The sequence below is a fragment of the Micrococcus sp. KRD077 genome, from assembly GCF_017168505.1.
In the GTDB taxonomy this organism is placed as follows: Bacteria; Actinomycetota; Actinomycetes; order Actinomycetales; family Micrococcaceae; genus Micrococcus; species Micrococcus luteus.
Genome location: NZ_JABFAZ010000009.1, coordinates 1 through 53,162, shown reverse-complemented (window position 1 = coordinate 53,162; position 53,162 = coordinate 1). Strand labels below are relative to the sequence as shown.

Annotated in this window: 48 protein-coding genes; 30 read left to right on the top strand and 18 right to left on the bottom strand. The window is 72.9% G+C overall.

Going from position 1 to position 53,162, the window contains the following annotated elements:
* Window positions 1-301: 301 nt before the first annotated feature.
* The 6 genes from J1M39_RS02720 to holA all read left to right on the top strand — a co-directional run bounded on the left by J1M39_RS02720 (window position 302) and on the right by holA (window position 9,927).
* Window positions 302-1,627 (top strand): YkvI family membrane protein, encoded by a 1,326-nt coding sequence (locus J1M39_RS02720; RefSeq protein ID WP_206496438.1) that lies wholly within the window; start codon window positions 302-304, stop codon window positions 1,625-1,627.
* 157 nt (window positions 1,628-1,784) lie between these two features.
* Window positions 1,785-4,292: a leucine--tRNA ligase gene (gene leuS / locus J1M39_RS02715; protein ID WP_206496437.1), complete on the top strand. Its 2,508-nt coding sequence runs from the start codon at window positions 1,785-1,787 to the stop codon at window positions 4,290-4,292.
* A gap of 46 nt (window positions 4,293-4,338) precedes the next feature.
* On the top strand, window positions 4,339-5,313 hold the full coding sequence (locus J1M39_RS02710) for a DegV family protein (protein ID WP_036313753.1): 975 nt from the start codon (window positions 4,339-4,341) through the stop codon (window positions 5,311-5,313).
* Window positions 5,314-5,442: 129 nt separating this feature from the next.
* The gene (locus J1M39_RS02705) at window positions 5,443-6,300 is read left to right on the top strand and encodes a ComEA family DNA-binding protein (RefSeq protein WP_206496436.1); all 858 of its coding nucleotides are present in this window, start codon (window positions 5,443-5,445) and stop codon (window positions 6,298-6,300) included.
* A gap of 29 nt (window positions 6,301-6,329) precedes the next feature.
* Complete coding sequence (locus J1M39_RS02700; RefSeq protein WP_342356360.1) at window positions 6,330-8,897, top strand: ComEC/Rec2 family competence protein; 2,568 nt, start codon at window positions 6,330-6,332, stop codon at window positions 8,895-8,897.
* Window positions 8,898-8,907: 10 nt separating this feature from the next.
* Window positions 8,908-9,927: a DNA polymerase III subunit delta gene (gene holA / locus J1M39_RS02695; RefSeq protein WP_036336580.1), complete on the top strand. Its 1,020-nt coding sequence runs from the start codon at window positions 8,908-8,910 to the stop codon at window positions 9,925-9,927.
* 102 nt (window positions 9,928-10,029) lie between these two features.
* On the opposite strand, the gene rpsT is transcribed toward holA, so the two are convergent.
* Together rpsT and J1M39_RS02685 are read right to left on the bottom strand one after the other, a co-directional pair.
* Complete coding sequence (gene rpsT / locus J1M39_RS02690; protein ID WP_036336578.1) at window positions 10,030-10,296, bottom strand: 30S ribosomal protein S20; 267 nt, start codon at window positions 10,294-10,296, stop codon at window positions 10,030-10,032.
* Window positions 10,297-10,491: 195 nt separating this feature from the next.
* Window positions 10,492-11,154, bottom strand: coding sequence for a type II toxin-antitoxin system PemK/MazF family toxin (locus tag J1M39_RS02685; protein ID WP_036336575.1), 663 nt, complete (start codon window positions 11,152-11,154; stop codon window positions 10,492-10,494).
* Window positions 11,155-11,265: 111 nt separating this feature from the next.
* Between J1M39_RS02685 and lepA the strand changes: the two genes are divergently transcribed.
* Both lepA and hemW read left to right on the top strand, forming a co-directional pair.
* The gene (lepA, locus tag J1M39_RS02680; protein WP_036336574.1) at window positions 11,266-13,125 is read left to right on the top strand and encodes a translation elongation factor 4; all 1,860 of its coding nucleotides are present in this window, start codon (window positions 11,266-11,268) and stop codon (window positions 13,123-13,125) included.
* On the top strand, window positions 13,126-14,406 hold the full coding sequence (hemW, locus tag J1M39_RS02675; RefSeq protein ID WP_206496434.1) for a radical SAM family heme chaperone HemW: 1,281 nt from the start codon (window positions 13,126-13,128) through the stop codon (window positions 14,404-14,406). It abuts the gene before it with no gap.
* 15 nt (window positions 14,407-14,421) lie between these two features.
* Here hemW and J1M39_RS12215 read toward each other — a convergent pair whose 3' ends face one another.
* Together J1M39_RS12215 and J1M39_RS02665 are read right to left on the bottom strand one after the other, a co-directional pair.
* The gene (locus J1M39_RS12215; RefSeq protein WP_002854682.1) at window positions 14,422-14,841 is read right to left on the bottom strand and encodes a DUF4870 domain-containing protein; all 420 of its coding nucleotides are present in this window, start codon (window positions 14,839-14,841) and stop codon (window positions 14,422-14,424) included.
* Window positions 14,842-14,935: 94 nt separating this feature from the next.
* Window positions 14,936-15,796, bottom strand: a complete 861-nt coding sequence (locus J1M39_RS02665) for a DUF3097 family protein (protein ID WP_206496433.1) — start codon at window positions 15,794-15,796, stop codon at window positions 14,936-14,938.
* A 170-nt stretch (window positions 15,797-15,966) separates the two neighbouring features.
* Here J1M39_RS02665 and hrcA point away from each other — a divergent pair, with 170 nt between their 5' ends.
* From hrcA to J1M39_RS02615, 10 genes are all read left to right on the top strand, one after another.
* Complete coding sequence (gene hrcA / locus J1M39_RS02660) at window positions 15,967-16,980, top strand: heat-inducible transcriptional repressor HrcA (protein ID WP_119217268.1); 1,014 nt, start codon at window positions 15,967-15,969, stop codon at window positions 16,978-16,980.
* A gap of 75 nt (window positions 16,981-17,055) precedes the next feature.
* Window positions 17,056-18,189, top strand: coding sequence for a molecular chaperone DnaJ (gene dnaJ / locus J1M39_RS02655; protein ID WP_036380884.1), 1,134 nt, complete (start codon window positions 17,056-17,058; stop codon window positions 18,187-18,189).
* On the top strand, window positions 18,186-18,947 hold the full coding sequence (locus tag J1M39_RS02650; protein WP_206496432.1) for a 16S rRNA (uracil(1498)-N(3))-methyltransferase: 762 nt from the start codon (window positions 18,186-18,188) through the stop codon (window positions 18,945-18,947). Before dnaJ ends, J1M39_RS02650 begins: the two co-directional genes overlap by 4 nt.
* A gap of 40 nt (window positions 18,948-18,987) precedes the next feature.
* A complete protein-coding gene (locus J1M39_RS02645; RefSeq protein WP_206496431.1) occupies window positions 18,988-20,061 on the top strand; it encodes a PhoH family protein in 1,074 nt (357 codons plus the stop codon).
* Window positions 20,051-20,524 carry an rRNA maturation RNase YbeY gene (gene ybeY, locus J1M39_RS02640; RefSeq protein WP_095346475.1) on the top strand — a complete coding sequence of 158 codons (474 nt, stop codon included), beginning with the start codon at window positions 20,051-20,053 and terminating at the stop codon, window positions 20,522-20,524. The genes J1M39_RS02645 and ybeY overlap by 11 nt, the downstream gene beginning before the upstream one ends.
* Before the next feature lie 10 nt (window positions 20,525-20,534).
* A complete protein-coding gene (locus J1M39_RS02635; protein WP_095346473.1) occupies window positions 20,535-21,860 on the top strand; it encodes a hemolysin family protein in 1,326 nt (441 codons plus the stop codon).
* Between the two features lie 43 nt (window positions 21,861-21,903).
* A complete protein-coding gene (era, locus tag J1M39_RS02630) occupies window positions 21,904-22,869 on the top strand; it encodes a GTPase Era (RefSeq protein ID WP_095346471.1) in 966 nt (321 codons plus the stop codon).
* Between the two features lie 337 nt (window positions 22,870-23,206).
* Window positions 23,207-24,940: a 2-isopropylmalate synthase gene (leuA, locus tag J1M39_RS02625; RefSeq protein WP_158183781.1), complete on the top strand. Its 1,734-nt coding sequence runs from the start codon at window positions 23,207-23,209 to the stop codon at window positions 24,938-24,940.
* Window positions 24,937-25,758: a DNA repair protein RecO gene (gene recO, locus J1M39_RS02620; RefSeq protein ID WP_206496430.1), complete on the top strand. Its 822-nt coding sequence runs from the start codon at window positions 24,937-24,939 to the stop codon at window positions 25,756-25,758. Before leuA ends, recO begins: the two co-directional genes overlap by 4 nt.
* Window positions 25,755-26,618, top strand: a complete 864-nt coding sequence (locus J1M39_RS02615; RefSeq protein WP_152743873.1) for an isoprenyl transferase — start codon at window positions 25,755-25,757, stop codon at window positions 26,616-26,618. Before recO ends, J1M39_RS02615 begins: the two co-directional genes overlap by 4 nt.
* Here the strand turns inward: J1M39_RS02615 and J1M39_RS02610 are convergent.
* On the bottom strand, window positions 26,558-27,667 hold the full coding sequence (locus J1M39_RS02610; protein ID WP_206495813.1) for an alpha/beta hydrolase: 1,110 nt from the start codon (window positions 27,665-27,667) through the stop codon (window positions 26,558-26,560). The two genes, J1M39_RS02615 and J1M39_RS02610, sit on opposite strands and share 61 nt — an antisense overlap.
* 55 nt (window positions 27,668-27,722) lie before the next feature.
* On the opposite strand from J1M39_RS02610, the gene J1M39_RS02605 reads away from it, so the two are divergent.
* Complete coding sequence (locus J1M39_RS02605; RefSeq protein WP_123243827.1) at window positions 27,723-28,850, top strand: quinone-dependent dihydroorotate dehydrogenase; 1,128 nt, start codon at window positions 27,723-27,725, stop codon at window positions 28,848-28,850.
* A gap of 66 nt (window positions 28,851-28,916) precedes the next feature.
* On the opposite strand, the gene J1M39_RS02600 is transcribed toward J1M39_RS02605, so the two are convergent.
* The gene (locus J1M39_RS02600; RefSeq protein ID WP_078025459.1) at window positions 28,917-29,540 is read right to left on the bottom strand and encodes a DUF3043 domain-containing protein; all 624 of its coding nucleotides are present in this window, start codon (window positions 29,538-29,540) and stop codon (window positions 28,917-28,919) included.
* 80 nt (window positions 29,541-29,620) lie between these two features.
* Between J1M39_RS02600 and J1M39_RS02595 the strand changes: the two genes are divergently transcribed.
* The 5 genes from J1M39_RS02595 to J1M39_RS02575 all read left to right on the top strand — a co-directional run bounded on the left by J1M39_RS02595 (window position 29,621) and on the right by J1M39_RS02575 (window position 34,838).
* Entirely contained in the window at window positions 29,621-31,024 is a 1,404-nt protein-coding gene (locus J1M39_RS02595; protein ID WP_206496429.1) for a dipeptidase, read from the top strand.
* A gap of 118 nt (window positions 31,025-31,142) precedes the next feature.
* Window positions 31,143-31,535 (top strand): iron-sulfur cluster insertion protein ErpA, encoded by a 393-nt coding sequence (gene erpA / locus J1M39_RS02590; RefSeq protein ID WP_002854644.1) that lies wholly within the window; start codon window positions 31,143-31,145, stop codon window positions 31,533-31,535.
* A gap of 278 nt (window positions 31,536-31,813) precedes the next feature.
* Window positions 31,814-32,731: an aa3-type cytochrome oxidase subunit II gene (gene ctaC, locus J1M39_RS02585; RefSeq protein WP_370448943.1), complete on the top strand. Its 918-nt coding sequence runs from the start codon at window positions 31,814-31,816 to the stop codon at window positions 32,729-32,731.
* On the top strand, window positions 32,731-34,440 hold the full coding sequence (gene ctaD / locus J1M39_RS02580) for an aa3-type cytochrome oxidase subunit I (RefSeq protein ID WP_095346459.1): 1,710 nt from the start codon (window positions 32,731-32,733) through the stop codon (window positions 34,438-34,440). The genes ctaC and ctaD overlap by 1 nt, the downstream gene beginning before the upstream one ends.
* Window positions 34,437-34,838 carry a cytochrome c oxidase subunit 4 gene (locus J1M39_RS02575; RefSeq protein WP_036315109.1) on the top strand — a complete coding sequence of 134 codons (402 nt, stop codon included), beginning with the start codon at window positions 34,437-34,439 and terminating at the stop codon, window positions 34,836-34,838. The genes ctaD and J1M39_RS02575 overlap by 4 nt, the downstream gene beginning before the upstream one ends.
* 1,127 nt (window positions 34,839-35,965) lie before the next feature.
* Here J1M39_RS02575 and qcrB read toward each other — a convergent pair.
* From qcrB to ctaE, 4 genes are all read right to left on the bottom strand, one after another.
* The gene (qcrB, locus tag J1M39_RS02570; RefSeq protein ID WP_069941591.1) at window positions 35,966-37,660 is read right to left on the bottom strand and encodes a cytochrome bc1 complex cytochrome b subunit; all 1,695 of its coding nucleotides are present in this window, start codon (window positions 37,658-37,660) and stop codon (window positions 35,966-35,968) included.
* Between the two features lie 5 nt (window positions 37,661-37,665).
* Window positions 37,666-38,742, bottom strand: coding sequence for a cytochrome bc1 complex Rieske iron-sulfur subunit (qcrA, locus tag J1M39_RS02565; RefSeq protein WP_069941590.1), 1,077 nt, complete (start codon window positions 38,740-38,742; stop codon window positions 37,666-37,668).
* Window positions 38,743-38,811: 69 nt separating this feature from the next.
* Window positions 38,812-39,618 carry a cytochrome bc1 complex diheme cytochrome c subunit gene (gene qcrC, locus J1M39_RS02560; RefSeq protein ID WP_123243828.1) on the bottom strand — a complete coding sequence of 269 codons (807 nt, stop codon included), beginning with the start codon at window positions 39,616-39,618 and terminating at the stop codon, window positions 38,812-38,814.
* Window positions 39,619-39,703: 85 nt separating this feature from the next.
* Window positions 39,704-40,342, bottom strand: coding sequence for an aa3-type cytochrome oxidase subunit III (gene ctaE / locus J1M39_RS02555; RefSeq protein WP_428842618.1), 639 nt, complete (start codon window positions 40,340-40,342; stop codon window positions 39,704-39,706).
* 190 nt (window positions 40,343-40,532) lie between these two features.
* Between ctaE and trpD the strand changes: the two genes are divergently transcribed.
* Entirely contained in the window at window positions 40,533-41,591 is a 1,059-nt protein-coding gene (gene trpD, locus J1M39_RS02550) for an anthranilate phosphoribosyltransferase (protein WP_123243829.1), read from the top strand.
* Between the two features lie 54 nt (window positions 41,592-41,645).
* On the opposite strand, the gene J1M39_RS02545 is transcribed toward trpD, so the two are convergent.
* Both J1M39_RS02545 and J1M39_RS02540 read right to left on the bottom strand, forming a co-directional pair.
* Window positions 41,646-41,927, bottom strand: a complete 282-nt coding sequence (locus J1M39_RS02545) for an Lrp/AsnC family transcriptional regulator (RefSeq protein ID WP_002854527.1) — start codon at window positions 41,925-41,927, stop codon at window positions 41,646-41,648.
* 68 nt (window positions 41,928-41,995) lie between these two features.
* Window positions 41,996-42,412: a DUF3054 domain-containing protein gene (locus J1M39_RS02540; protein WP_206496428.1), complete on the bottom strand. Its 417-nt coding sequence runs from the start codon at window positions 42,410-42,412 to the stop codon at window positions 41,996-41,998.
* A 109-nt stretch (window positions 42,413-42,521) separates the two neighbouring features.
* On the opposite strand from J1M39_RS02540, the gene J1M39_RS02535 reads away from it, so the two are divergent.
* Together J1M39_RS02535 and J1M39_RS02530 are read left to right on the top strand one after the other, a co-directional pair.
* Complete coding sequence (locus J1M39_RS02535) at window positions 42,522-43,172, top strand: hypothetical protein (RefSeq protein WP_206496427.1); 651 nt, start codon at window positions 42,522-42,524, stop codon at window positions 43,170-43,172.
* A 230-nt stretch (window positions 43,173-43,402) separates the two neighbouring features.
* Entirely contained in the window at window positions 43,403-43,516 is a 114-nt protein-coding gene (locus J1M39_RS02530) for a superinfection immunity protein (RefSeq protein WP_246836808.1), read from the top strand.
* A gap of 16 nt (window positions 43,517-43,532) precedes the next feature.
* On the opposite strand, the gene J1M39_RS02525 is transcribed toward J1M39_RS02530, so the two are convergent.
* Together J1M39_RS02525 and J1M39_RS02520 are read right to left on the bottom strand one after the other, a co-directional pair.
* The gene (locus J1M39_RS02525; protein ID WP_049147365.1) at window positions 43,533-44,081 is read right to left on the bottom strand and encodes a maltokinase N-terminal cap-like domain-containing protein; all 549 of its coding nucleotides are present in this window, start codon (window positions 44,079-44,081) and stop codon (window positions 43,533-43,535) included.
* 59 nt (window positions 44,082-44,140) lie between these two features.
* A complete protein-coding gene (locus tag J1M39_RS02520) occupies window positions 44,141-46,246 on the bottom strand; it encodes an NADPH-dependent 2,4-dienoyl-CoA reductase (protein ID WP_078025538.1) in 2,106 nt (701 codons plus the stop codon).
* 149 nt (window positions 46,247-46,395) lie between these two features.
* Between J1M39_RS02520 and J1M39_RS02515 the strand changes: the two genes are divergently transcribed.
* From J1M39_RS02515 to J1M39_RS02505, 3 genes are all read left to right on the top strand, one after another.
* The gene (locus J1M39_RS02515) at window positions 46,396-46,872 is read left to right on the top strand and encodes an NfeD family protein (protein WP_061867282.1); all 477 of its coding nucleotides are present in this window, start codon (window positions 46,396-46,398) and stop codon (window positions 46,870-46,872) included.
* Between the two features lie 79 nt (window positions 46,873-46,951).
* Complete coding sequence (locus tag J1M39_RS02510; protein WP_141842879.1) at window positions 46,952-48,142, top strand: SPFH domain-containing protein; 1,191 nt, start codon at window positions 46,952-46,954, stop codon at window positions 48,140-48,142.
* An 87-nt stretch (window positions 48,143-48,229) separates the two neighbouring features.
* Entirely contained in the window at window positions 48,230-48,577 is a 348-nt protein-coding gene (locus J1M39_RS02505; protein ID WP_012750883.1) for an RNA polymerase-binding protein RbpA, read from the top strand.
* A 76-nt stretch (window positions 48,578-48,653) separates the two neighbouring features.
* Here the strand turns inward: J1M39_RS02505 and J1M39_RS02500 are convergent, their stop codons facing one another.
* The 4 genes from J1M39_RS02500 to J1M39_RS02485 all read right to left on the bottom strand — a co-directional run bounded on the left by J1M39_RS02500 (window position 48,654) and on the right by J1M39_RS02485 (window position 53,047).
* The gene (locus J1M39_RS02500) at window positions 48,654-49,385 is read right to left on the bottom strand and encodes a polyprenol monophosphomannose synthase (RefSeq protein WP_206496426.1); all 732 of its coding nucleotides are present in this window, start codon (window positions 49,383-49,385) and stop codon (window positions 48,654-48,656) included.
* Between the two features lie 90 nt (window positions 49,386-49,475).
* Window positions 49,476-50,555: a hypothetical protein gene (locus J1M39_RS02495; protein WP_241253804.1), complete on the bottom strand. Its 1,080-nt coding sequence runs from the start codon at window positions 50,553-50,555 to the stop codon at window positions 49,476-49,478.
* Window positions 50,556-50,741: 186 nt separating this feature from the next.
* Window positions 50,742-51,527 (bottom strand): IS21-like element helper ATPase IstB, encoded by a 786-nt coding sequence (gene istB / locus J1M39_RS02490; RefSeq protein ID WP_010078636.1) that lies wholly within the window; start codon window positions 51,525-51,527, stop codon window positions 50,742-50,744.
* Entirely contained in the window at window positions 51,524-53,047 is a 1,524-nt protein-coding gene (locus J1M39_RS02485) for an IS21-like element ISMlu14 family transposase (protein ID WP_031943827.1), read from the bottom strand. The genes istB and J1M39_RS02485 overlap by 4 nt, the downstream gene beginning before the upstream one ends.
* Window positions 53,048-53,162: the final 115 nt, after the last annotated feature.

Sequence of the window (53,162 nt, the reverse complement as noted above, 5' to 3'; positions counted from 1 at the left end):
GGACAGGCACGTCCCCACCCTAGCCAGGCCGGCCTGGAACCTCACCGACGTCACCCACGCCTCCCGCACGCTGCAGATGGACCTGGGCGCGGGGACGGGGTCCGCCGAGGTGCTCGGCCTGATCACGGCCGCGGCGTGCCAGCGGGAGGGCGGCCCTGGGGTGGGCCTGAGGCCACGCTGCCCGGAACCCGGCGACGTCTGGTCCTGGCCACGATGGCGCACGCGTGCCTACCGTACTCCAGCCCGTCCTCGGTCCCGGGGCCCGGACGGGCGCACCCCGTCTCCCACGAAAGGCCCATGCGTGCAGCACCCCGTCGCCCTCAGATCCCTGAAGATCGCCCTCGCCTTCGTCGGTCTGCTCGTCGGCGCCGGCTTCGCCACCGGCGCCGAAGTCATCCAGTACTTCGTCGGCTTCGGCTGGATCGGCATCGTGGGCGCGGGACTGGCCGGCCTGCTCGTCACCGCCGGCGGCGCCGTCATCCTCCAGCTGGGCAGCGTGTTCCTCGCGGCCGACCACAAGGTCGTCTTCCGGAGCGTCTCACACCCCGTGATGGCCCGCATCCTGGACGTCGTGGTCACGGTGACGCTCTTCGCGATCGGCGTCGTCATGCTCGCCGGGGCGGGCTCGACGCTCGCCCAGCAGTTCGGCTGGCCGACGTGGGCGGGCTCCACCCTGATGACCCTGCTCGTGCTCGTGACGGGCATGCTGGACGTGGAGAAGGTCTCCGCGATCATCTCCCTGATCACGCCCCTGGTGGTCGTCGCGGTCGTGGCCGGGTTCGTCCACGTCCTGGTCACCCGCGACGGCGGCTTCACCGCCCACGAGTCCCTCGCCGTCCAGGCCACCACGCCGGTGGACCCGTGGTGGCTGTCCTCGGTCAACTACTTCGGCCTCGTCGTCGTGATGGCCGTGTCCATGTGCCTCGTGATCGGCGGGTCCATCACCCACCCCCGTGAGGCGTTCCTCGGCGGCCTCACCGGCGGCCTGATGTACACCGTCCTGCTCCTGATGGCCTCCACGCTGCTCTACCTCGGCTACGCCGAGATCGGCCGCGCCGACGTCCCCATGCTGCGGCTGTTCGCCTCGATCGCGCCCTGGCTGGGCTGGGCGATGGTCGTGGTGATCTACCTGATGATCTTCAACACCGCGATCGGCATGTTCTACGCGCTGGGACGCCGCCTCACGGCCGACCATCCGGGCCGCTACCGCCCCGTGTTCGCCGGCGTCACGCTGCTGGCCTTCGCGGTGAGCTTCGTCGGCTTCGGCGACCTGATGAACGTCGTCTACCCGGCGCTGGGCCACCTGGGGATCGTGCTCGCGCTCGTGCTCCTCGTCTGGTGGCTCACCCACCGCCGGCAGATCTCCGCCGAGTCGGGGCTGCGTCTGCGCCTGCTCGCGCTGCTCCGCCTGCGTGAGCATCCGGAGAAGACCTTCACGGCCCAGCACGCCGTGCAGCTGCAGGAGGCGGTCGGGGACTCCGTGGCGGCCCCAGGCGCGGTGACGGAGGCCCTCGAGGACGAGGTCGCCCAGGTGCTGGAGGAGGACGACGCGGTCACCCCCGACGAGGTGCATCCCGGTCCCGACGCCGGGCCCGAGCGTCCGGCAGGCGGCAGCCACTCCGCCTGAACGCGCCTGCCCGGCCGGGCACGGCGTCTCGGAGCGGCCCTGTGGCCGAGCCGGGGCGCCGTCGCCGTAGGATGGGGTGGCCGGCCGTGCCGCCGGCCCCGTCCGCGCCGCCCGAGGGCCGGCGCCCCATCCCGACTGCGTGAGGACTCGAACCGCCGTGAGCCAGACCCCCGACAGCGCCGTGCCGGCCACCCCCAGCATCCCCGCCGACGCGGAGTACTCGTTCCGTGACGTGGAGGCCCGCTGGGCCGGGTACTGGGAGCAGGCCGGGACGTTCGCCCCGCGCGAGGACGGCTCCGAGACCCGCACCGTGGTCGACATGTTCCCGTACCCGTCGGGCGACCTGCACATGGGGCACGCCGAGGCGTTCGCGATGGGCGACGTCGTCGCGCGCCACTGGATGCAGCGCGGCTTCGACGTGCTGCATCCCATCGGCTGGGACTCCTTCGGCCTGCCGGCCGAGAACGCCGCCATCAAGCGCGACGCCCACCCGGCCGAGTGGACCTACGCGAACATCGAGACGCAGAAGCGCTCCTTCCAGCGGTACGGCATCGCCGTGGACTGGTCCCGTGAGCTGCACACCTCGGACCCCGAGTACTACCGGTGGACCCAGTGGCTGTTCCAGCAGCTGTACCGCAGGGGCCTGGCGTACCGGAAGGACTCCCCGGTCAACTGGTGCCCCCAGGACCAGACGGTGCTCGCCAACGAGCAGGTCGTGGACGGCCGCTGCGAGCGCTGCGGCACCGAGGTCACCAAGCGGACCCTGAACCAGTGGTACTTCCGCATCACCGAGTACGCGGACGCGCTGCTGGACGACATGGACCAGCTCACCGGCCACTGGCCCGAGCGCGTGCTCGCCATGCAGCGCAACTGGATCGGCCGCTCCGAGGGCGCCCACGTCGACTTCCAGGTCGAGGACGGCCCCGTCGTCACGGTCTTCACCACCCGGCCGGACACGCTGCACGGCGCGACCTTCATGGTGGTCGCCGCCGACGCCCCGCTGGCCGCCGAGCTCGCCGGCGACGACGTGCGGGCCGAACTCGAGGCGTACCGCGAGGACCTGAAGAAGGTCTCGGACATCGACCGCCAGGCCACGGACCGTCCCAAGAGCGGCGTGTTCCTGGGCCGCCACGCGGTGAACCCGCTGACCGGTGAGCGTCTGCCGATCTGGGCCTCGGACTACGTGCTGGCCGACTACGGCACGGGCGCCATCATGGCCGTGCCGGCCCACGACCAGCGCGACCTCGACTTCGCCCGCGCCATGGGCCTGCCCGTGCGCACCGTGCTGGACACCGGCGAGGAGGACCCGGCGGTCTCCGGCGTCGCGACGACCGGCGAGGGCATCCTGGTGAACTCCGGGGAGCTCGACGGCCTGGACAAGACCGCCGCCATCGCGCGGGCCATCGAGATCGTGCAGGAGCGCGGCACCGGCCGGGGCACCACCACGTACCGCCTGCGCGACTGGCTGCTCTCCCGTCAGCGCTTCTGGGGCACCCCGATCCCCGTGGTCCACTGCCCGGACTGCGGCGAGGTGCTCGTGCCGGAGGACCAGCTGCCGGTCACCCTGCCGACCGACCTCAAGGGCGAGCAGCTCGCCCCCAAGGGCCAGTCGCCCCTGGCCGCGGCGACGTCGTGGGTCGAGGTGGACTGCCCGCAGTGCGGCGGCCCCGCGCGACGGGACACCGACACCATGGACACGTTCGTGGACTCGTCCTGGTACATGCTCCGCTACGCGTCCCCGAACGACGACGCCCGCGTTTTCGACCCCGACGCCCTGCGCCGCTGGCTGCCCGTGGACCAGTACGTGGGCGGCGTGGAGCACGCGATCCTGCACCTGCTGTACGCCCGCTTCTTCACCAAGGCCCTGCACGACCTCGGCCTGGTGCCCTTCACCGAGCCGTTCCGCGCCCTGCTCAACCAGGGCCAGGTGCTCAACGGCGGCAAGGCCATGTCCAAGTCGCTGGGCAACGGCGTGGACCTGGGCGACCAGCTGGACGAGTTCGGCGTCGACGCCGTGCGCCTGACCATGGTGTTCGCCTCGCCGCCCGAGGACGACGTGGACTGGGTCGACGTCGCCCCGGGCGCCGCCGGCAAGTTCCTGGCCCGCGCGTGGCGCCTGGCCCGCGACGTCCGCGCGACGGGCGCCCCGGCCGGCACGGACCCGGCGGGCGGGGCCGTGACCCTGCGCCGGGTGACCCACCGGACCGTGCACGAGGCCCAGCAGCTGCTGGACGACGGCAAGTTCAACGTGGTCGTCGCCAAGACGATGGAGCTGGTCAACGCGGCCCGCAAGGAGATCGACGCCGGCGCCGGCGCGGCCGACCCCGCCGTCCGCGAGGCCGCCGAGGCCGTGGCCGTGCTGCTCTCGCTCGTGGCGCCGTACACGGCCGAGGACATGTGGGTGCTGCTCGGCCACGAGCCCTCCGTGGTCCGCGCCGGCTGGCCCGCGGTGGACGAGGCGCTGCTGGTCGAGGACACCGTCACGGCGGTCGTCCAGGTCAAGGGCAAGGTCCGCGACACCCTCGAGGTGCCCGCGGACATCACCGCCGAGGATCTCGAGGCGCGCGCCCGCGCGTCGCAGAAGGTGCGGAACTTCATCGGGGACGCCGAGATCGTCAAGGTGATCGTGCGCGAGCCCAAGCTCGTGAACCTGGTGATCCGCTGACCGCGTGAGACCGTCCCCGACCGGGCCGGGGGAGAGGAGGCAGGCCGTGGCGAGCATCGAGCAGTGGCGCGACGATGCGCTCGTCCGCCTGCGCTCCCGCCGCTCCCAGCTGGCCGGGCGGGCACGCTACGGGCTGCGCCCGCCCCGCCGGGACCGCACGGCCGTCGTCACGGACTCGGCCGCGGCCCTGCCCGGCGCCGTCCTCGGACACGGTCTGGCCGCGGGGATCCGCCAGGTGGCGCTGCCCGTCATGGTGGGCGAGCAGATCCACACGGAGGGCACGGACGAGCTCGCGCTGGAGCTGCCGCTGGCCCTGGCCGCCGGCACCCCGGTGCGCACCTCACGGCCCTCGCCGGGCGCGTTCCGGACGGCCTACGCCGAGCTGGCCCGCGCCGGCTACGCACGCATCCTCTCCGTCCACCTGTCCGGCGAGCTCTCCGGCACCGTGGAGGCCGCGCGCCTGGCCGCCGCGGAGGCCGAGCGCCCGGTGACCGTGGTGGACTCGCGCACCGTGGGCTTCGCGCTGGGCATGGCCGTGGTGGACGCCGCCGTGGACGCGGGGGTGGGCATGCCCGTGGCCCGCATCCGCGAGCGGCTCGAGGCCACCGTGGACTCCAGCCACGTGCTGTTCACGGTGCCCAGCCTCGAGCAGCTGCGCCGGGGCGGGCGGATCAGCGGGCTGGCCTCGCTGCTGGGCACGCTGCTGCAGGTGCGCCCCGTCATGGCCGTCGACGACGGCGCGATCGGCCTGGTCGACCGCCCGCGGTCCGCGGCCCGGGCCGTCGACCGGCTCGTGGAGCTCGCGACCGAGCGGGCCGGCGAGGACCCGGTGCGGATCGCCGTGCACGAGTACGGCGACCCCGAGACGGCCGTGCAGCTCGCGGAGCGGCTCCAGCCGGTCTCCACCACCCCCGTGCCCGTCGTCGAGCTGCCCGCCGTGCTCGCCGCGCACCTGGGCCTGGGCGCCCTGGGTGTGGTGATCTGCCCGCTGGAATCGCCCACGGGGGGCTCGGGGGACTGAGGCCGCCCGTGCGGGAGCGCCGAGGAGACGGGCGCGTCCGTTCCTGCACACCACCCTGGACCGCGGAGGTCATCCCCAGGTCGGGTGCGGGACGCGCCCGACTCGGCGACGGGGCCGCAGACTGCCCGCATGAGCCCCAGCCACCGCCTCTGCGACGATCCGCCCGCCTTCGCCCCGGACCCCGCGCCCGCGGCCGCCCCCGACGTCGACACAGCCGGCCCGCACGCCGCGTCCCGGTGGGAGCGCACCCCACCTCGGGGCCCGGTGCTGCGGTGGCGGCCGGCCCTGCTGGCCGTCACCGTGCTGCTCGTCGCCGCCACGGCCTGGTGGGCGGTGGCCTGGCTGACCACCCCGGCGCCGCCCGCGGCCATCCCGGCGGCCGCGGCCGGTGCAGGCATCCCGCAGACCGACGCGCCCTCCACCGCCCCGTCGGCGGCGGGCACCGACGCGCGGACGTCCGAGGCGGGGCCGTCGGGGGAGGCGTCCGGCCCCGCCGGGTCCGGCCCGCTGCGGGTGCACGTGGTGGGCGAGGTCGCCCGGCCGGGAGTGGTCAGCCTCGCGCCGGGCTCCCGGGTGGCCGACGCCGTGGGCGCCGCCGGCGGCCCGACCCGGCACGCCCGGGCGGAGCGCATCAACCTCGCGGCCCCGTTGGACGACGGCCAACAGGTCCTCGTCCCCTCCGCCCGCACACCGCAGGACGCCCTGGACCGGGTGGCCGGGGCCGCGCAGGCGCAGCCCACGCCGACCACGGGCAGGGCCGGTGGCGGAGGCGAGCCGGGCGGCGCCGAGTCCGGCGACACCGTGGACCTGAACACCGCCGACGCCACGGAGCTGCAGACCCTGCCCGGCGTCGGCCCCGCCACGGCGGAGAAGATCATCGCCCACCGCGAGACGGTCGGCCCGTTCACCGGCCTGCAGGACCTGGACGCGGTGCCCGGCATCGGCCCGGCCACGCTTGACCGGCTCCGCGACCTCGTCTCGTGGTGAACCCGGCCCCGGGCCCGCCCAACGATCCCGTGGACCGCCGCGCCCGGCACCGCGAGGTGCCCGGCCCGCTCGAGGCCCGGTGGGTGCCCGCCCTGCTCGGGTGCCTCACCCTGGGGATCCTCGGCGTCGGCTGGGACGCCCCGGCCCGGTCGGCGGCGGCCCTCACGGGGCTGGCCGTCGCCGCGGCCGCCATCCTGGGCGCCGCCCGCTCGACCGGTCGGATACGGGGCGTGGCCACCGCGACGGCGCTGGCCGGCGTGGCCGCGGCCCTGATGCTGCAGCACTCGGCCGGGCCCGCCGCCGCGGCCAGCGGCAGCGGCTGGACCGGCGCGGTGCACGCGGGCTCACCGCTGCGGCTCGAGCTGACCCTGGACGGGCCCGCCACCCGGAGCGAGGCGACCTTCGGCCCACGCTGGAGCGTGCCCGTGCGGGTCGAGACGTTCGGTCATCCGCCGCGGGCCCCCGAGGCGGCCGTGACGGCCCGACTCACGGGCGGGGGCGCACCGCCCGCGACGATCGTCGCGCCGGAGGGCGGGACGTGGGCCCCCGACGGCGGGCCGGGATCGCGGGTGTGCGTCGTGGCCCGGCCGTCGAGGTCCGGTTCCACCGTGTTCCTGGCCGCCGCGTCCGCCCCGCAGCCGGGACCCTGCCCCGGCGGGACGCAGACGGCAGGCGGGGCCACCGACGGCGGCCCGGGCCCCCCGCGGCGGGAGGCGCTGCGCGCCGCGTTCCGTCAGTCTGCGGAGGGCACGGTCGGCGCTGCGCCGGAACTCATCCCGGGGCTGGTGCTGGGCGACCGCTCCGCCCAGGGGGCCGCCCTCGACGACGCCATGAAGGCCTCGGGCCTGTCGCACCTGTCTGCCGTGTCCGGGGCCAACGTGGCCATGATCCTCGGCGCGGTCGCGATCACCCTGCGCAGCGCGCGGGTGCACCGGGCGGTGGTCCTCAGCGCCGGGCTGGCGGTCCTCGGGGTGTTCGTGGTCGTCGTGGGGCCGGAGCCGTCCGTGCTCCGGGCGGCCGTGATGGGCGCCCTCGGAGCGCTCGCGGTGTTCTTCGGCCGCGCGCGGCAGGCGTTCGGACTCCTGACGGTGGGCGGCACGGCCCTGCTCGTCGCGGTGCCGGCCCTCGCCGTGGAACCGGCCTTCCACCTCTCCCTGGCCGCGACCGCGGGCATCGTCCTGGCCGGCGCGCCCCTCGACCGTGCGCTGCACGCCGGGCTCGGCCGGATGCTGCCCGACGTCGTAGCGCGGTGGCTCTCGGCGTCGCTCGCGGTGACCGTGGCCGCCCACCTGGCCTGCCAGCCGATCATCCTGGCCATGACCGGTGAGGTGTCGGCCTACGCGGTGCCGGCCAATCTGCTGGCCGCCCCGGCCGTGCCGCCCGTGACCGTCCTGGGCACCCTCGCCGCGGCCCTCGCCCTGCCCGCGCCGGGGATCGCGGCCGCCCTCGTGGCCGTGATCCAGTGGCCCGCGGCCTGGATCGGGTGGGTCGCCCACACCAGCGCCTCCCTGCCCGGGGCGCTGCGTCCGTGGCCGGCCGGAGCCCTCGGCGCCGGGCTGGGCGTCCTGCTGGTGGCCGCGACGCTCCTCGGGTTCGCCGCCGTGCTCCTGCTCGAACGACGCCGGACCGCCCCTGTCCGGCGTGTCGGCCGCAGCGCGCCGCGGACCCGCGAGCGCCTCCCCGCCCTGGTCGTGCTCGCCGCCGCCCTGGCCGCGGCCACCACGGGGGCGGTCGGGGCGGTCCTCGTGCCGCGGTCCTCGGGCTCGGCCCCGCCGGACTGGGCGGTGGCGTTCTGCGACGTCGGCCAGGGGGACATGGCCGTGTTCCGGTCCGGCCCGCGCGCGGGGGTCGTCGTCGACGTCGGGCCCGAGCCGGGGCTCGCACGTCGCTGCCTCGACGACCTCGACGTAGACCGGGTGGACGCCGTGCTGCTCACCCACCTGCACGCCGACCACGCCGGGGGACTGGCCGGCGTGGTCGACCGCGCCTCCCGCGGGGCGGTGCACTACGCGACCCGGGACGCACCGGCGCAGGGCCGGGAAGGGCGCGGAGGCGAGGCGGACGGCGTCGACCCGCTCGCCGACGCGGCACGGCTCCGCACCGGCGCGACGGGCACGGCCGGGCCGGTGCGGTGGCACGTGCTGCTCGCCGACGCGCGGGCCCCCGAGGAGAACGACGCCTCCGCCCAGGTGCTGGTCACCGTCGAGAGCGGGGCCGGTCCGGTCACGACGCTGGTCACCGGCGACATGGAGGAGGACGCCTCCGCGGCGTGGGTCGCGGGGCGCCGGTCCGATGCCGCCGCACCGCCGCGCGTGGACGTGCTCAAGGTCGCCCACCACGGGGCCCGCAACGGTGGGACGGCCGTGCCGCGCGCGGCCGGCGCCCGCCTGCACGTGGTCTCCGTGGGCGCCGACAACCCGTACGGCCACCCCCACCGGGCCACGGTGGACGCGCTCGGCCGCCTCGGGCCGGTGGCCCGCACGGACCTGCACGGCACGCTGGCCCTCACGGCCGCGGACGGCCCCGACCCCGACGGCGCGCCCGAGATCGCGGTCCACACCGTCCGCCCGCCCTCGAGCGTCCGCACCGGACCTTAGGATGGGACGCATGTCCGCCGCCCGCAGCCCCCGTTCCGGCCGAGCCGGCCGCACCGACCCGCTGGCCTGGCGGAGGGCCGAGCCCGCCCCGCTCATGCTCCTCAAGGGGCCCGAGGACCATGCCGCCCGCTGGGTGACGGACCGCGTGACCCAGGCTCTGCGCGAGCGTCACGGTCAGCTGGAGATCCACCGGCTCCGCGCGGGGGAGTACCAGCCCGGCCAGCTGGCCACCGCGGCCAGCCCGTCCCTCTTCGCCGAGCCCACCCTCATCACGGTCGAGGGCCTCGAGGCCATGAACGATGCGTTCCTCGAGGACGCCCTGCGCCTCGTCCAGCAGGGCCCCGGCGCGGACGACGTCACGCTCGTGCTGCGTCACACCGGCGGCACCCGCGGCAAGAGGCTGCTGGATGCCGTCGCGAAGGCCGGCACGGTGGTCGAATGCGTGCCGCTGAAGAAGGACGAGGAGCGGCTGGCCTTCGTGCAGGCCGAGTTCCGCGACCGGCGTCGGCGCATCGACGAGGAGGCGGCCCGCGCGCTCATCCGCGCCACCGGCGCCTCGCTCACGGAGCTCGCGGCCGCGTGCGCCCAGCTCGTCGACGACACCGAGGGCGTCGTCAGCGTCGAGACCGTGGACACGTACTACAGCGGCCGCGTGGAGGCCACGAGCTTCGCGGTGGCCGACGCGGCGCTCGAGGGGCAGGCGGCGAGGGCCGTCTCCCTCGTGCGGCACGCGATGGCCACCGGCGTCCACCCGGTGATGATCACCGCGGCACTCGCGCTCAAGGCGCGGCAGGTGGCGCGGATGATCGACGCCCGCCGGCCCGCCGCCGAGCTGCCGTCCCTGCTCGGGGTGGCCCCGTTCCAGGTGCGCTACATCCAGCAGGCGGCGCGGCACTGGACGGCGGCCGGCATCGCGCAGGCCGTGGAGTGGATCGCCCAGGCCGATGCCGAGGCCAAGGGCGCCTCCCGCAACCCGGAGTTCGCCGTCGAGCGCGCGGTCATCCGCGTGGCCACCGCCGTCAGCCGCTGACGGCGCCGCCGGACGGCATCCCTCGGGGGCAGCCCGGACACGACGCGGCCCCCGCACCGATCGCTCGGGGCGGGGGCCGCGGTCACAGCCGGGGGGCGTGGATCAGCCGAGGAGGGCCTTCACGCGGGCGGCGATGCCGGACTTGCGGTTCGCGGCCTGGTTCTTGTGGATGACGCCCTTCGAGGCGGCCTTGTCCAGCTTGCGGGAGGCGGTGCGCAGCGCGGCGGCGGCGGCCTCGGGCTCGCCGGCGGCGACGGCCTTGTCCACGGCGCGGATGGCGGTCTTCAGCTCGGACTTCACCGCGACGTTGCGCTGGCGCGCCTTCTCGTTGGTGAGGATGCGCTTCTTCTGGGACTTGATGTTAGCCAAATCGGGTCCTTCGTCGTCGGCGGCGCGGACGAGGGTCCGGGCGCCGCATGAACAGGGGGTCGTGGAGGGTGCCCGGATCCGTGGACTGAGCGGCGTGGGGAACACCGATGATGACCCGTTCCGGGGGTGCCCGTCGACCGGCGGACACAATGCGGACGATCCTACCACCCAGACCCTGCGATCCGCGCGGCCGACTCAGCGCCCCCGCCGCCGGGCGCGGGCCAGCGCGGCCGTGACCCGGTCGAAGGCCGCCCGGTCCAGGACGCCGCCCTCCCGGCGCACCGCGGCCGGATCCACGCGGACCACCCGGTCCAGCTTCACCTCCGAGGCGCGGCCGGACCGGTCCCAGGCGCCCGCGCCCACGTCCACGTAGTCCTCGTCGCGGGCCAGGGCGTTGTTCCGGTCCCGGCTGGTCAGCATGAGCCCGAGCAGGTGCGCCCCGTCCCGGCCGATCAGGAGCACGGGGCGGTCCTTGCCCCGGCCGTCCATCTCCTCGTACGGCACCCAGGTCCACACGACCTCGCCCGGCCCGGCCGTCGGCCCGGGCACGGGCGCGTACTCGACGCGGACGGTGCCGGTGAAGTCCGGCAGGGACACGTGGCGGCCGGCGTCCTGTCGCCGGGGCCGGCGCTCCTGCCCGGGCCCGGGCATCGGCCACGAGTCGGTGGGCTCCGTGGGGTCCCACGCGGGCCCGGGAGGCCCGGGCGGGCCCGGGAAGGGCGACGGGCCGCTCCGGTCGCCGGCCCGTCGACCGGCCTCGGAGGCGGCCCGGCGCGGCCGGGCGTCGTCGCGGAGGGCGCCGATCAGGCGTGCCGTCCGGCGGCCGAGGGACAGGGCGCGATGCAGGTCGAAGGCCATGGGCGTGAATCTAGTGGACGCGCGGGCCCGGCGTCCGGGTCGGGTCGGCGGCGGATCATGAGAGACTAGGCGGTCAGAGTCCCGTCCCCGTCACCCGTAGAGGAAGTGCCCGTGTCGCCCCTGGCGTCGAACCCCCCGGTGCCCGCTGCCACCGACCCCTCGGTGATCCGCAACTTCTGCATCATCGCCCACATCGACCATGGCAAGTCCACGCTGGCGGACCGCATGCTGCAGGCCACCGGCGTCGTGCAGCCCCGCGACATGAAGGCGCAGTACCTGGACCGCATGGACATCGAGCGTGAGCGCGGCATCACCATCAAGTCCCAGGCCGTGCGCATGCCCTGGTCCGTGGACGGGGTGGACTACGCCCTGAACATGATCGACACCCCCGGGCACGTGGACTTCACCTACGAGGTCTCCCGCTCGCTGGCCGCGTGCGAGGGGGCGATCCTGCTGGTGGACGCCGCCCAGGGCATCGAGGCGCAGACCCTGGCGAACCTCTACCTCGCCATGGAGCACGAGTTGGAGATCATCCCCGTGCTCAACAAGATCGACCTGCCCGCCGCGGATCCGGACCGCTACGCGGCCGAGCTGGCCTCCCTGATCGGCTGCGATCCCGAGGACGTGCTGCGCGTGTCCGGCAAGACGGGCGTCGGCGTCGAGGAGCTGCTGGACCGCGTGGTCCGCGCCGTCCCCAGCCCGGAGGGCGACGCGGACGCCCCGGCCCGCGCGATGATCTTCGACTCCGTGTACGACACCTACCGGGGCGTCGTCACGTACGTGCGCGTCGTGGACGGCCGGCTCTCCCCGCGGGAGAAGGTCCGCATGATGTCCACGGGCACCACCTACGAGCTCCTCGAGATCGGCGTCTCCTCCCCGGAGCCCGTACCCACGAAGGGCCTGGCCGTGGGCGAGGTGGGCTACCTCATCACCGGCGTGAAGGACGTGCGGCAGTCCAAGGTGGGCGACACGGTCACCAACCACGCCCACCCGGCCGAGCAGTCCCTGGGTGGCTACGAGGACCCCAAGCCCATGGTGTTCTCAGGCCTGTACCCCATCGACGGCTCGGACTATCCCGTGCTGCGTGACGCCCTGGACAAGCTCAAGCTCAACGACGCCGCGCTCGTCTACGAGCCGGAGACCTCGGTCGCGCTGGGCTTCGGCTTCCGCGTCGGCTTCCTCGGTCTGCTGCATCTGGAGATCGTGCGCGAGCGCCTCGAGCGCGAGTTCGGGCTCGACCTCATCTCCACCGCGCCCAACGTGGTCTACGAGGTCACCCGGGAGGACCGTGAGGTCGTCACCGTGACCAACCCCTCCGAGTTCCCCGAGGGCAAGATCCTCGAGGTGCGCGAGCCCATGGCCTCGGCCACGATCATCGTGCCGGCCGAGTTCATCGGCGCCGTCATGGAGCTGTGCCAGGCCAAGCGCGGCAACCTCAAGGGCATGGACTACCTCTCCGAGGAACGGGTGGAGATCCGCTACTGGATCCCGCTGGCCGAGATCGTGTTCGACTTCTTCGACCAGCTCAAGTCCCGCACCAAGGGGTACGCCTCGCTGGACTGGAAGGCCGACGGTGACCAGGCGGCCGACCTCGTCAAGGTGGACATCCTGCTCCAGGGCGAACAGGTGGACGCGTTCTCCTCCATCACCCACAAGGACAACGCCTATACGTACGGCGTGATGATGACGGGCAAGCTCAAGGAGCTGATCCCGCGCCAGCAGTACGAGGTGCCGATCCAGGCCGCCATCGGCTCGCGCATCATCGCCCGCGAGAACATCCGCGCGATCCGCAAGGACGTGCTCTCCAAGTGCTACGGCGGCGACATCTCCCGCAAGCGCAAGCTGCTCGAGAAGCAGAAGGAGGGCAAGAAGCGCATGAAGATGGTGGGCCGGGTCGAGGTCCCACAGGAGGCCTTCATCGCCGCCCTGTCCTCGGACGGCGCCGGCGCCGACCAGGCGGCGAAGAAGTAAGTGCCCGCCCTGCCCCTCGGCGAGCCGGTCCCCGACGACGGCCGGCTGCCGGCCGACGTCGGGCAGCGGGTGCGCGCGGCCGCCGGCGACGGCGCGGCGCGCACCTTCAGCCTGTACGTCCACGTGCCGTTCTGCACCGTGCGCTGCGGCTACTGCGACTTCAACACGTACACGGCCGTCGACCTCGGCCCCGGCGCGGGCCGCGGCGACTACTGGGAGTCGGCGGTCGCGGAGCTGGACTTCGCCGCGGACGTGCTCGCGTCCTCGGACGTGCCCGCCCGCCCGCTGCACACGGTGTTCTTCGGCGGCGGCACGCCCACGCTCCTGCCGGCCGCGGACCTCGTGCGCATCCTCCAGGCGGCGGTGGACCGGTTCGGGATCGCGCCCGGCGCGGAGGTGACCACCGAGGCCAACCCGGACACGATCACCCCGGAGTACGCCCGCCAGCTCGCGGCCGGCGGCTTCACCCGCCTCTCCCTGGGCATGCAGTCCGCGATGCCGCACGTGCTCGCCACGCTCGAGCGCACCCATCGGCCCGAGTCCGTCCCCGCCGCCGTCGCCGCGGCCCGCGAGGCCGGCCTGGAGGTGTCCCTGGACCTGATCTACGGGACCGCGGGGGAGTCCCTCGCCGACTGGCGGGCCACGCTCGAGGCCGCAGTCGTCCTGGCCCCGGACCACGTGAGCGCGTACTCGCTGATCGTGGAGGAGGGCACCAAGCTCGGGGCCCAGGTGGCCCGCGGCGAGGTGGCGGACGTGGACCCCGACGACCAGGCGGACAAGTACCTGCTCGCCGAGGAGCTGCTCAGCGCCGCCGGCTACCGCTGGTACGAGGTGTCCAACTGGGCGCGGGATCCGCGGGGGTCCGGGGTCCACCGCGCGCGGCACAACGTGGCGTACTGGGAGGACCAGGACTGGTGGGGGATCGGCCCGGGCGCGCACTCGCACCTCGCCGGCGTCCGGTTCTGGAACGCCAAGCACCCCGCCGCCTACGCGCAGCGGCTGGCCACGGGGGTCACCCCCGCCGTCGGCCGCGAGCGGCCCGACGCCGACGCGCGGCGCCTCGAGCGCATCATGCTCGCGGTGCGCACGGTGGGCGGGCTCCCGACCGCGGAGCTCGTCTCGGAGACGCCGGGGGAGGCCGCGCGGATCCGCGGGGCGATCGCCGAACTCATCGCCGCGGGCCTGCTGGACGGGCGCGCCGCCGTCGACGGGCGCATCATCCCGACGCTCGAGGGGCGGCTGCGCAACGACGCGATCGTCCGGGCGCTGGCCGGCTTCTGACCGGCCGACCCCGGGTCAGCGCAGGATGCGCAGGTTGAACGGGTACCGGAACGGACGGCCCTTGGACACGTGCGAGGCGCCCATCACGCCGTAGACCGCCATGGCGGCCCACGTGAGCGCGCCGAGGATCGCGAAGATCGGGCCGACCACCGGCAACAGGGACAGGAAGAAGAACAGGAGCGTGATGAGCGTGGGCGGCCCGGAGAAGTTCAGGGCCTCCCGCGACTCCTGCGAGGTGAACGGGCCGCGGTCGCGATAGAGCAGCCACACGACCAGCGGGCCGAGCACGCCGAACGCCAGACTGAGATGGGCCAGCGCCGCGCGGTCACGGTCCTGCTTCGCCGTGAGCGGGGCGCCGCGGCCGCCGGCCGAGACGAGCCAGGCGGGCGGGCCGTGGCCGGTGCGGCCGGCGTCGGGCTGCGCGCGGGTGTTCACGAGGGGCTCCTCCTGGATCGCGGGACCTGCGCGCCGGGGACCGGGCGCAGGGCATGGGCCAGCATAGCGCGGGCGGGCCGTGGCCGCGGCGAGATCAGTGCTCGGGGGCGGCGGTGAGGAAGTCGATGAGCTCCTCCACGCGGCCCAGCAGGGACGGCTCGAGGTCCGCGTACGTGGTGACGTGGGAGAGCAGCCGCTTCCACCCCAGCCCCGTGGCCTCCTTGCTCCCGTGCGGCCAGCCCAGTCCCCGCAGGATCCCCGTCTTCCAGTCCTGGCCCTTCGGCACGACGGGCCACGCGGGGATGCCGAGGACGGAGGGCTTGATGACCTGCCAGACGTCCACGTAGGGGTGGCCGAGGATGAGCACGTTGCCCGCGGCGCCCGGCACCCGCATGGCCTCGGCCGCGAGGCGTTCCTCCTTGGACCCGGTGACGAGGTGGTCCACAAGGATCCCGAGCCGGCGCCACGGACCGGGGGCGAACGCACGGATCGCCCCGGCGAGGTCGTCCACGCCGTGCAGGGGCTCCACGACGATGCCCTCGAGGCGCAGGTCCTCGCCCCACACCTTCTCCACCAGCTCGGCGTCGTGCACGCCCTCCACCCAGATGCGCGAGGCGCGGGCAGTGCGGGCCCGCGCCCCCTCGACCCGTCGCGAGCCGGAGGCGGTGCGGGCCGGCGCCGCCGGGGCCGCGGCGGTCGGGGGGACCAGGGTCACGGGCTCGCCGTCGATCCAGAAGCCGCCGCCGAGGGGGAAGCCGCGGCGCACGCCGCGGCGGTCCTCCAGGACCACCACGTGCACGCCGCCGGAGCGCTCGATGCCGCTCACGGCCCCGGTGAACCCGGAGGCCACGTCCTCGACCACCGTGCCGGGGGTGGCGGGCACATCGGGGACGGTCCGGGCGGGGCGGCGCGTCAGGTCGTCGTGGCCCGCGGGGCCCCAGCTGCTCCAGTCCATGGGAGAGCACGGTAGCAACGGGGGCGGGCGATCACCGTGAGCGAAGCCGTGCGGGCCGGTCGGGTCGTCCCCCGGGTCGGACGGTAGCATTGGCACTTGACCCGCCGGAGTGCCAGCCAGGGGCACCTCCGGGGTCGCCCCGGATCCCGACGGACCAGAGGAGGACCGAGATGTCGGAGCAGCCCCGCCGCCTGCAGGTGCTCCAGGCGATCGTGGAGGACTACGTGGCGCTGCGCGAGCCCGTGGGCTCCAAGGCGCTCGTGGAACGGCACGCCCTGGGCGTGTCCTCCGCGACCGTGCGCAACGACATGGCTGCGCTCGAGGAGGAGGGCCTCATCGTGGCCCCGCACACCTCCGCCGGGCGCGTCCCCACGGACAAGGGCTACCGCGTGTTCGTCGACCGCCTCTCCGAGGTGAAGCCGCTGTCCCCCGCCGAGCGCCGGGCCGTGCGGACCCTGCTGGACCCGGAGACGGACACCGAGCACATGATGGAGTCCACGGTGCGCCTCCTGGCCCAGCTGACCCAGCAGGTCGCCGTCGCGCAGTTCCCCCACGAGGACGGCTCCACGATCCGCCACCTCGAACTGGTCTCCCTCACACCCACGCGCGTGCTCGTGGTCCTCATCCTGTCCACGGGACGGGTGGACCAGCGGCACGCCGTGCTGGACCGTCCGGTCGAGGAGGCGGAGCTGTCCGTGCTCCGCGGCCTCCTGCTGGACGCCCTGCTGGGGCTCGGTCCGGTGCAGGCGGCCACCGTGGTGGACGACGTCGTCACCCGGGTCCGCCCGGAGCACCAGCAGTCCGCCGCCCTCGTGGCCGCGGCCGTCCACGACCTGCTCGAGGCCGGTCGGCAGGACCGCATCGTCCTGGCCGGCACCGCCAACCTGGCCCGCTCCCCGGGGGACTTCGGCGCGTCCATCGGGCCGATCCTGGAGGCGCTCGAGGAGCAGGTGGTGCTGCTGCGCCTGCTCACGGAGATGGAGCAGGACGCCCACGGGGTGTCCGTGCGGATCGGGTCCGAGAACGTCGGATCGCTCGCGGACACCTCGGTGGTCGCAGCCGCCTACGGCCCCGGCGCCGTGGCGAAGGTCGGTGTCATCGGTCCGACCCGGATGGACTATCCGGGCACCATGGCCGCCGTCCGGGCGATCGCCCGCTATCTCTCCCGCATCCTGACCACCTGACGCGCCTCCGCGCGTCCTGGCGGGCCCCGTCCCGCATCGCCCCACGTCCCGCTCTCCCCGAGAGGAATCCCCACCGTGACCGACCACTACGAGACGCTCGGCGTCAGCCGTGACGCCAGCACCGAGGAGATCCGCCGCGCCTACCGCAAGCTCGCGCGCACCCATCACCCGGACGTCAACCCCGACCCGGAGGCGGCCGAGCAGTTCAAGCGCATCTCCCACGCCTACGAGGTGCTCTCGGACGAGGGCCGGCGCCGGGCCTACGACACGACGGGCAATGAGAACGGCCAGGCCGGCTTCCCGGGCGGCTTCGGCGGGGCGGGCGGCTTCGGGGGCTTCGCCGACATCTTCGAGACCTTCATGAACGCCGCCGGCCAGGGCGGCCGCGGCGGCCCCGCCAGCCGCGCCCGCCGCGGCCAGGACGCCCTCGTGACCGCGCGGATCGACCTGCGCGACGCCGTCTTCGGCGGCGAGCAGACGATCGAGTTGGACACGGCCGTGCGCTGCGATCGGTGTGAGGGCTCGTGCTGCGAGCCCGGCACCCAGCCGGAGACCTGCCAGACCTGCCACGGCCACGGCATGATCCAGCGCCCCGTGCGGTCGCTGCTGGGCACCGTCATGGCCACCGAGGCCTGCCCCGCCTGCCAGGGGTTCGGCACCGTCATCCCGACGCCCTGCCACGAGTGCGACGGGCAGGGCCGCGTCCGCACCCGGACGCCGCTGACCCTGCGCATCCCCGCGGGCGTGGACGACGGCACCCGCATCCACCTCGCCGGCCGCGGCGAGGCCGGCCCGGGCGGCGGCCCGAACGGGGACCTCTACGTGGAGATCGCGGTCCGCCCGGACGAGACCTTCCGCCGCGAGGGCGACCACCTGGCCACCACCGTGACCGTCCCCATGGCGGCCGCGGCCCTAGGCACCACCGTCACGCTGGACACCCTGGACGGCAAGCAGTCCGTCAGCCTGGACCCGGGTGTGCAGTCCGGCCACGTCGAGGTCCTCCACGGCCTGGGCGTCGGCCGCCTGCGCGGGCAGGGCCGTGGCGACCTCAAGGTGGACGTGGTGGTCACCACGCCCACCGACCTGGACGACGAGCAGCGCCAGCTCCTGGAGCGCCTGGCCGAGGTGCGCGGCGAGGAGGTCGTGCACGGCGCACCCCAGGCCAAGGGCATGTTCGCCCGGCTGCGGGAGAACCTGAGAAACCTGTGACCGCCCCCCTGTTCCACCTCGAGCCGGGCGCCCTGGCCGGCGCGAGCGCGCGCGCGGAGGTCGTCTTCGGCGGCCCCGAGGCCCGGCACGCCGCCGCGGCCATGCGCCTGGCCCCCGGGGAGGCCGTGCTCCTGGCCGACGGGTCGGGCACGCTCGGCCACGGCACCGTGCTCGCGGCCGCCCCGGACGCGGTGTCCGTGCGGCTGGACGCGGTGGCGGAGGAGCCGGCGCCCACCCCGGCGCTCGTGCTCGTCCAGGCCCTCGCCAAGGGCGACCGGGACCTCATGGCGGTCCAGGCCGCCGTCGAGCTCGGCGTGGACGCCGTGGTGCCCTGGGAGGCCGAGCGCTCGATCGTCCGCTGGAAGGGCCCCAAGGCCGCCAAGGCCCGCCAGAAGTGGGCGGACACGGCCCGCGCGGCCGCCAAGCAGGCACGTCGCGCCCGGGTGCCCGCGGTCCGGGACCACGTCTCCGGGACGGCGGTCGCCGGGCTGGCCCGGGACGACGACGGCGGCCGGCTCGTCCTCGTGCTGCACGAGGACGCGGAGCACGGGGTGTCCGCGGTGCCCGCGGGGCGACTCTCCGCGGCCGCCGAGATCGCCGTCGTCGTGGGCCCCGAGGGCGGGATCGGCCCGGCCGAGCTCGAGGCCTGCGTGGCCGCGGGGGCCGTGCCGGTGCGGCTCGGCCCGCACGTGCTGCGCGCCTCCACGGCCGGCCCCGCCGCCCTCGCCGTGCTCCAGCACCGGCTCGGCCGCTGGTGAGCCCCGGCAGGACGGCGCGCCGACGCCTAGACTGGACGGGATGTCCCGCCCCCGCGACCCCGAGGTGATCCACCCCATCGTGACCGCTGTCCCCACGACCCCGACCCCGCCCGCCACCGCGCACGAGGGGGTCGCGTTCGAGTCCGCCGACCTCATGGTCCGCACGCTCGGACCGCAGGACGCCCTGCTGCGGATCCTCGGCGGCGTGTTCCCCACCGTGGACGTCACGGTCCGCGACCAGCGGCTGGACCTGGCCGGGCCGGTGGCCGACGTGGCCTCGGTGCGGCGCGTCGTCGAGGACCTGCGCTCGATCGCCCGCCGCGACCAGGCCGTCACCCCCGAGGTGATGGGCCAGGTCGTCCACCACGTCCGCGACGCCGCCACCGGGCGCGGCGCGGGTCAGCTGCACCTGGACTCGATCCTCTCGGGCCGGGGCCGCCGCATCCGCGCGAAGACCCTGCACCAGCAGGACTACGTGGAGGCGATCGACCGCTCCACCGTCGTCTTCGGCATCGGCCCGGCCGGCACCGGCAAGACCTACCTGGCCATGGCCAAGGCCGTGCAGGCGCTGCAGGCCAAGGAGGTCAACCGCATCATCCTCACCCGCCCGGCCGTCGAGGCCGGCGAGCGGCTCGGCTTCCTGCCCGGCGGGCTCTCCGAGAAGATCGACCCGTACCTGCGCCCTCTGTACGACGCGCTGCACGACATGATCGAGCCCGAGTCGATCCCGCGGCTGATGGAGGCCGGGACCATCGAGGTCGCCCCGCTGGCGTACATGCGCGGCCGCACCCTGAACGACGCGTTCGTGATCCTCGACGAGGCCCAGAACACCACCGGCGAGCAGATGAAGATGTTCCTGACCCGCCTCGGCTTCGGTGCGCGCATGGTCGTCACGGGCGACACCTCGCAGGTGGACCTGCCGCGCGGCACCCAGTCCGGCCTGGCCCAGGCCGTCGAGGTGCTCGAGGGGATCGAGGGACTGGAGATGGTCCGCTTCGACTCCTCGGACGTGGTCCGGCACTCGCTGGTGAGCGCCATCGTGGACGCCTACGACGCCGCCCGCGGCCCCGCGGAGCGGTCCCAGAAGCGAGGAGGGGCCCGCCGTGGCCGTTGAGATCCTGAACGAGTCGGGGATCGAGGTCCCCGAGGACGCGCTGCTGCGCATGGCCCGGCACGTCTACGCGCGCCTGCACGTCCACGAGCGCGCTGAGACGGCCGTGACCGTCGTGGACGCCGCACGCATGGCCGAGCTGCACGAGGAGTGGATGGACCTGCCCGGGCCCACCGACGTGATGAGCCTGCCCATGGACGAGCTGACCCCCGGCTCGCCCGAGGCGCCGGCCGAGGGCGTGCTCGGGGACGTCGTGCTCTGCCCCGAGGTCGCCGCCGAGCAGGCCGCGCGCGGCGGGCACTCCCGTGACGACGAGCTGCTCCTGCTGCTCACCCACGGCATGCTCCACCTGCTCGGATACGACCATCTCGAGGACGCCGACCGCGAGGAGATGTTCGGCCTCCAGGACCGGCTCGTGTCCGAGGTCCTCGGCCGTCCGGCCCCGGCCCCCACCGTCGAGGACTGAGGCACCGCCCATGCTGACGCCCACCCTCCTCTTCGCCCTCTTCCTGGTCTTCCTTGGCCTGACCTGGACGCTGTCCCTGGCCGAGTCCGCGTTCTCCTACCTCTCCCGGCGGGACGCGGAGGACATCGTCCGCGAGCAGCCCGGCTCCAAGGCACTGGAGATCGCCCGCGAGCGGGAGAGCCACCTCGGGGCCCTCCGGGTCTGGCGGTTCGTGGCCGAGGCCCTGTCGGCCGTCTGCCTGACCGCGGCCGCCGACGCGGTGGTGGACGACACGTGGCTCGCCGTGGCGATCGCCGCGGTCGTGCTCGTGGGCGTGGCCGCCCTGCTGGGCGTCTGGAGTCCGCGGCCGATCGGCTCCCGCAACGAGGCCGCCGTCGCCCGCCGCCTCGGCGGTCTGGTGTGGGTGCTCCGCCGAGCCCTGGGCCCGCTCGCCGCCCGCCTGGACCGGGACCGGCGCCGTCGCGAGGTCGAGCCGGAGGACGAGGACGACTTCCAGGAGCGCCACCTGCGCGAGTTCGTCGCCCGCGCCCACGACGCGGACGTGCTCGCCGACTCCGAGGCGGAGCTGATCCAGTCGGTGTTCTCCATGAACGACACCATCGTCCGCTCCGTCATGGTGCCGCGCACCGACGTCGTCACGATCGACGCGGACCACACGCTCGGCCAGGCCATGGCCCTGTTCCTGCGCTCCGGCAACTCCCGCATCCCGGTGATCGGCGAGGACGCCGACGACATCCGGGGCATGCTGCACCTCAAGGACGTCACCCGCGCCCTGCACCACGACGGCGCTGCGACCGACACCCCCGTCACCGAGGTCATGCGCGACGTCCGCTTCGTCCCCGAGTCGAAGTCCGTGGCGACCCTCCTGCAGGAGCTGCAGCGCGACTCCACCCACGTCGCCGTGGTGGTGGATGAGTACGGCGGCACGGCGGGGCTCGTGACGCTCGAGGATCTCATTGAGGAGATCGTCGGCGAGATCTACGACGAGGACGACCACCCGGACCGCCCCGAGGTGGAGTTCGTCGCGCCCGGCGTCTACTCCGTCGACGCGCGCATGGGCATCCACGACTTCCGCGAGGAGTTCGAGCTGCCGGAGGAGGACGAGGACGACGACGTCGACACGGTCGGCGGCCTCCTCGCCAAGGAGCTCGGCCGCGTCCCGATCCAGGGCTCGCGCGTCGTGGTCCAGGGGATCGAGCTCGTCGCGGACACCCTCGAGCCCCGCCGCAACCGGGTCGCGCGCCTGCGCGTCTCCGAGACCCCCGACCGCCCGGTGCGGCTGCGCCGGCGCGAGGAGCAGGCCCACGGCGCCGAGCCCGCCGACCCCGAGGCCTGAGCCGGCCGCCCCACCCCACGCCCCGCCTGACAAGGATGACCCCATGACCGATCTCGTCGATCCGGCCCGCGCCGCGGACGGCTTCCGTTCCGGCTTCGTCTCGCTCGTGGGCCGGCCGAACGCCGGCAAGTCCACGCTCACCAACGCGCTGGTGGGGGAGAAGGTGGCGATCACCTCCTCCAAGCCCCAGACCACGCGCCACACCATCCGCGGGATCGTCCACCGCGAGGACTTCCAGCTCGTGCTCGTGGACACCCCGGGCCTGCACCGGCCCCGCACCCTGCTCGGCGAGCGCCTCAACGACCTCGTGGCGGAGACGCTCAACGAGGTCGACGCCGTGGGCATGTGCCTGCCGGCCGACGAGGCGATCGGCCCCGGCGACCGGTTCATCGCCCAGCAGCTCTCGTACCTGCACCGCACCCCGGTGGTCGCCGTGGTCACCAAGACGGACAAGGTGGGCCCGGAGCAGCTCATGGCGCAGCTCGTGGCCGTGACCGCGCTGGGCGACGAGGTCCTCGGGCCGGAGAACGGCGGGGAGGGCTTCGCGGCCGTCGTGCCGGTCTCGGCGGTGGCCGGCCACCAGGTCGACGACGTCCTGGGCGTCTTCGCGGGCCTGCTGCCGGCCGGGCCGCCCCTGTACCCCGACGGCGAGCTCACGGACGAGCCGGAGGCGGTCATGGTCGCCGAGCTCATCCGGGAGGCGGCCCTGGAGGGAGTGCGCGACGAGCTGCCGCACTCGGTGGCCGTGGTGGTCGAGGAGATGTCCCTGCGCGAGGACCGCCCCGCGGATCGGCCCCTCATGGACGTGTGGGCGAACGTCTTCGTCGAGCGGGACAGCCAGAAGGGCATCATCATCGGCAAGGGCGGCTCCCGGCTGCGTGAGATCGGCGCGCAGGCGCGGGCGGGCATCGAGCGCATGCTCGGCACCAAGGTGCACCTGGACCTGCGGGTCAAGGTCGCCAAGGAGTGGCAGCGCGACCCCAAACAGCTCGGCCGACTCGGCTTCTGAGCCGGAGGCCCCGGCCCGGGCGCGCACGCGCCGGAGCGGGCCGCCGTCGTCGTGCGTCACACGGGGACGGCCTCCTGTGGCCCGGCCCACCTCGGTGCTAGGGTCGGGGGCATGTCCCTCCGCCTCGCGACGACAGCGCCGGCCACGGCCCGCCTGCTACTTCCCGGCCGCACGGGGTCCCCGTGCCAGGCCGTGATCCACGCCGCCTGAGCGCACGCGGAGGCAGGACGCCTCCCACCGGACCGGACACCCCGTGCGGAGTCCCTGACCTCCCGGCCCGGCCACCGACCATCCACCTTTCGCGCGCCCGCCGCGCGCACGTCGAGGGAGAACACGCATGAGCGCCCACCTGCAGAAGTCGTCGGGGATGAAGTTCCACAAGTACGTCCCGTTCCAGGACCAGATCGAGGTCGCCCTGCCGGACCGCACCTGGCCGGACAAGGTCATCGAGAAGGCGCCGCTGTGGTGCGCCGTGGACCTGCGCGACGGCAACCAGGCCCTGATCGACCCCATGGGCCCCGAGCGCAAGCTGCGCATGTTCCAGCTGCTCGTCGGCATGGGCTTCAAGGAGATCGAGGTCGGCTTCCCGTCCGCCTCGCAGACCGACTACGACTTCGTCCGCCAGCTCATCGAGGGCGACCACATCCCGGACGACGTCACCATCCAGGTCCTCACCCAGTCCCGTGAGCACCTGATCGAGCGCACCTTCGAGGCGCTCGAGGGCGCCGACCGGGCCATCGTGCACCTGTACAACTCGACGTCGGTGCTGCAGCGCCGCGTGGTGTTCCGGCAGGACGAGGACGGGATCGTGGACATCGCGACCTCCGGCGCGCGCCTGGTGAAGAAGTTCGAGGAGCAGCTCAAGGGCACGCAGATCACCTACGAGTACTCGCCCGAGTCCTACACGGGCACCGAGCTCGAGTTCGCCCGGCGCATCTCGGATGAGGTGGCCACGGTCCTGGAGGCCTCCACCGATCGCAAGATGATCCTGAACCTGCCGGCGACGGTGGAGATGTCCACCCCGAACGTGTACGCCGACTCGATCGAGTGGATGCACCGCAACCTGGAGCACCGCGACTCGCTCCTCCTCTCCCTGCACCCGCACAACGACCGCGGCACGGGCGTGGCCGCCGCCGAGCTGGGGTACCTGGCCGGGGCGGACCGGATCGAGGGATGCCTGTTCGGCAACGGCGAGCGCACCGGCAACGTGGACCTGGTGACGCTGGGCATGAACCTGTACTCGCAGGGCGTCGACCCCATGATCGACTTCTCCGACATGGACCACATCAAGCGCACGGTCGAGTACTGCAACCAGCTGGCCGTGCCCGAGCGCTCGCCCTGGGGCGGTGACCTCGTCTTCACGGCCTTCTCCGGCTCCCACCAGGACGCCATCAAGAAGGGCTTCGAGGCCATGGAGGTCGACGCCAAGGCGGCCGGCACGGACGTGGACGGCATCCCGTGGGCCGTGCCCTACCTGCCCATCGACCCGAAGGACATCGGCCGCTCCTACGAGGCCGTCATCCGCGTGAACTCGCAGTCCGGCAAGGGCGGCGTCGCCTACCTGCTCAAGTCCGAGCACAACCTGGACCTGCCGCGCCGTGCGCAGATCGAGTTCTCCCACGTCATCCAGGATCTGGCCGACGCCCAGGGCGGCGAGGTCTCCGGCGCCGACCTGTGGCGTGTGTTCCAGGACGAGTACCTGCCCGCCGACGCGGCGGAGGCGCAGTGGGGCCACTACCGGCTCCGCTCGGTCTCCTCGGCCTCCGGCGAGGACGGCGCGTTCCGGATGGAGGCCGAGCTCGAGGTCGACGGCGTCACGCAGACCCGCACGGCGCAGGGCAACGGCCCGATCGACGCGTTCCTGCGCATCCTCGGCGAGGAGGGCGTGGACGTCCGCGTGCTCGACTACTCCGAGCACGCGCTGTCCGAGGGCGGCGCGGCCATGGCCGCCGCCTACGTGGAGGCGGCCGTGGGCGACCGTGTCCTCTGGGGCGTCGGCCTGGACCACAACACCACCACCGCCTCGCTGAAGGCCGTGGTGTCCGCGGTGAACCGCGCCCTGCGCGCGTGAGCGGCTCCGGCTCCTCCCGGCGGGGTGCGCGGCACGGCGGCTACGCGGCGAACTCGTTCCGCACCGACGCGATCGTGCTGCGCACCCACCGTCTGGGGGAGGCCGATCGCATCGTCGAGGCGCTCACCCCCGAGCACGGCCTGGTCCGGGCCGTGGCCAAGGGGGTGCGCAAGGCCTCCTCCCGGCTGGGCTCGGTGGTGGAGCCGTTCATGCACTCCACGCTCCAGCTCGCGCGCGGCCGGGGCGAGCTGCACACCGTGAGCCAGGCGCAGCTGCTGCACCCGTACGCGACGATGCTGGCCGCCGACTACGACGCCTACACCGTCGCCGGCGCCCTCGCCGAGGCCGTCGAGCGGGTCCCCGCGGTCGACGACGGCGGTCGGCGCGCCCAGTACCGCCTGTTCCACGGCGCGCTGGCCGCGCTGGCCCGTGGCGCGCACGACCCTCGCCTGATCCTGCACTCGTTCCTGCTGCGCGCGCTCGCCCAGGCCGGCTGGGCCCCCACCTTCGACCGGTGCGCCCGCTGCGGCGCCCCCGGCCCGCACACGGCGCTGCACGTGGGCCTCGGCGGGGCTGTCTGTCCCGAGTGCAGGCCACCCGGTGCCGCGCACCCGGCCCCGGAGACCTTCGATCTGCTCTCGGCCCTTGCGGCGGGGGACTGGGCCAACGCGGACGCCTCCGGGGCCCCCGCCCGCCGCGAGGCGGCCGGTATCGTGGCGGCGTACCTGCAGTTCCACGCCGAGCGGCGCCTGGTGTCCCTGTCCGTCCTGGACCAGAACCTTGGCCTCCCCGCCCCGCGCGTCGAGAGGAGACCATGAGCGACGACCGTGCCCCGCAGCCCCCGCCGCCGCACCCCTCGGGTGCGGTCGCCCCGCGGATCGATCCGCGTTTCGTGCCCCGGCACGTGGCGATCGTGATGGACGGCAACGGCCGGTGGGCCAACCAGCGCGGCCTGCCCCGCACCGAGGGCCATCGGGCCGGCGAGGCGGCGCTGCTGGACGTCGTCGCCGGGGCGGTGGAGCTGGGGATCGGCCACGTGTCCGCGTATGCGTTCTCCACGGAGAACTGGCGGCGCTCGGCGGAGGAGGTGCGCTTCCTCATGGGCTTCTCCCGGGACGTGCTGCGCCGGCAGCGGGACACCCTGCACTCGTGGAACGTGCGGATCCGGTGGAACGGGCGGGCCCCGCGCCTCTGGACCCCCGTGATCCGGGAGCTGCAGGAGGCCGAGGAGCTCACGCGCCACAACACCGGCACCACCCTGCACATGTGCGTGAACTACGGCAGCCGGGCCGAGATCCTGGACGGCGTCCAGGCGATCGCCGAAGAGGTCCGGGCCGGCCGGATGCGGCCGGGGGAGATCAGCGAGGACGTCATCACCCGCTACCTCGACCGCGGTTTCCGCACGGGTCAGGACGTCGACGTCGTCCCGGACGTGGACCTGTTCCTGCGGACCTCGGGGGAGCAGCGCCTGTCCAACTATCTGCTGTGGCAGTCCGCCTACGCGGAGCTGCTGTTCCTGGACGTGCTGTGGCCGGACGTCGACCGGCGGACCCTGTGGGCCGCCGTCGAGACCTACGCCCGACGGGACCGCCGCTACGGCGGCGCCGTGGACACCCCTCAGCCGGCGCCGTCGTCCGGCGCGCCGGACTCGGCCTCGGACGCCGACGGCGGCGCGTAGGCCCCCAGCCACGTGAGCGTCGCGGCACCGGCCGCCTCGCGCACCGACGCGGGGGAGGCGAACACGTCGTGCAGCGCGTCGGGGAGCCGGTGGACGGTCACCCGGTCGCCGAGCCGCAGGGAGCGGCGGGCCATGGCGTCGGGGTCCAGGACGATGTCCGAGGTCAGCATCGCCTCGGCGTAGGACGTGCCCCGATGCCCGCGCGCGGAGACGAGCACGAGGATCGGCACGGTGACGTGGAGCCGCCCGGCCACGGCCCGGTGCCCCGAGAGGACCGCGCTCAGCCAGGCGGCCGGCACCTCGAACGCGTGCGGGGGACGCCAGAGCGGGTGCAGGTCCCATTCGCCCTCGGCCTGGTCCGAGAGGGTGCGCCAGTAGTGGTCGATGCGCGGCAGTGTGAGCATGGCGTAGGGCTTCATGGCGGAGACGGGCCCCACGATGGACTTCGCCAGCAGGCGCACCCCCGCGCTGCCCTGCATCTCCAGCCACGGGCTGTTGAGCACGAGCGCGGCGAGGCGGCCGGGATTCCGGTCCGCCCACAGCGCGGCGATCAGCCCGCCGGTGGAGTGTCCCATGAGGATGGGCGGCAGCGGGTGGTCCTGGGCGATGGTCTCGAACGCGGCCTCGAGGTCCGCGTCGTAGCGGGCCAGGTCGTCCGTCCAGCCGGGCGTCTGTCCCGCGCGCAGCGAGCGGCCGTAGTGGCGGAGGTCGACGGCGTGGAAGGCGTAGCCGGCGGCCTCGAACGCGCGGGCGAGCGGGGCGTTGTAGAAGTAGTCGCTCCAGCCGTGCACCGAGAGGATGGGTCGCCGGGCCGGGTCACGGGCGGCGTCGGTGCGCGGACGCACCACTGTGACAAGGTTCTGTCCTTGTTCATCGGTGTCGAGGCCGAGCGTGCATCGTTCGAAGCCCGGCAGCCCGTCCGGGACCCAGCCCAGGCCCGGCGGATCGTCGAGGAACGGGCGGGTGTCCTCCTCCGTCGGTCCGCCGGCGGGTGCGCCGTGCGGGGCGGAGGGGTCCGGGGGCGGCGGCTGGAGCGGGTCACGGGCCATCCGACCACTGTAGGAGGACCCCGGGCGGGCGGTAGGCCCGTGCGAGGATGGGGGCATGCAGCTGCCTGATCCCAAGTCCGCCGTCGACGGCATCCTGACCTCCCGCGCGCCTCGCCTGTACCCGCCCTTCTTCCGTGCCGTGTTCGGCGGCATGGACGCGGAGCAGGCGCACCATCGGGGCTTCGACGCGATCCGGCTGGTCGAGCGCACCGGGGCGTCCGCCGCCCTGCGCGCCGCCTTCCGCCCGGACCCGCTGCTCGCGCGCACGGTCATGGGCCTGCGGTTCCCGACGCCCTTCGGCCTGGCCGCGGGGTTCGACAAGGACGGCCGGGGGACCGCCGCCCTGGCCGACCTCGGGTTCGGCCACATCGAGGTCGGCACGATCACGGCGCAGCCGCAGCCCGGCAACCCGCAACCGCGACTGTTCCGTCTCGTGGACGACCGGGCGCTGGTCAACCGCATGGGCTTCAACAACGACGGCGCGGCGGCCGTCGCCCCCCGCCTGGCGCGGACCCGGCAGACACTGGAGCGCCGCTTCGGCCCGGCCCGGCCGGTCCTGGGCGTGAACATCGGCAAGACCAAGGTGGTCCCCCTCGAGGACGCGGCGGACGACTACCGGGCCTCGACCCGCCTGCTCGCGCCCCACGCCGACTACCTGACGGTCAACGTGTCCTCGCCGAACACGCCGGGGCTGCGCCAGCTGCAGGAGATCGACGCGCTGGAGCCGATCCTCACGGCGGTGCGCGAGGAGGCCGACCGTACGGTCCCGGACCGTCGCGTGCCGCTGACCGTGAAGATCGCCCCGGACCTGGCGGACGACGACGTGCGCGCCGTCGGGGCGCTCGCCGAGCGCCTTGGGCTCGACGGCGTCATCGCGACCAACACGACCGTCTCCCGGGAGGGCCTGCGCACCCCGCGTGCCGACGTGGACGCCCTGGGCGCGGGCGGCCTGTCCGGCGCCCCGCTCCAGGAGCGGTCGAGGCGGGTGCTGGAGGTCCTGCGGACGGCGCTGCCGACGGGCACCGCCGTCGTCAGCGTGGGCGGGGTGACGGACGCCGACGACGTCCAGGCCCGGCTCGACGCGGGCGCGGACCTCGTCCAGGGCTACACCGCGTTCCTCTACGAGGGGCCGTTCTGGGCCGGCCGGATCACCGCCGGGCTGGCGCGGTCCCTGCGGGGCTGACGGTCTGCTCGCCGGGGCCGCGACGGCCCGGACCCACCGGGGTCCGGGCCGTGGCGCGGTGTCGTGTCAGGCGGGGTACTCGCCCCGCTTGACCTGGGGCTTGGGCAGACGCAGGCGGCGGAACTGCAGGGCCCGCATGATGCCGTAGAAGCCGGTCCCGGGCTCCGGCGTGCCGAAGCGCTCCGTCAGGCCCTTCTTGATGTGCCGGCTGACCAGGAAGCTCTCGATGAGCACGAGGGCCACGAGGACGTACAGGCTGATCATCAGGATCAGCTGCGCCTCGCGGCCGGGGATGAACATGAGCAGGACGTAGGCGAAGACGACGGGCATGAGCCACTCGCCGATGCCGGTGCGCGCGTCCACGTAGTCACGGACCCAGCGCTTCTGCGGTCCCTTGTCGCGTGCCGGGAGGCCGCGCTCGTCCCCGGTCTCCAGCGCGGCGCGCTGGCGCATCCGCTCCTGGGCCATCGCCTGACGCTCGGCCTTGCGGGCCGCCTTGCGATCTTCGGGGACCAGGGTGCGACGGCGCGCGGCCTCCTGGTCGCGGCGCCGTGGAGTCGGGCCCTTCTTGCCCTGCGAGCGGTCGCGCGGCCCGGCCTCGGCCACGGCGGCGCCCTCGGCGGGAGCGGCCGAGGAGCCGTGAGTCGAGGGGGCGGGCGCGGTCTCGGGGGTCTTGTCTCGCTTGAACACCCGTCCAGTCTAGTGGTGGGGCGCGTCCGGCCTGGCCGGAGGCGCGGCCCTCGGCCCGGCCGCCGTCTACGCTGGCCGTCATGACTGACATCACCTCCCGTGCGCCGCAGGACGCGGCCCTCGTCTCCGCCGTCCGTGAGGCCGTCGAGGCCCGTTTCCTGACGACCCTCCAGACCCTCACCGACCTCGTGGCGATCCCGGGCATCGCCTGGGACTCCGCGGACCGCGCCCAGCTCGAGCGGTCCGCGGAGGCCGTCGCGGGCCTGCTGCGCGAGGCGGGCCTGCAGGATGTAGAGATTGTGTCCGAGATCCGCGACGACGACCGGCCCGGCGGGCCGGCGGTGATCGGCGAGAAGCCCGGCACCTCTGACAAGCCCACTGTCTTGTTTTATGCCCATCATGACGTGCAGCCGATCGGGGACGAGGACCTCTGGGACACCCCGCCGCTCGTGGCCACCGAGCGCGGCGGGCGGCTGTACGGCCGCGGCGCCGCCGACGACAAGGCCGGCATCATGGTCCACCTCGCCGCCCTCGCCGCCCTGCGGGACGTCCTGCCCGACGCCGGCGTCGGCGTCCGCGTCTTCATCGAGGGCGAGGAGGAGGCCGGCTCGCCCACCTTCCGCACCTTCCTGGAGAAGCACCGGGCGCGCCTCGACGCCGACGCGATCGTGGTCGCGGACTCGTCCAACTGGGCTGTGGGGGAGCCCGCGCTGACCACCTCCCTGCGCGGGCTGGTGGACGGCACGGTGACCGTCCGGGTGCTCGACCACGCCGTGCACTCCGGCATGTTCGGCGGGCCGGTCCTGGACGCCGTCGTCCTGCTCTCGCGGCTGATCGCCACGCTCCACGACGCGGACGGCGCGGTCGCCGTGCCCGGCCTCGAGCCGCGGCAGACCGCGGGCCTGGACTACCCCGAGGACGTCTTCCGTGCGGACGCGGGCGTGCTGGACGGGGTGACCCTGGCCGGCCGCGGCCCGGTCGCGGACCGGCTGTGGAACGCTCCCGCGCTGAGCATCATCGGGATCGACGCGCCCTCGGTCGCGGAGTCCTCGAACACGATCCAGCCCGCGGCGCGCGCGAAGTTCTCGCTGCGCCTGGGCCCCGGCATGGAGCCCGCGGAGGCCTTCGAGGCGCTGCGCACCCACCTGGAGGCGCAGTCCGCGGCGGTGCTCGGCGCGGAGATCACGGTCACCGAGGGGGAGTTCGGTCAGCCGTTCACGACGGACACCTCGGCCCCCGCCGCGGCCGCGATGATGGCCGCCCTGGAGGACGCCTGGGGCGTCGAGCCCCGGGCGATCGGCATGGGCGGCTCCATCCCGTTCACCGCGGACCTCGCCGAGGTCTTCCCGGAGGCCACCCTCCTCATCACGGGCGTGGAGGACCCGGACACGCGGGCGCACTCGGCCAACGAGTCGCTGCACATCGACGACTTCAAGCGGGCCGTCGTGGCCGAGGCGCTCTGGCTCGCGCGGCTCTCCGCGTGAGCGCCGCCCGGCCCGTCGGTGCGGCGGGCCGGGAATGCCCCGTGGGCGGCTAGTGTTGCCCGGGAGACCACACGCGCGTGACGGCCCCGTCCGCGCCCCATGATCTGAGGAGGTCACGATGGCTCTGTCCGCAGAGGAGACCGGCGTCGAGATCGGCGCAACCCAGGACGCCGAGGGCCTGCCCCCGCACGAGGTCGAGCTGACCGACGTGGCGGCCGGCAAGGTGCGCTCGCTGCTCGAGCAGGAGGGTCGCACGGACCTGCGGCTGCGCGTCGCCGTGCAGCCGGGCGGCTGCTCCGGCCTGATCTATCAGCTCTACTTCGACGAGCGCGTCCTCGACGGCGACACCGTCCGTGACTACGACGGGGTCGAGGTGATCGTCGACAAGATGAGCGTGCCCTATCTCATGGGCGCGACCATCGACTTCGAGGACACCATCTCGAAGCAGGGCTTCACGATCGACAACCCCAACGCGGGCGGCTCCTGCGCCTGCGGCGACTCCTTCCACTGATCTGCGGGCGCCCGGAGCGCCTCGGACCACGAACCGGCGGGTCGGCCTCGGTCGGCCCGCCGTCGTCGTGCCCGGGCACCGTGCCCAGGATGCTCGGACCCGACTCCCAGACACGATCGGCACGTGTCACGGTGCGGAGAATCCGCGCGTTTCGGCGTAGACTGGCTCTGAATCATCAGGGCATACCCGTGCTCCCTGCGAGGACGCTGCGAGAAGTCGCCGAATCGCCGGGGGAGCGGGGACGCCCCTCGCACACGAGATGAAGAGGAAGGCCGTCTGTGAGAGCACAGAATGACGCCGGACGTCGGACTCGCCGCCGCTGGACCGCCGGTGCCGTGGGCACCACGGCGCTCCTGGTGCTGACCGGCTGTTCGGCAGAGGTCCAGCGCGGCTGGTACCCCGGCACCCGGGACACCACCAACCACAACGCCCAGCTCACCGACCTGTGGGTGAACTCCTGGATCGCGGCCATGGTCGTCGGCCTGCTCGTCTGGGGCGCCATGATCTGGTGCATGGTGGCCTACCGCCGCCGCAAGAACGACCAGGGCTTCCCGAAGCAGACGGCCTACAACGTGCCGCTCGAGACCATGTTCACGGCCATCCCGATCCTGACGGTCTTCACCCTCTGGGGCTTCACCGACCGCGTCCAGACCGAGGTCGACCGCCCCGTGGACGACTCGCCGCTGACCGTCACCGTGTACGGCAAGCAGTGGTCCTGGGACTTCAACTACTCCTACGAGCAGGAGAACGGCGAGGTCATCGAGGCCCACTACTCCGGCATCCAGGCCCAGCTGGACGGCACCGAGGGCGTGCGTGACACCCTTCCGGTCCTGTACCTGCCGAACGACGTGCCGGTGCACTTCGAGCTGAAGTCCCGCGACGTGGCGCACTCCTTCTGGATCCCGCAGTTCCTCCAGAAGCGCGACATGATCCCCGGCAAGACCAACCACCTCTACCTGACCCCCCAGGAGCTGGGCAGCTACGACGGCAAGTGCGCCGAGCTGTGCGGCGAGTACCACTCCGAGATGCTCTTCAACGTCGAGGTCGTGGACGAGGCCGAGTTCGTGGACCGCCTCGAGGAGATGGAGCCGGGTCAGGTGGGCGAAGAGTACAGCCGCAACCCCAACAACAACCCTGACGGCGCCGGGACGATGGAGCGCGATCTCCAGACCCCCCGCGGTGGAGGTAGCCACTGATGACCACTTACGAGTACGCAACGGATGAGGTGCGCTCACAGGCGCAGCCTCGTGTGGTGCCCCGTTCGCTGGGCAAGATCGTCGTCAGCTGGCTGACGACGACCGACCACAAGGTGCTCGGGTACATGTACCTGATCACGTCCTTCATCTTCTTCTGCATCGGCGGCGTCATGGCCCTCATGATCCGCGCGGAGCTCTTCGAGCCCGGCATGCAGATCCTGCAGACGAAGGAGCAGTACAACCAGCTGTTCACCATGCACGGCACGCTCATGCTGCTCATGTTCGCGACCCCGCTCTTCGTGGGCTTCGCCAACGTGCTGGTGCCGCTGCAGATCGGCGCTCCGGACGTGTCCTTCCCGCGTCTGAACGCCCTGGCGTTCTGGTTCTTCCTGTTCGGCTCGCTCATCGCGACCGCCGGCTTCCTCACCCCGCAGGGTGCGGCCTCGTTCGGCTGGTTCGCCTACGCCCCGCTCTCCAACACCACGTACTCGCCGGGCGTCGGCGGTGACCTCTGGGTGTTCGGTCTGGTCCTCCAGGGCTTCGGCACGATCATGGGCGGCGTCAACTTCATCACCACGATCCTGACGATGCGTGCTCCTGGCATGACGATGTGGCGCATGCCGATCTTCACGTGGAACACGCTCATCACCGGCATCCTGATCATGATGGCGTTCCCGCCGCTGGCCGCCGCGCTCTTCGCGCTGGGCCTGGACCGTCGCTTCGGCGGCCACATCTTCAACCCGGAGAACGGCGGCGCCATCCTGTGGCAGCACCTCTTCTGGTTCTTCGGCCACCCCGAGGTGTACATCATCGCCCTGCCGTTCTTCGGCGTCGTGTCGGAGATCATCCCGGTGTTCTCCCGCAAGCCGATCTTCGGTTACAAGTCCATCGTGTTCGCGACGACGGCGATCGCCGCGCTCTCCGTGACGGTGTGGGCGCACCACATGTACGTGACCGGCGCCGTGCTCCTGCCGTTCTTCTCCGTAATGACCATGCTCATCGCGGTCCCGACCGGCGTGAAGTTCGTGAACTGGATCGGCACCATGTGGCGCGGTTCGATCACCTTCGAGACCCCGATGCTGTGGACGCTCGGCTTCATGGTCACCTTCCTGTTCGGTGGCCTGACCGGCGTCATCCTGGCGTCGCCGCCCCTGGACTTCCAGGTGTCCGACACGTACTTCGTCGTGGCGCACTTCCACTACGTCGTCTTCGGCACCGTGGTGTTCGCGATGTTCGCCGGCTTCTTCTTCTGGTGGCCGAAGTTCACCGGCAAGATGCTGAACGAGCGTCTCGGCAAGATCCAGTTCTGGATGCTGTTCGTGGGCTTCCACGGCACGTTCCTGATCCAGCACTGGCTCGGTGTCATCGGCATGCCCCGTCGCTACGCGGACTACATGGTGGAGGACAGCTTCCAGGCGATGAACGCGTTCTCCTCGGTGTTCTCCTTCGTTCTCGGCGCGTCGCTGATCCCGTTCTTCTGGAACGTCTACATCACCTCGCGCTATGGCAAGAAGGTCACCGTGGACGACCCGTGGGGCTTCGGCGCCTCGCTCGAGTGGACCACTTCGTGCCCGCCGCCGCGGCACAACTTCCACTCCCTGCCGCGCATCCGCTCCGAGCGTCCGGCGCTGGATCTGCACCACCCGGAGCTCTTCCCGCACTCGCCTCAGAACACGTCTGAGGCCTTCGGAGAGAAGGTCGCCCAGTGAAGGTCGCAGCCAACATCTTCTGGATCATCGGCCTGTTCTTCATCGCAGCCGCCACCCTCTACGGGTTCTGGGTCGAGTGGACCGAGTGGGCAGGCATCCCGGCCATCTACGCCGTGGGCGGGATGTCCTGGATGATCGCGTGGTACCTGAACGTCACCGAGCGGAAGTACGGCGTCGGGCCCGCCGATGATGCGGACGGCCAGATCGCCGACTACGCCGGCACCTACGGCACCTTCGCTCCCTGGAGCTGGTGGCCGCTGGGCCTCGGCCTGGCCTGCGCGATCATCGTGACCGGTCTGGCCGTCGGCTGGTGGATCTTCATCATCGGCGTCATCGCGGGCGCCTACTTCACCTTCGGGTGGGTCTACGAGTTCTCTCGGGGCAAGTACGCCCACTGACCCGACCGTCGTCGAACGCCGCAGGCCGGACCCCTTGGGGTCCGGCCTGCGGCGTTTTCATGCCGCGTGTGCTGCGGAGCGACACGGCGCCGTCGCGGGCAGCCAGCTCCTGCGCCGCGGGGCCGGTCACGGCGACCGGCCTACTCGCCGCTCGGGGGCCAGGCGTGGTGCCCGGGTGAAGGGTTCGCCTGGTGGCCCGTCCCGCTGTCTCGTGGTCTGCGTAGGCCCGGGCATCGACCGCCGCGCAGAGTCAGCGGCGCGCCAGGAGCGCCTCACCGCGCTGCCCATGACGACGTCTGCGTGCCGCGGCGGCACTTGAATGGGCCGTCCCGTCGCGCGTCCCGTTGATGCCCGTGCCCGCGACTCCTACGCCGCTCTCAGCGGCCGGAACGAGCCTCGTCACGTAGAGACCGGGCAGGGGAGTCGCACGGGGTGCAGGCCAGCAGGGCCGTCGCTTGTGACGGTCCACGTGGCGAGGTGAGGGTGACACTTTCGGTGGGCGCCGGACGAGGCCCCCTCCGCCCCCTCTGCACCGTCCGAGGGGGCGGGGCCGGCCCGGCCTCCGGAGAGCCCGTGGCCGCGTCCGCACGGGCACCTGCCACGCACTGTCGACAGCTCCTCGGTCAGGAAGAAAGGGCTGGCCGGTGGTTGCGGCGATGGGCCTCATCATCACCATCGGTGCATCGGTGCATCGGTGCATCGGTGCAGCGGAGTACGGCTTGGCTCTGCACCGGTGCCCACCATGTTGACCGTGACGCCGTGGCCTGCATCCGGGCCGTCGTCCATCTCGGGGCCCAGGGGTGGCGGATGGCCACCCTGCCGGGACAGCCCCCGCCGCCAGGACACACCGTCGGGCACGGGCCCGCGGCACCTGGGAGTCCGGAACCGGGCACGTGGCCGTCAGCAGGGGCCGGGCACGTCCCAGGCTGGCGGGAAACGCTGGGCAGGCCCACGGGGGTGGCCCGGGACCGGCGGGCCTGAACCCTTCGCCGTCCATGCGGGCCGATGCGCGCCGCGGCGTCGGGGCTGCTCAGGGCAGCGCGTCCTCGAGGTCACCCTGGGAACGTCGAAGGGCCCCACGCACCATGGTGCGTGGGGCCCTTCGTCAGGGAATCAGCCGCTCGGGATCAGCGATCCAGGTGAGGGGCGTGCGAGCCGTGCTCGAGCTCGACGGGGTGCTCCTCGTGGCCGTGCTGGCCGTGGGTGCGGGCCTCCACCAGCTCCTCGCGGGAGACCGGGGCGACGCGATCCTGGTAGAACATGCGGTTCAGGCCGGCACGGGCCTTCTCCAGCATGCCCACCTTGCCGTTGCGGCCGGGGATGGCCGGCACCGGGCGACGATCCTCGAAGGACACCAGGCGGTACAGCTCGTAGTCGGTGAGCTGACGGTGCCGCTCGTGGAAGCCGCCCTCGGGGGACATCTCGATGACACCGGCCTCGTGGCCGTGGAGCACGAGCTCACGGTCCTTGCGCTGCAGGGAGAGGCAGATGCGGCGGGTGACGATGAAGGCGATCACCGGGCCGAGGAAGAACAGCGCGCGCAGCACGTACAGCACGTCGTTCAGGGAGAGGCGGAAGTGGGTGGCGATGAGGTCCGAGGACGCGGCCGCCCACATGACGCAGTACCAGACGACGGCGGCCACGCCGATGCCCGTGCGGGCCGGGGCGTTGCGCGGACGGTCGAGCAGGTGGTGCTCAGTGTTGTCCTTGGTGATCCACCGCTCGATCCAGGGCCAGGTGCACATGCCGACGAGCAGGACGCCGACCGGGATCAGCGGCACGAGCACGCCCATGGGCAGGGACACCGAGGAGCCCCACGGCATCGGGATGTTCCAGAGGAAGGAGTAGTCGCCGATCATGCCCGGCATGAGGCGCAGGGCGCCGTCGAACACGCCGATGTACCAGTCGGGCTGGGTGCCGGCCTGCACCGGGGACGGATCGTACGGGCCGTAGTTCCAGTTGGCGTTGATCGTCACCGTGGAGGCGATGAGCGCGAGCACACCGAACACGATGAAGAAGAAGCCGCCGGCCTTGGCCGCGTACACGGGGCCCACCGGGTAGCCGACCACGTTGTCCTCGGTGCGGCCCGGGCCCGGGTACTGGGTGTGCTTGTGCACGACGACCATGAACAGGTGGATGCCGATCAGCAGCAGGATGGCGGCCGGCACGATCATGATGTGCAGGGCGTACAGGCGGCCGATGACCGAGTGGCCGGGGAACTCGCCGCCGAAGAAGAAGGCGGAGAGGTACGTGCCCACCAGCGGCAGCGACTTCAGGATGCCGTCGATGATGCGCAGGCCGTTGCCGGAGAGCACCTCGTCGGGCAGGGAGTAGCCGGTGAAGCCGGCGGCCCAGCCGGCCATCAGCAGGAAGCAGCCGACCAGCCAGTTCAGCTCACGCGGGCGACGGAACGCGCCGGTGAAGAACACGCGCAGCATGTGGACGGACATGGCCGCCACGAACATCAGCGCCGCCCAGTGGTGCAGCTGGCGCATGAACAGGCCGCCGCGCACGTCGAACGAGATGTCCAGGGTCGAGGCGTAGGCCGCGGACATCTCGATGCCGCGCAGCGGGGCGTAGGCCCCGTCGTAGACGACCTCCGACATGGAGGGGTCGAAGAAGAGGGTGAGGAACGCGCCGGACAGCAGCAGGATGACGAAGCTGTACAGGGCGACCTCGCCGAACATGAACGTCCAGTGGTCCGGGAAGATCTTGCGGCCGAAGAACTTCACGATCGGCGACATGCCCATGCGGGTGTCGACGAAGTTGGCGATGCGGCCGGTCGTGGTCGCCGGCTGGAACTCATTCACGGTGGTGCTCATAGGTGTCAGCCACGCTCCCAGTAGACAGGCCCGACGGGCTCATGGAAATCGCTCTGGGCCACGAGGTAGCCCTCGTCGTCCACGGTGATCGGCAGCTGCGGCAGCGCGTGGCTGGCCGGGCCGAAGATGACCTTGCACTCCTGCGTCAGGTCGAAGGTCGACTGGTGGCAGGGGCAGAGCAGGTGGTGGGTGTGCTGCTCGTACAGGGCGATCGGGCAGCCCACGTGCGTGCAGACCTTGGAGTAGGCGAAGATCCCGTCCACGTTCCAGTCCTCGCGACCCGGGGTGATCTTCACCTTGGCCGGGTCGAGGCGCATGAGCAGGACGACGGCCTTGGCCTTCTGGTTGAGCTTGTCAGGGCCCAGGTCGTTCAGGCCGTCGGGGATGACGTGCACGGCGGAGCCGAGCGTGACGTCCGAGGCCTTGATGGGGGAGCCGGTGGGGTCGCGCACGAGGCGCACGCCCTCGGCCCACATGGTGTGGCGCAGACGCTCAGGGCCGAAGTTGTGAGCCTCCTGGTCCGAGAAATTGTCCGAGTCGTCCAGATCGCGGAACACGGCGATGAACGGCAGGGGGGCCAGCAGGGCGGCGCCGATCAGGGTGTTGCGCAGCAGGGGGCGGCGCTTGATCTGCGACTCGTCCAGGATCTCGGAGATCATCCCGGTGGCGGCCACGCGGTCGTCCTCCGAGCGGATCTCGTGACGGTCCTCCACGGTCTCGTGGTCCGGCATCAGGGTCTTGGCCCAGTGCACCACGCCGATGCCGATGCCGAACATGGCGAGGGCGGTGCCCAGGCCGAGCAGCAGGTTCTGCAGGTAGATCTTGCTGAACGCCTCACCGTTGCCGATCTGCCCCACACCGAAGTAGCCGATGAAGAAGAGCACCGTGCCCACGATGGAGATGAGGAACATGACCGAGACCTGACGCTCGGCGCGCTTCGCGGCCTTCGGATCCTCATCGGCCAGGCGCGGACGGTGCGGAGGCAGGCCCGGGTTGTCGATCGCGTACCGGGGCGCGTCCTCGCCGGCGTGCTCGAGGGAACCCGAGCGGTGCTCGGTCCCTTCAAAGCCTTTCTCGCCCATATGTCCTGTTTCCTTTACTCGAGTGATGAATGTCGATGACGGGTGGTCGGCGCGCCTGCGCCGATGGGATCAGGAGGATCGGCTGGTGAGCCAGACCATGAAGCCGATGATCAGCGCCAGGCCCGCGGTCCAGATGAACAGGCCCTCGGAGACGGGGCCGAGCGAGCCGAGGGTGAGGCCGCCGGGGGAGCCCTGGTTCTCGATGGTCTTGAGGTAGGCGATGATGTCGCGCTTGTCCTCGGGCTTGATGTTCGAGTCGGAGAACACCGGCATGTTCTGCGGGCCGGTCTCCATGGCCTCGTAGATGTGCTTCTCGTCCACGCCCTGCAGAGACGGGGCGTACTTGCCGCGGGTGAGCGCACCGCCGGCCGCAGCCGCGTTGTGGCACATGGCGCAGTTGATGCGGAACAGGTCGCCGCCACGGGTGATGTCCACGTCCTCGTGGTTCACATCCAGGTACTCGTCCTCTGGGATGGCCGGGCCGGCGCCGAGGGAGGCGACGTAGGCGGCGAGCTGAGCGGTCTGCTCCTCGTTGAACTGGTTCGGTTTGGCCGGGGCCTGCGGGCCGTTCATCTGCATCGGCATGCGGCCGGTGCCCACCTGGAAGTCGACGGAGGCGGCGCCGACACCGATCAGGGACGGGCCGGAGGGACCCCCCGCGGCACCCGTGCCGTGGCACGAGGCGCAGTTCGCGTTGAAGAGCTTCTCGCCCTCGGAGATGTCATCAGCCGAGGCGGCCGCGGTGACCTGCGTGGCCGCCTGCGCCTGGTTCACGGTGCTCGCGACGGAGTACAGTCCGCCGGTCACCAGGAGTCCCAGCAGGAGGAGCGCCAGCCCCATCAGGGGATGGCGTCGGTTCTGCGAAAGTGCCTTCACGAGGGTTTCCTATCGTTCTCTTCCGGGGCGGGCCGCTCATGCTGCCGGCCCTGGCCTGAAGTCGGTGCGGTGAGTGGGGGTCGTCTTACTTCAGGAAGTAGACGATGAAGAACAGGGCGATCCAGACGACGTCCACGAAGTGCCAGTAGTAGGACACGACGATCGCCGACGTGGCCTCGTGGTGGCCGAAGCGGCGGGCCATGTAGGCGCGGCCGATGATGAAGAGGAACGCGATCAGGCCACCGGTCACGTGGATGGCGTGGAAGCCGGTGGTGATGTAGAACGCCGAGCCGTACGCGTTCGCCGCGACGGTCACACCCTCGGAGACGAGGACCGCGTACTCGTAGGACTGCACCGCCACGAAGATCGAGCCCATGATGAAGGTCAGGATGAACCACTCGACCATGCCCCACTTCCCGAACTGCAGGAAGCCGCCGGTGCGGCGGGGCTGAAGGCGCTCGGCGGCGAGGACGCCGAACTGGGCGGTGACGGAGGAGAGCACCAGGATCGTCGTGTTCACCGCGGCGAGCGGGACGTTGAGGATCGCGGTGTGCTCGGCCCAGAGCTCCGGAGACGTGGAGCGAAGGGTGAAGTACATGGCGAAGAGCCCACCGAAGAACATGAGCTCGCTGGCAAGCCACACCATGGTCCCGACCTGCACCATGTTCGGCCGGCTCGGGAGCCCCGTGGTGGGCTGATGGAGAGTGGGGTTAGCTGTGGTCACCCAGCCATTATGGCCCCAAACACCGCCCGGGCGGTAAATCGAACCTACCGTGTCGCAGGACAGGTCGTCAGCACCGTCGGGGGGTTTCAGTGTCAGTCGGGGGCTGGCGTCCAGGGGATGTCCAGGTTCACGGCGGGCGGCGCATGACACGACGCGGTGCCGGGTGCGGCCGGGCCGCTAGGCTCAGTGCGTGAGCACCCCCGAGAACACCGCAGCAGTCCTGGGGACCTCCTGGCCGGAGGTCTTCCGCGCCCTCACCGTCGGTGAGGACCTCAGCGACGACGTCGCCGCGTGGGCCATGGGGGAGATGATGGCCGGCGATGCCACCGAGGGGCAGGTGGGCGGATTCCTCCTCGCCCTGGCCGCCAAGGGGGTGACGGTGCCGGAGCTGCGTGGCCTGACCGAGGCGATGGTGCAGGCGGCGAACCCGGTGCACGTGCCGGGGGAGACCCTCGACGTCGTGGGCACGGGCGGCGACCGCCTGGGCACCGTGAACCTGTCCACGATGTCCTCGCTCGTGGCCGCCGGCGCGGGCGCGCGGATCGTCAAGCACGGGAACCGCGGCGCCTCGTCCACGGCCGGCGCGGCCGACGTGATCGAGGCCCTCGGTGTGGACCTGTCCATGCCGGCCCGGAAGGCCGAGGAGTGCGCCGAGGCCGTGGGCATCACGTTCCTCTTCGCCCAGAACTACCACCCGTCCATGAAGTACGTGGCCCCGGTGCGCAAGCAGCTCGGCGTGCCCACCGTGTTCAACTTCCTCGGCCCGCTGAGCAATCCGGCCCAGGTCACCGCCCAGGCCCTGGGCTGCTCGAGCGAGGCCATGGTCCCGCTGCTCGCCCAGGTGCTCGCGGACCGGGGGGTGCGCGGCTTCGTCTTCCGCGGGGCGGACGGCCGGGACAAGATCACGACGTCGGGGCCGTCGACCGTCATGGAGGTCCGGGACGGTGTGCGCACCCACGAGCTCGATCCCCGGGAGCTGGGCATCGACCTGGCCCCCGTCCAGGCTCTGGCCGGGCGGGACGGCGCCTACAACGCGACCCTCGTCCGCGCTCTGCTGGCGGGGGAGAAGGGCCCGATCCGCGACGCCGTCCTCCTCAACGCGGCCGCGGGCCTGACGGCCTGGGACCGCGACGCGGACGCTCCGCTGATGGAGCGACTGGCGGCCAACATGACGCGGGCCGCCGAGTCGATCGACTCCGGCGCCGCGCGTGACGTCCTGGACCGCTGGGTCGCCTTCTCCCGGTCCTGATGGTGCGACGACGGGCCCTCGCCAGCGAGGTGGGGCCCGTCGTGGGGAGGACGCTCAGGAGTCGAAGCCGAGCGCCCATCCCTCGCCGAGGTCCTCGGACGAGTAGGTCCGGAAGGCCAGCATGGTCTCGGTGTCCTGGATCCCGTCGACCTTGGAGAGGTGGTCGGCGATCACGTCGGCGAGGTCCTCGTAGCGGCGCACCTTGACCATCGCCACCAGGTCCCACGCGCCGGTCACGGAGTAGACCGACCCGACCCCCTCGAGCGCGGCGAGGGTCTCGGCGGTCTCCGGGATGCTGGATTTGTCGGTCTTGATCAAGACGATGGCGGTGACCACGGGCGGTCCTCATTTCCTCGATGCTGTGGGTCCGGTGTCCGGGATGATCCTAGCTGCGCGCCGGGCCCTCACCTCCGGGTGCGGCGCACCAGCCAGGCGGTCACGGCCCGGCGGCCCAGGAGCAGGACGCCCAGCACCCCGAGCGCCACGAGCACGAAGGACACGGGTGCGCCACCGAGGCCGAAGGCCACGCGTAGGACCATCCCGACGGCGACGGTCCCCAGCCACACGATCACGCCGTGGGGCCACACGCGGGCCCAGGTCCGGTGTCCGGCGGTCAGCCCGGTCATGAGGAGGAGGCCCGCCAGGAACGGCGCCGCCGTGACCAGCAGCCCCAGCGGCCCGCGCTCTGTCGCGTGCTGCCCCTGGCCCAGGGCCACGAAGAGGAGGGTGAGCAGGAGGTCGACGGACAGCGCCGGCAGGGCGCCGCGCGGGTCACGGTGCTCGGCGGGCACGGCACGACGGGCGGAGGGGGAGGACGTCATGCATCCAGTCTGGCCCACCGACTCGTCCGGACGCAGCGTCCGGCCAGGGGCGGCTCGGCGGACGCGCCCTACGACAAGACAGGACAATTGTCAGAGATAGGCTCTCTGTATGGTGTCCGTGCATCTGGTGCCCATCCGACCGACCGCCGCCACGGCCGACGACGCCCGACGTCTGGCAGCGGCGCTGCTCGACGATCCCCGCCCGGACGCGGCTGTGACCTCGGCGGCGTGGCGTGTCGACCAATCCGACCCGGACGGCGAGGCGGCGTCGCACGACGGCGAGCTGGCCGTCGTCCTCGACGACATGACGGCTGCGGTGGGCCTGGCGCTGTGGGCCGTGCGGACCGGGTCCTGGGCGGTGCTGCTGAATCCCGAGGGTGCCTCCGACAAAAACTCATCGTTATCACACCTGACTCCAGCCGAGCGACGACGCGCCCGGCGGGCACCGGGACGGCTGGTGCTGCCGCACGGACGTGGCCCGGGCCGCGCCGCGGAGGCCGGCGGAGAGGCTGATCTGCGCTGTGCGGAGGCCACCCTGCAGCTGGTCGCCACGGTGGAACGGCGCCGGTCCGCTGATCAGCACGCGGCGGGACGGCTGGTCGAAGCCGGCGCCAGTCAGCGAGAGGCGGCGGCCGAGCTCGGGATCAGTCAGCAGGCCGTCCATTCCCGGTTGCGACACGGGCTCTGGCACGAGAGCCGGACGGCGGTGGCGGCCGTCCTGCCGTTGCTGGACCGGCTGTCCACAGACCCGGGGGAGTGAATCCCCGGCACGCGGCGCCGGCGTCAGCCGGCGCGACCTCCTGGGCCAGGTCCCGATGTGGCGCGTGCCGTGCAGGCGGCCTCCGAAGGGGAGGCGAAGAACGGGCTAGTTGACATAATGTACATTATCGGCGCACCACAGAACGGCAGGCGGGGCGCCGCGCGGCGGGTCTCGCGCGTAGCCTGGACCCATGACGATCATGACCGACCAGCGCGTCCACCGTGTGGGCGGTGTTCTGGGTGAACCTGCTCACCGGGTGGACCGTCCTCGGCTGGTGCATCGCGCTGTACATGTCGCTCACCAGCCATCGCCGGCTGCGGTCCTGGGGTCCGCGCGGCCTCTGACCGCGCGGACCGCCCCTCAGGTAAGACGCGCGACGACGGCCCGCACACCGTCTCCCTCGGCGATGAGGCACCGCGGGCCGTCGACGTCCGCCTCGCCCGTCTCCGACAGCTCGACCGGCACCTCGAGCTCCCCCGTCGCATCGGCGCCGATCACGCGGAGGGTGAGATCCGGGGCGCGCGTCTCGAGGTAGGTCCCGGACTCGTCATGCATCTCGAGCCGGGCCTGCGGGATCTCGCCGCGCACGGCGGCCGCGAGGATACGGCGCGCGTCCGGGTCGGTGGCGGCGTCCACGACCCAGCGGTGTCCCAGGACGGAGTGCTCCACCTCGGCCACGACGTCCCCCTCGGCGGGTGCGTCGCCTCGGTAGGCGAACGCAGTCTGGTAGAGCCGGTCCCCCACGCGCACGAGCATCGACTCGACGCCGATCTCGCCGGTGGGATCGTCGAACCGGTACGAGCCGACCTTCTCGGCGGTCACGTCCTCGGGCAGTCCGTGCGCCACGAGGCGGCGGCGGATCCATTCGGGCTTGTCCGGGTCCAGGCGTGCGGTGTAGATGAGAGCCATGCCCCGACCGTAGCCCCGACGTCGTCCGCCCGGGAGGGCCCGCCGGCCGGCGGCGCGGCTCAGCCCTGCACGGCCCGCACGGCGTGGTCCATGGCCCGGTAGGCGTCGAGCTCGCGGGCTTCGGCCGCGCCACCGATCAGGCGCACCGCCTCCGGCGCGTAGCCCGCAGCCACCAGGTCCTCGACGAGATCCGTCTCGGACTCCTGCCCGGCGCACACGACGACGTCCGTCACGTCCAGGGTCAGCGCCACGCGGGCCTCGGGGTCCTCCGGGGACGGCGCGGTCACGCGCAGGCCGTCGGGGCCGAGGCCCTCGTAGGTCACACCGGAGTGCAGGTGGACCCCGTGCCGCCGCAGCTCGGCGCGGTGCACCCAGCCGGTGGTGGGGCGCAGTCGCACGCCGATCGGTCCGGGGCTGCGCTGGAGCAGGTGGACCTCGCGTCCGGGGTCGGCCGCGGCCGGCTTCGCCAGCTGGCCCGGCGTCTGAGAGGTCAGTGCCACGCCCCAGCGGGCCCGCCAGTGCTCCTGCGTCTCGGGTGTCCCGTCCGGCCGTTCCGTGCCGGCCGCCAGGGCCTCGGCGACATCCACGCCCACGCCGCCGGCGCCGATCACCGCGACGCGCGGGCCGACGTCGACGTGCCCCAGGACCACGTCGTCATAGGCATGGACGGCGGGCGCGCCCGGCTCCCCCGTCCCGGGCAGAGCGACGGGCCGGGGCCGCACGCCGGTGGTGAGGAGCACCTCGTCGTAACCCGGCCGCCCGTCGTCGGTCAGGAGTGTCTGTGCGGATACCTCCTCCCCGGTCACGAGCGTCACCCCGGACGCCGCCGCGCGGGCCGCCAGGTGCTCCAGCGCGGGACCGAACTCCTCCTTGCCGGGGATGCGCCGGGCGAGCCGGAACTGGCCGCCGGGCTCGGCGTGCCGGTCGAACAGGGTGACCTCGTGCCCGAACCGGGCCGCACGCTCCGCCGCCGTGAGGCCCGCCGGCCCGGCACCGACCACGGCGATCCGGCGCCGGCGGCCGAGGGCCACCGGGACGGGCGCGGCGTACTCCGGCTCCGTCTCCCGCCCGGCGCGGGGGTTCATCAGGCACGAGACCTTGGCCCCGGTGAACACGTGGTCGAGGCAGGCCTGGTTGCAGGCGATGCACGGGGTCAGGGTCCGAGCGCGCGGGTCGCCGATCGCGGCCATCCAGTCGGGGTCCGCCAGCAGGGGCCGGGCCAGCCCGACGAGCGCGGCGGCCCCGGACGTCAGCGCCTCCTCCGCCTCGGCGGGGGTGGTCAGCCGGTTGGAGGCGATCACGGGGATGTCGACGGCGGCGGTCAGGTCAGCCGAGGCGGCCAGGAACGCGGCGCGCGGCACGGAGGTCACGATGGTCGGCACACGCGACTCGTGCCACCCGATGCCGGTCATCAGGACGTCCGCTCCGGCGGCCTCGAAGGCCCGGGCGGTGTCCGCGATCTCCGCGCGCGTCTGCCCGTCGGGGACGAGGTCCGCCGCCGAGGTGCGCACCGAGAGCACGCCGCGCTCCCCCAGCGCCTCGCGCACGGCCGCGACCACCGCGACCGGGAACCGGCGTCGGCGCTCGGCGTCGCCCCCGTACTCGTCCGCGCGTCGGTTCGTCGCCGGGGCGAGGAACTGGTTGAGGAGGTAGCCCTCCGAGGCCATGATCTCCACGCCGTCGTATCCGGCCTCCAGGGCCAACGTGGCCGCGCGTGCGAACGCGTTCACGGTCCGCTCGATGTCCGCGGCCGTCATCTCCCGGGGCGTGTGCCGCGAGATCGGCGCTCGCACCGCGGAGGCCGAGACCAGGTCGGGGCTGGGGGCGTAGCGTCCCGCGTGCAGCAGCTGGGCGAGGATCCTGCCCCCGGCGGCGTGGACGGCGTCCGTGACGACGCGATGGGCGCGCGCGTCCTCCTCGCTGGCGAGCATCCCCCCGCCCAGCGTCACCGTGCCCTCGGGGACGACGCCCAGGCCGCCGGTGACGATGAGTCCGACGCCGCCGCGTGCCCGCTCCGCGTAGAACGCCGCCAGCTGCGGCAGGTCGTCGTGCCGATCCTCCAGTCCCATGTGCATCGAGGCCATGACCACCCGGTTGGGCAGCGTGAGGGGGCCCAGGGTGATCGGCTGGAGCAGGGGCGAGACCGCGACGGGTGAAGATGTCATGCAGCTCACATTACCGGGCGGTAGCTCCCGACTTCCAGGACCGCCTGGGGACACGCTGTGTCCAACGCCACTGCGTAGGGCAGGATGGGGATCACACGTCGACGCGCGGCAGACCCGTCCGCGCACCCGACACGGAGGGGAGCGCACGCATGGAGTGGATCGAGGCGAACGCGGGCTGGCTGTGGCTGGTGCTGGCCGCCGGCCTGGCCGGCGTCGAGCTGCTGACCCTCGACCTCGTCTTCCTGATGATCGCCGCCGGGGCCGGCGCGGCGGGGGTGGTCGCGCTCGTGGGCGGCCCGCTGGCGCTCCAGCTCGCGGCGTTCGCCGCCGTCGCCCTGCTGATGCTCGCCGCCGTGCGCCCCGTCGCCCTGCGCCACCTGCGCAAGGACACCGGCGCCGGCGCCTCCTACCTGGACACGCTCCCGGGGCGTCGCGTCGCGGCCCAGGGCGCGATCACCGGCGACGCCGGCACGCTCGCCGTCGACGGCGACACCTGGTCCGCCCGCGTCGAGCCCGGGGCGCCCGACGTCGCCCCCGGCGACGAGGTGACCGTCCTGCGCATCGACGGGGCCACCCTGGTGGTCCGCCCGCTCCCCCGCATCGACTGGGAGGCGGACGGCGCCTGAGCCGCCCCACGTCCTCGTTCCGACCGCACCGACCGCACCGACCGCACCGACAGCACCGACCCCAGAAGAAGGGACCCCGATGGAAACCCTCATCGTCCTCGTCGTCCTCGCCGTCCTCGCGGCGGTGATCGTGGCCTCCTCGGTCAAGATCATCCCGCAGGCGCGGACGGCCAACATCGAACGCCTCGGCAAGTACAACCGCACGGCCGGCGCCGGGCTGACCCTGATCATCCCGTTCGTGGACCGCATGCTCCCGATGGTGGACATGCGCGAGCAGGTCGTCTCCTTCCCGCCCCAGCCGGTGATCACCGAGGACAACCTCGTCGTCTCCATCGACACGGTCGTCTACTTCCAGGTCACGGACGCCAAGGCCGCGACCTATGAGATCGCCAACTACATCCACGCGGTGGAGCAGCTCACCACCACCACCCTGCGCAACGTCGTGGGCGGCATGAACCTCGAGGAGGCCCTGACCTCTCGCGACTCCATCAACTCCCAGCTGCGCGGCGTGCTGGACGACGCCACCACGCGCTGGGGCCTGCGGGTCTCGCGGGTGGAGCTCAAGGCCATCGACCCGCCCATGTCCATCCAGGACTCGATGGAGAAGCAGATGCGCGCCGAGCGCGACCGCCGCGCCGCCATCCTCACCGCCGAGGGCACGAAGCAGGCCGCCATCCTCACGGCCGAGGGCGAGCGCCAGTCCCAGATCCTCTCCGCCGAGGGCGAGGCTCAGGCCCGCGTGCTGCGCGCCAACGCCGAGGCCGAGGCGATCGAGGTGGTCTTCGACGCCATCCACTCCGGCGGCGCCGACTCCGAGGTCCTGGCCTACCAGTACCTGCAGTCCCTGCCCAAGATCGCCGACGGCCAGGCCACCACCATGTTCGTGGTCCCCGCCGAGCTCACCCGCGCCCTGCAGGGCCTCGGTGAGGCGTTCGCCCCCGGCGACGGCGACCGCCCCACCCCGGAGCACGCACCCCGGCGTCGGGACTCCGGGGACCGCGCGGGCGAGTCGGGAGCCGAGCACGCCGGCGTCACCCCGGAGCGCGCGCGGCGGCCGCGTGGGTCCCGGCCCACCACCGCGGACGCCCTGCGCGCCAGCGGCGTCATGGACGCGATGACCGCCGGCGCGGTGACGGCGGAGGACATGCCGCAGACCTCGCTCGACGAGGCCCTGGCCACCCCGCAGGAGATCGAGCCCGACCCGTCGGCCGGCCGCACCCCCGGCACCCGCCCGGCCGGCGAGGCGGACGGGAATGCTGTGGGACACTGAATGGTTCCATCAGTGAGGACGACCCGCCGCGCCTCGATCGGCCCGCGCCCCCGCGCGGGCCTCGGCGCGGCCTGACGAGGAGGAAACGTGAGCGATCGCAGCCTGCGGGGCATGCGCCTGGGCGCGCAGTCCCTGGAGTCCGAGGCCGGCGTCGAGCCCGCCGCCCGGCAGCGGGTGGAGTACCGCACGGAGGACGGCGAGCAGGTGTTCGTGACCTTCTCCGTGGAGGCGGACGTGCCGGCCACCTGGACCTCGAAGACCGGCAAGGAGGCGTTCCTCGTCAGCGGCGAGAAGCCGGCTGAGACCGAGGGCAAGCCCGTGCGCACCCACTGGGACATGCTGCGCGAGCGCCGCAGCCTCGAGGAGCTGGAGGAGACCTACAAGATCCAGCTCAACAAGCTGCGCGCCAGCCGCGGCGAGGACGTCGACGCCTGACCCGCCGCTCCCCCATGCATGACGGGGCCGGATCCGCCATGGATCCGGCCCCGTCGTCGTTCGGGGGCTGTGCGCCTCAGAGGCCGAGGCGGGCGCGCAGGCCCTCCCAGCGCGCGGCCAGGCCCCACCGGGTCACGTTGACCACGGCCTCGCCGATGATGCCGCCGCTCATCTTGGACTCGCCGAGCTCACGCTCCACGAACGTGATCGGGACCTCGACGATCCGCTTGCCGAGGCGGGCCGTGCGGAAGGTCATGTCCACCTGGAACCCGTAGCCCTTGGACTCGATCGCGTCCAGGTCGATCGCACGGAGCGTGTCGGCCCGGTAGGCGCGGTAGCCCGCCGTGATGTCCGTCAGGTCGAGGCCGAGCATGATCCGCGGGTACAGGGAGCCGGCCCACGAGATCATCTTGCGGGCGGTCGGCCAGTTCACCATCTTGCCGCCCGGCACGCGGCGCGAGCCGATCACCAGGTCCGCGGTGCGGACGGCCTCCAGCAGGCGCGGCAGCTGCTCGGGCTGGTGCGAGCCGTCCGCGTCCATCTCGACCAGGACGTCGTAGCCGCGCTCCAGGCCCCAGCGGAACCCGGCGATGTAGGCGCCGCCCAGGCCGTCCTTGGTGGTGCGGTGCAGCACGTGCACGGAGGGGTCCTCGGCGGCGCGGGCGTCGGCCCAGTCGCCCGTGCCGTCCGGGGAGGCGTCGTCCACCACGAGAACGTCGGACTCCGGGACGGCGTCACGGAGTCGGCCGAGGGTCAGCGGCAGCGACTCGATCTCGTTGTACGTGGGGATGATGGTCAGCACGCGCATGTGCGGTTCTCGCCTTCCGGCCGGGGTCGTGGGGGCGGCCCGCCGGTCGGACGGGCCATCGCATCCGTTCGAGTATAGGAAGCGGAGGTCTCAGGCCGGCGTCGCGGCGTCGTGAGCGTCGCGGGCCACGTCCTCCGCGGCGATCCGGCCGTCCACCCAGGTGGCCCGCCAGCGGGGCAGGGCGGTCTCGGCGTCGAGGGCCGGCAGCAGCGGGGTGCCGGCTCGGGTGTCCGTGCTCCACGCCGCCACCCGGCCGTCCGGCGACTGCACAGCCACCGCGTCCGCGTCCCAGACGCCGAACACGGCCGGGGCCGACACGCTCAGGCGCGGGGCGACGGACAGGCCGGCCGCCGGAGCGTCGGGCAGCGCGCGCAGCGGGGTGCGGGTCGCGGCGGCGAAGGCGGAGCGGGCGGAGATGCGCTCGTCCGGGTCGGGGTGGGACAGCGCCGACCGGACGGCGGCCCACGGGTCCCCGGCCGGGCCGGCGCCCAGGCACACGGTGACGGCGTCGGCCAGCAGGCTCGCCACGGGGGCGTGCAGCACGCCGTCCGCGTCGGGGACGACGGTGGCGCTGACCCCGGCGGCGGCCAGGAAGGCGCGGTCCTCGGCGGTGACCGGGTGGGTGACCACGAGCCGATGGCGCACGCGGCCCAGGGCGGCGGTGCCGAGTTCCTCCGCGACCGAGCGCAGGGCGGTCAGGGCCACGTCCTGGGCGGCGGGCCCGGCGTCCGCACCGCCGTCGGGGACGAGGTAGGCCTGCTCCCCCGCCTGGGTCGAGGCCGTCAGGAGACCGGTGAGCGTGGCGGGGTCGGTGTCGGTCCCGACGGGCAGCCACACCCCGGCCGCCTCGGCGTCCACGCGGTCCGCGTGCCGGTAGACGACCGTCTGGACGTCCTCGTCGGCGGGCGCGGCGCCCGCGTCCTCGGGCCCGGCCAGGACCGTCACGACGGCGGTGCCGCGGCTCAGCGCGTCCCGCGCGTCCGCGGGCCGGGCCAGCGGCTCGACGAACACGGGCACGACGACGGCGCCGTCGAGGTCCCGCCGTTCGTCACCCGGATCGGCCACGCGGTCCGCGGAGTCGTCCGCGCCGAGCCAGGCGATCACCCCGTCCCGGACCAGCAGCGCCTGTGCGTACGGGTCCGTCGTCGAGTGGATGATGCCGTGGGTCAACAGGCTGGCTCTTTTTTATACACATCTGACCCTGCCGACGATCTTACGTAGACCGCGGGTGTCAAGGGCCATTGAGTTCTGCCCATAGGCGGCCAGTGTTTCTTCCCGCTGGTGGCCATCAGAACTGCCCACTGGTGGCCAGCTGGTTTGCCCGTTTGGGTGGTGGTGCTGGCCACCGTGATGGGATCAGTTCAGTGGCATGACTCCCTTCCCGGCCATTGCCTGGGTCATCCGTACGGAGTCTCCGGTGGTCTGGCACACGTGGGCGTGGTGCAGGAGCCGGTCCACGGTGGCGGTGGCCAGGGTCTTGGGCATCAGCTCGTCGAAGCCGGCCGGGTGCAGGTTCGAGCTGATCGCTACGGAGCGTTTCTCGTAGGCGGCGTCCACGATGCGGTAGAGGCCCTCGGCGGCATCGTCGGCGACCGGCAGCAGGCCGATGTCGTCGATGACGATCAGGTCGGCGCGCAGGATTCGGGCGACGGCTTTGGTGATGGTGTCATCGGGCCGGTGGGCCCGGATCATCGCCCCGAGGTCCTCCAGGGTGAACCAGGCCACCCGCTTGCCCTCCTCCACGGCCTGCTGGCCCAGGGCCTCGAGGAAGAAGGTCTTGCCGGTGCCGGAGGGCCCGCAGACCACGAGGTTCTCTCTGCGCGAGAGCCATTCCAGGGTGCGCAGGGACTGCTGGGTCGGGGCCGGGATCGAGGAGGCGCCCGGATCCCAGGTCGTGAAGGTCTTGCCGGTGGGGAACCCGGCGGCCTTGCGCCGGGCGGCGAGCATGGATCGGGCCCGACCGGTGGTCTCCTCGACCAGCAGGGCCTTGAGGACCTCGGCCGGCTCCCAGCGTTGGGCCCGGGCGGTGGCCAGTACCTCGGCGGCGATACCGCGGGCGTGGGGCATCTTCAGCTGCCGCAACAGCGCCTCCAAATCGGCCGGCAGCGCCGGTGCGGCGGTGTTCGGGGTGTGGATGCTCACCGGGCTGCCCCCTCGGTGTTGGAGGTACCGAGGCCGGCCCAGCCGGCGGTGCCCTGGGTCAGGGACCGTTCCTCGGTGGCGGTGTGCATCCCGGTGCGGTGGCCGGCGGCGGTGAGCAGGGAGGCCAGGTCGCCGTGGGCGAAGCGCTGGTGCACCGCGGCCACCCCGAGGGCGCGGTCGACCTGGTCGGTGCCGGCGAGCTTGGCCAGGGTGACGGCCTCGGCCATCTTCTGACCGATCCGGCTGGTGCCGGCCGCGGCGGCCTCCACCAGCCAGGTCCTCGCTCCGGCCCCGATGGCCAGGAACTCGGCCTCCGCCGCCGAACGGGGCACCGGGGTGTAGTCCCCGGGCACCTTGTCCGTCTCGTGGCCGGGGAAGTGCGCGTCGTCGATGGCCGGGGACCCGGGCCGGGCCACCCGGTGCCGGGCGACCTCCACCGGCCCCTGCGCACCGGCGTGCATGATCACCACCATCGAGTCCGGTCCGGTGCCGTGATGGCGCACGAACACCTCGGCCCCGAGCAGGTGCGCGGGCACCGAGTACTGGGCGTTTTCGAAGGAGACCATCGGCGTGTTCTCCGGCACCTTCCGTCCCACCCCGTAGGCCACGGTGTGCGCCGTGGCGGGGATCCGATGCAACGCGCTGGTCTCCTCGGCGAGCATGTGGTCCGGGCGGCGCCGGGTCACCCGGTGCTCCCGGGAGTTCACCATGGCCATGAACCCCGCGCAGGCGGCCTCGAGCTCAGCGAACGAGGCGTACTGGTCCCGCAGGTTGGTGTCCTTCGGGACCAGGTCGGCCTTGGCCAGCTTCACCGCGTTCTCCACCCCGCCCTTGGCGGCCGGATCCGCTGGCTGGCAGGTCAGCACCTCCACGCCGTAATGCCGAGCGAACGCCACGGTGGCCTGGTTACGCACCGGCACCCCGGCCACATGAGAGACCGTCACTGTCTTCTCGTTATCCGTCAGCACATAGGTCGGCGCGCCCCCGATCAGCCGGAAGCACCGGTCCAGGGCGGCGAACACACTCGGAGCCGTCCTATCACGCAGGGCGATGACGATCCGGTAGCGGGACCAGGCCAGCCAGGCCACGAACAGCACCGTCTTGGCCCCGTCGATCGCCGGCCCATCGCCGAAGTCGTACTGCAGCCATGCGCCCGGCTCGGTGATCCAGGGCCGGTGCACCCGGCGCTTCCCGGCCCGCCAGGCGGCCTTCACCTCGGCCACCGCCCGCCGGGTGGAGCGCTCAGAGCCGGTGTAGCCCATTGCGGTGAGCTTGGCGTGCACGACATCGGCGCGGATCCTGCCCGTGGAGGCCTCGACCCATTCCTCGATCTTGGGCAGCCAGACATCGGTGACCTTCGGGCGGCTGGCTCCGGATCCAGGGGTCTGGCCGGCGTCGCGGGCCCGCACCAGCCGGGCCACGGTGTGATGGGAGCAACCGGCCAGCTCGGCGGCGCCCCGCAATGACTTGGTCAGGTCATAGGCACTGAGTATTTTCATGGTTTCTGCGGCATCCTTCATTCAGGGCCTCTTCCTCGCTGGATTCGATTCGACACCGATATCCAACCCGGGGAGGAGGCCCCCGCCGGCTCACGACGCGGCGGGCAACGAGCAACGCGGGCAAACCAGATGGCCA

What these genes read in the sequence shown, in the direction of transcription:
- J1M39_RS02705 (WP_206496436.1), top strand. Translation starts at nt 5,443, where the DNA reads ATGAGCCCCAGCCACCGCCTCTGCGACGATCCGCCCGCCTTCGCCCCG.
- holA (WP_036336580.1), top strand. Translation starts at nt 8,908, where the DNA reads ATGTCCGCCGCCCGCAGCCCCCGTTCCGGCCGAGCCGGCCGCACCGAC.
- J1M39_RS02685 (WP_036336575.1), bottom strand. Translation starts at nt 11,154, where the DNA reads ATGGCCTTCGACCTGCATCGCGCCCTGTCCCTCGGCCGCCGGACGGCA.
- J1M39_RS02665 (WP_206496433.1), bottom strand. Translation starts at nt 15,796, where the DNA reads ATGGACTGGAGCAGCTGGGGCCCCGCGGGCCACGACGACCTGACGCGC.
- hrcA (WP_119217268.1), top strand. Translation starts at nt 15,967, where the DNA reads ATGTCGGAGCAGCCCCGCCGCCTGCAGGTGCTCCAGGCGATCGTGGAG.
- J1M39_RS02645 (WP_206496431.1), top strand. Translation starts at nt 18,988, where the DNA reads ATGTCCCGCCCCCGCGACCCCGAGGTGATCCACCCCATCGTGACCGCT.
- J1M39_RS02635 (WP_095346473.1), top strand. Translation starts at nt 20,535, where the DNA reads ATGCTGACGCCCACCCTCCTCTTCGCCCTCTTCCTGGTCTTCCTTGGC.
- era (WP_095346471.1), top strand. Translation starts at nt 21,904, where the DNA reads ATGACCGATCTCGTCGATCCGGCCCGCGCCGCGGACGGCTTCCGTTCC.
- leuA (WP_158183781.1), top strand. Translation starts at nt 23,207, where the DNA reads ATGAGCGCCCACCTGCAGAAGTCGTCGGGGATGAAGTTCCACAAGTAC.
- J1M39_RS02615 (WP_152743873.1), top strand. Translation starts at nt 25,755, where the DNA reads ATGAGCGACGACCGTGCCCCGCAGCCCCCGCCGCCGCACCCCTCGGGT.
- J1M39_RS02610 (WP_206495813.1), bottom strand. Translation starts at nt 27,667, where the DNA reads ATGGCCCGTGACCCGCTCCAGCCGCCGCCCCCGGACCCCTCCGCCCCG.
- J1M39_RS02605 (WP_123243827.1), top strand. Translation starts at nt 27,723, where the DNA reads ATGCAGCTGCCTGATCCCAAGTCCGCCGTCGACGGCATCCTGACCTCC.
- J1M39_RS02595 (WP_206496429.1), top strand. Translation starts at nt 29,621, where the DNA reads ATGACTGACATCACCTCCCGTGCGCCGCAGGACGCGGCCCTCGTCTCC.
- erpA (WP_002854644.1), top strand. Translation starts at nt 31,143, where the DNA reads ATGGCTCTGTCCGCAGAGGAGACCGGCGTCGAGATCGGCGCAACCCAG.
- ctaD (WP_095346459.1), top strand. Translation starts at nt 32,731, where the DNA reads ATGACCACTTACGAGTACGCAACGGATGAGGTGCGCTCACAGGCGCAG.
- qcrB (WP_069941591.1), bottom strand. Translation starts at nt 37,660, where the DNA reads ATGAGCACCACCGTGAATGAGTTCCAGCCGGCGACCACGACCGGCCGC.
- qcrA (WP_069941590.1), bottom strand. Translation starts at nt 38,742, where the DNA reads ATGGGCGAGAAAGGCTTTGAAGGGACCGAGCACCGCTCGGGTTCCCTC.
- J1M39_RS02540 (WP_206496428.1), bottom strand. Translation starts at nt 42,412, where the DNA reads ATGACGTCCTCCCCCTCCGCCCGTCGTGCCGTGCCCGCCGAGCACCGT.
- J1M39_RS02535 (WP_206496427.1), top strand. Translation starts at nt 42,522, where the DNA reads ATGGTGTCCGTGCATCTGGTGCCCATCCGACCGACCGCCGCCACGGCC.
- J1M39_RS02525 (WP_049147365.1), bottom strand. Translation starts at nt 44,081, where the DNA reads ATGGCTCTCATCTACACCGCACGCCTGGACCCGGACAAGCCCGAATGG.
- J1M39_RS02520 (WP_078025538.1), bottom strand. Translation starts at nt 46,246, where the DNA reads ATGACATCTTCACCCGTCGCGGTCTCGCCCCTGCTCCAGCCGATCACC.
- J1M39_RS02515 (WP_061867282.1), top strand. Translation starts at nt 46,396, where the DNA reads ATGGAGTGGATCGAGGCGAACGCGGGCTGGCTGTGGCTGGTGCTGGCC.
- J1M39_RS02510 (WP_141842879.1), top strand. Translation starts at nt 46,952, where the DNA reads ATGGAAACCCTCATCGTCCTCGTCGTCCTCGCCGTCCTCGCGGCGGTG.
- J1M39_RS02500 (WP_206496426.1), bottom strand. Translation starts at nt 49,385, where the DNA reads ATGCGCGTGCTGACCATCATCCCCACGTACAACGAGATCGAGTCGCTG.
- J1M39_RS02485 (WP_031943827.1), bottom strand. Translation starts at nt 53,047, where the DNA reads ATGAAGGATGCCGCAGAAACCATGAAAATACTCAGTGCCTATGACCTG.